Here is a 56,994-nt window from a genome sequence, read left to right as displayed (position 1 = left end):
CCCCCGGACCTGCGCGCCGGCCTCCGGCTCGGTACCGGATGCCCCGGCCTCCGTCCCGGTGTCGCGTGCGAGCGTCTCCCCGATCAGCAGCAGCTGTTCGCGCAGCAGGGCCACGTCCGCGGTCGCCGCCCGGTGGGCTGCCATGAAGGACGCGTCCCGCCGGGCCCCCTCCGGCAGCGGGTCGTCGGTGAGCGCTGCCATCAGCGCGTCCACGCCGTCGTAGTCGGCGTCGCGCCGGTCGTCGTCGTTCCGGGCGGTCACGTCACACCACCTCGTCCTCGTGCAGGCGGGCGCGCAGAGCCCGTACCGCCGTGTGCAGCCTGCTCTTGACCGTGCCCTCCGGGACGCCGAGCTGCTCGGCGATGGACCGGACCGGCAGGTCGGCGTAGAAACGCAGCACGACGACCTGCCGCTGGGCGTCGGGCAGCTCGTCCAGGCCCTGGGTGACGGCGACGGACAGCACGCTGGTGTCCTCGCCGGAGGGGTGCTCCAGCTGCCGCAGGGCGGCGAGCCGCTCCCCGAGCCGCTCCTGGCGGCGCTTGGCCCGGTGCCAGTCCATGGCGAGGTTGGAGGCGACGACCGCCGCCCACGCCGAGACGTCCCGCGGTGCCTCCTGGCCGCTCGCGGCCCGCTCCAGCAACCGCAGGCGGACCTGCTGCACCCCGTCCGGCAGGTCCGCCTGCGGCACTCCGCCGAGCGCGAGCACCGCCCGCACCCGGCGCTCCTGTGCCGCGTCCAGCGGATCGTCACCGGTCCCGGCGTGCGCCTCCCGGCCCCGCCGGGCCCTCCCGCGCAGCAGCACAAGCCACCCCCCTCGCCGTTTTTCTCCTATGACGCCGGCACGGCCCGGAACGTTCGGTCCTTTTCCCGGAACGGCGTGACAGGACGACAGAGGCGTACGTCACACTCCCGTGTGGCCGAGGGCAACAGGGGCAGGCGACCTTGCGGCGTATGCCCCCCGGCAGACGAATTTATCCAGCTCAGCGGGGGTGGGCGCCGGACGTCCGCAACCATGGAACGGGACACGTCGTCCCACTCTCCGGGCAGACCGGGGAAAGAAGTGGACAGGTGGGCCTTGGTCGGCCGCATGATGGAAAAGCCTCGGCCAAGCAACGAGCACGTGAAGAGACGCAGGAGAGGGAGTCACCGTGAGGGTCGGAATCGTCGGAGCCACCGGACAGGTGGGCACGGTCATGCGCAGGATCCTCACGGAACGGAACTTCCCGGTCACGGAGCTGCGTCTGTTCGCCTCGGCCCGCTCGGCGGGCACACAGCTGGACGGCGTGACGGTGGAGGACGCGGCGACCGCCGACTACACCGGCCTGGACATCGTGCTGTTCTCCGCGGGTGGCGCCACGTCCAAGGCGCTGGCCGAAAAGGTCGCCTCCCAGGGCGCCGTCGTGATCGACAACTCCTCCGCGTGGCGCAAGCACCCGGAGGTCCCGCTGGTCGTCTCCGAGGTGAACCCGCACGCGATCGCGAACCGCCCCAAGGGCATCATCGCCAACCCGAACTGCACGACGATGGCCGCGATGCCGGTCCTCCGCCCGCTGCACGCGGAGGCCGGCCTTGAAGCGCTGGTCGTCGCCACCTACCAGGCGGTCTCCGGCTCCGGCCTCGCGGGCGTGGCCGAGCTGCACGGGCAGGTTCAGAAGGTCGTCGCCGACGCCGACAAGCTCACCCACGACGGCGAGGCGGTCGACTTCCCCGAGCCGGGCGTCTACAAGCGCCCCATCGCCTTCAACGTACTGCCGCTGGCGGGTTCGATCGTCGACGACGGTCTGAACGAGACCGACGAGGAGCAGAAGCTCCGCAACGAGTCCCGCAAGATCCTGGAGATCCCCGAGCTGAAGGTCTCCGGCACCTGCGTGCGCGTCCCGGTCTTCTCCGGCCACTCGCTGCAGATCAACGCCCGCTTCGCCCGCCCGATCTCCCCGGAGCGCGCGACGGAGCTGCTGAAGGACGCCCCGGGCGTCGAGCTCTCCGACATCCCCACCCCCCTCCAGGCCGCCGGCAACGACCCGTCCTACGTCGGCCGCATCCGCCGCGACGAGACGGTGGACAACGGCCTGGCCCTCTTCGTCTCCAACGACAACCTCCGCAAGGGCGCGGCCCTCAACGCGGTCCAGATCGCGGAGCTGGTGGCGGCCGAGCTGAAGGGCTGACGCCGCGGTAGCAATATCAGGGGTCGGCCCCCACTTCCCTCGACTGGGAGTGGGGGCCGGCCCCTGTCGGTTGTCAGACACTGCGCGGCGGACACCCGAGACGAACGCCCCTCGGAAACACCCGTCGGGCCTCCACCGGTGCAGTCGGGCAACGCGGTCAGCCGAAGCCGCCCTCCCGGCTCACGGCGAGCTCCCCGCCCCGCGCGAGGGAGACACCCAGGCGAGAGTCCTCCGGACATCCGGATCCCGATCGAGTCGGTCCAGCAAGGGCGGACCTCGCCCCATCGATGTCGATCGCGACGACACTCACGGCGTCCGCGCCGTCCGCGACCACCGACAGCATCGAAGGAGCACTCCGAAGAGCCCCACCAGGACGCACCTGATGGGGCTTCACCTCTTGCTGCGACAATGCGCCTCGGCTGGACTCAACGTGCTCGACGTACAACCCACCAAGCTGCGGAAAGTTCCGCAGGAGCCCCTGAAAGAACTGCTCTTCGTTCATCTCCATCGATTCCCTGCGAGGGCCGACTTGAGGTCGGGAAGGAGGCTCCTGGCCACGATCAAGTCGTGCGGAGGTCTAGCCGGTACAAGAGGGCATCAGATCTTGCAAGCGCGAGTGACCTACGCCACAACGCCGCCTCTGCGCACCTCATAGAGAAAGCACCCGTACTCGACAGCCCGGACATGAACGAGAGCCACCGCCGGGTCGGCGAATGCTTCCATGAAGGCCTGCTCGAAACCTGCCGGCTCCTCGACCAGCCGCCCGCCCAGGATGTGCCCCTCGGCGGAGTAGCGGCGGACCGTGCGATGGGCGTTGGTGAAGGGCAGGGCGGCGTCGGCGTCCGGTCCCGGGCAGTCGTCGGCGTGGATGAAGACCGGGCCCACTTCGTCGTACGCGCCGGGATCGACGCCCTGTTCCGCCGCCCAGCGGCGCAGCGGGGCGTACGACACCAAGGCGATGCGCTCGCCGGGCTCGCTGCGGCCCAGGCAGCAGCGGAGGGGTGCCCCGCCCTCGGTGTCGGTGAAGGGGGCCGTGGGACGGCCCGCGTCGTCCGTCGCGCGCAGTTCCTTCAGGACGCGCGGGGCGATGGGCTGTGCGGTGTACGTCGTCGTCATGCTCCTCAGACTTGCGCGCCCGGGACCTCCGTACCGGCGGAATCCGGACGTCGTATTGCCTCTGCCCCGGGGCGCCCGGCCCGTACGACCGCCGGCAGGGCCAGCAGCGCCAGACCACCGCCCACGCAGAGCACCGCCGTCGGGCCCAGTGCGTCGGCCGCGCGGCCCCCGGTGAACGCGCCCCATGCGATCCCCGTGTTGAAGATCCCCGCGAAGAGCGCCGACCCGGCCTCGCGGGCCCCCGGCGCGGCGGCCGACAGCCAGTTCTGGGCGGAGACCGAGACGGCTCCGTAGACCAGGCCCCAGACGGCGAGCAGCAGCGTCGAGGCGGCGAGTGAGCCCGCCGCCGGTATCAGGAGCAGGACGACCGTGCCCAGTCCGGCCGCGATGACCAGCAGGGCCCGGCGTGGGTCACGGGACGCGAGCCAGCCGCCCGCGAAGGTGCCGACGACTCCGGCCAGGCCGTAGCAGAGGAGGAGGCTGCTGACCGTTCCCGCGCCCAGGCCGGGGACGCGTTCCAGGACCGGACGGACGTAGGTGTACGCCGTGAAGTGGCCGGTGACCAGCAGCGCCGTCGCGAGCAGGCCGCCGGAGACGGCCGGCGCGCGCAGCAGGGCCGGGAACGTGCCGAGCCTGACGGGGCGTTCGGGCGGCAGCGGAGGCAGGGCGAGGGCCAGGGCCGCCGCGACGGCCGCCGCCAGGACGGCCAGGGCGGCGAACGCCCAGCGCCAGCCCGCGAGCGAGCCGAGGAAGGTGCCGGCCGGGACGCCCAGCACCGAGGCCACCGCTATCCCGCTGAAGATCAGCGCGGTGGCCCGGCCCGCCCGGTCCGGCGGCAGCAGCCGTGTCCCCAGCCCGGCCGCGATCGCCCACACCCCGCCGATGCACACCCCGACCAGGGCACGCGCGAGCAGCAGGACGGTGATGTGCGCGGCGAGGGCGGACAGCACGTTGGCGGCCGCGAGCAGGAGCAGCAGCGCGCACAGCACCGTGCGCCGATCGGCCCGGCGAGCCGCGACCGGCAGCAGGGGCGCACTCGCCGCGGCGACCAGGCCGGGCAGGGTGACGGCGAGCCCGGCGGTGCCGGCGGAGACGTGCAGGCCGGTGCCGAGGGAGGTGAGCAGGCCGACCGGGAGCATCTCGGTGGTGACGACGGAGAAGGTGGCGGCGGCCAGGGCCAGGACGGCGGGCCAGGGGTGGGCCGCCGGGGCGGTGTCGGTCCCGAGGGGGACCGTGGTCGTGGAGGGCATGCCTCCACCCTTTTGCCCGGCCCGGCCGGGAACAACGGCGAAGTTCTCACCCTTGCATGAGCGGGACTGATCGATCGGAACCGAGGGGAACGGCCGTGGCGGGGCTGGAGTTGCGTGAGCTGGAGTGCTTCCTGGTGTTGTCCGAGGAGCTGCACTTCGGCCGGACCGGGGAGCGGCTGTACATCTCGCAGAGCAGGGTGAGCCAGTTGCTGAGCGCGCTGGAGCGCCGGGTGGGCGGCCGTCTGGTGCACCGCACCAGCCGCCGGGTCGCCCTGACGCCCCTCGGCGAGCGGTTCGTGCAGCGGCTGCGTCCGGCCTACGGCGGACTGCGGGAGGCCGTGGACGACGCGCGGGCCGCCGCCCGGGGTGTCGAGGGCGCCCTGCGGATCGGTTTCCAGGGGACGGCGGACTCCGGGCTGACGGCGGCGGTGCGGGCCTTCCGGTCCGCGCACCCGGAGTGCGTGACGGACGTGGTGGAGATTCCGCTCGCCGACCCCTTCGGGGCCGTGCGCGAGGGCACCGTGGACGCGGCCGTCGTCCTGCTGCCCGTCGAGGAGCCGGACCTGGTGCTGGGCCCGGTCTTCTCCGAGCGGCCCCAGACGGTCGCGGTCGGCCTCGACCACCCGTTCGCCTCCCTCGCGCAGGTGACCGCGGCGCAGGTGGCGGCGGCCCCGCTGGTCACGGCCGCTCCCCCGGCCCCCGCGTACTGGCGGGCCGCCCACGCCCCGTCCGCCGTGCCGGGCCCGGCGGTGACCACCCTGCAGGAGGGCCTGACCCAGGTCGCCGCCGGTCGCGCGGCCATGCTGCTGTGCCGGCCCACGGCCGCGTACCACCGCCGTGAGGACGTGGTGTTCGTGCCGGTGGAGGGCGTACCCGAGTCGGCTCTCGGCCTGGTCTGGCACCGGGACGGGGAGACGGCGGCCGTACGGGAGTTCGCCCGGGCCCTCGCCGGGCAAGGGGTTTCCCTAGGAGACACCCAGGTCGTCGCCTGAGGCGAAGCTGCCGTGGAAAGATGGCGCAACCCACCCATACCGAGGAGATGACCGCGTGCCTGGCACAAACCTGACCCGCGAAGAGGCGCAGCAGCGGGCGAAGCTGCTCGCCGTTGACTCGTACGAGATCGAACTCGACCTCTCCGGCGCGCAGGAGGGCGGCACCTACCGGTCCGCGACCACGGTGCGCTTCGACGTCGCGGAGAACGGGGCGGAGTCGTTCATCGACCTGGTGGCCCCGGCCGTGCACGAGGTGACCCTCAACGGGGACTCCCTCGACCCCGCCGAGGTCTTCGCGGACTCCCGGATCGCCCTGCGCGGCCTGCTGGAGGGCCGCAACATCCTCCGGGTGGTCGCCGACTGCGCCTACACCAACACCGGTGAGGGCCTGCACCGTTTCGTCGACCCGGTCGACGACCAGGCCTACCTCTACACCCAGTTCGAGGTGCCGGACGCCCGCCGGGTGTTCGCGAGCTTCGAGCAGCCGGACCTGAAGGCGACCTTCCAGTTCACCGTGAAGGCGCCGGAGGGCTGGACCGTCGTCTCCAACTCGCCCACGCCCGAACCGCAGGACAGCGTCTGGGTCTTCGAGCCGACGCCGCGCATCTCGACGTACATCACGGCGCTCATCGTCGGCCCGTACCACTCGGTGCACAGCGTGTACGAGAAGGACGGCCAGTCCGTCCCGCTGGGCATCTACTGCCGCCCCTCGCTCGCCGAGTACCTCGACTCGGACGCCATCTTCGAGGTGACCCGGCAGGGCTTCGAGTGGTTCCAGGAGAAGTTCGACTACGCGTACCCGTTCAAGAAGTACGACCAGCTGTTCGTGCCGGAGTTCAACGCGGGCGCGATGGAGAACGCGGGCGCGGTCACCATCCGCGACCAGTACGTGTTCCGGTCGAAGGTGACGGACGCGGCGTACGAGGTGCGCGCGGAGACCATCCTGCACGAGCTGGCCCACATGTGGTTCGGCGACCTCGTGACCATGGAGTGGTGGAACGACCTGTGGCTGAACGAGTCGTTCGCCACGTACACGTCCATCGCCTGCCAGGCCGCCGCTCCGGGCTCGCGCTGGCCGCACTCGTGGACGACGTTCGCCAACTCCATGAAGACCTGGGCCTACCGGCAGGATCAGCTGCCCTCCACGCATCCGATCATGGCGGACATCAGCGACCTGGACGACGTCCTGGTCAACTTCGACGGCATCACGTACGCCAAGGGCGCCTCCGTGCTCAAGCAGCTCGTCGCGTACGTCGGCGAGGACGAGTTCTTCACGGGCGTACAGGCGTACTTCAAGGCGCACGCGTACGGCAACACGCGCCTGTCCGACCTGCTGGGCGCCCTGGAGACGACCTCCGGGCGTGACCTGAAGTCCTGGTCGAAGGCGTGGCTGGAGACCGCCGGCATCAACATCCTGCGCCCGGAGGTCGAGACGGACGCGGACGGTGTCGTCACGTCCTTCGCCATCCGCCAGGAGGCCCCGGCCCTGCCCGCCGGCGCCAAGGGCGAGCCGACGCTGCGCCCGCACCGGATCGCCGTCGGCCTGTACGAACTGGACGACGCGAGCGGCAAGCTGGTCCGCGAGGAGCGGATCGAGCTGGACGTGGACGGCGAGCTGACCGCCGTACCGCAGCTGGTCGGCAAGCGCCGCCCGGCCGTGGTCCTGCTCAACGACGACGACCTGTCCTACGCGAAGGTCCGCCTGGACGAGCAGTCCCTGGCCTTCGTGACGGAACACCTCGGCGACTTCGAGTCCTCCCTGCCGCGCGCCCTGTGCTGGGCCTCGGCCTGGGACATGACCCGCGACGCCGAGCTGCCCGCCCGCGACTACCTCTCGCTGGTGCTGTCCGGCATCGGCAAGGAGTCCGACATCGGCGTCGTGCAGTCGCTGCACCGCCAGGTGAAGCTGGCGGTCGACCTGTACGCCGACCCGGCCGCGCGCGAGGCGCTGCTGGCCCGCTGGACCGACGCGACGCTGGCGCATCTGCGGGCGGCGGCGCCGGGCAGCGACCACCAGCTGGCGTGGGCGCGCGCGTTCGCCGCGACGGCCCGCACGCCCGAGCAGCTGGACCTGCTGGACGCGCTGCTGGACGGCTCGCAGACGATCGAGGGCCTGGTCGTCGACACGGAGCTGCGCTGGGCGTTCGTCCAGCGGCTCGCGGCGGTGGGCCGGTTCGACGAGACGGAGATCGCAGGCGAGTACGACCGTGACCGTACGGCCGCCGGTGAGCGTCACGCCGCCACGGCCCGCGCGGCCCGGCCGACCCCGGAGGCCAAGGCGGAGGCGTGGGCGTCGGTCGTCGACTCCGACAAGCTGCCGAACGCCGTGCAGGAGGCGGTCATCGCGGGCTTCGTCCAGACGGACCAGCGCGAGCTGCTCGCCCCGTACGCGGACCGCTACTTCGAGGTGGTCAAGGGCATCTGGGAGTCCCGCTCCCACGAGATGGCCCAGCAGATCGCGGTCGGCCTCTACCCGACGGTCCAGGTCTCCCAGGAGACCCTGGACAAGACGGACGCCTGGCTGTCCTCCGCCGAGCCGAACGCGGCCCTGCGGCGGCTGGTGTCGGAGTCGCGCGCGGGCGTGGAGCGCGCGCTGCGGGCACAGCGGGCGGACGCGGCGGCGGAGTAGCCGTTCGGGTCATCACGGAATTCGGGCCATCACGGCTGTGGGGGCGCCCGGCATTGTGCCGGGCGCCCCTCCCTTTTTCGCGGGCTGACGAATTCAGAAGCCGATGACGATCCAGGCTGATGGCGATTCAGAGGCTGATGAAGGGCGAGTGCTCGATGAGCAGGAGCTCGCGCAGGTACGAGCGGATGCGCGCCAGGCCTCGGAGTCGTGTCGGCGCGGGTGCGGGCATGGTTCCCCCAGGAGTAAGGTACGTCTCGTGACGTACCTGAGGGAAGGTACGCCACGAGACGTACCTTGTCGAGAGGTGGAGTGATGGCGTCGAGCGAGCTTCCGCACCCGCGTGCCGAGGAGCTGGAGGTGGGGCCGGTCCTGCTGGCGCTCGCCGACGAGAACCGGCGCCGGGTCGTGGCCGAACTCGCCGCACGGCCGGACGAGGAGCGGCTGTGCGCCTCCTTCGAGCTGCCGGTGAGCAAGTCCAGCCGCACCCATCACTGGCGCGTGCTGCGCGAGGCGGGTCTGGTGTACCAGCGCGACGCCGGCAACCGGCTCTACATGCGCCTGCGCAAGGACGACCTGGACCGCAGGTTCCCCGGCCTGATCCAGGCCGTCATCGCCGCGGACCGGGGCCCGCGCTGACGCAGGCATCGGGGCTGGTGTCACGCCGGGACGCAGCAGGCCGTGGCACGCAATCGTCGGGCCTGATGTCACGCCGGGACGCAGCAGGCCGTGGCACACAGGCATCGGGGCTGGTGTCACGCCGGGACGCAGCAGGCCGTGGCGCCCGGCCGAAGGCGAGGGTGCGCGGGTCCGCCGCCTTCCGCCGAGGGCCGATCTGGCCCGCCACCGTCGCCCCGAACGCCAGCGCCATGCCCGCCAGTTGCACCGGCGTCAGCGCCTGGCCGAGTGCCGCCCAGCCGACGACGGCCGCGGTCAGCGGGGAGAGCGGGCCGAGGAAGGTCACCTGGGTGGCGGTGAGACGGCCGATGCCGCGGAACCACAGCCAGTACGCGATCGCCGTGTTCGCGACGGCGAGATAGAGGTAGCCGCCGACCGCCCGGCCGTCCAGTGCCGGCGGCGCCCCCTCGACGAGGAAGGCGAGGGGCGCGATCAGCAGGCCGCCCGCGGTCAGCTGCCAGCCGGTGAGGGCCAGCGGGCCCACGCCTTCGGGGCGCCCCCAGCGCTTGGTGAGCACGGTGCCGGTGGACATGGACGCGGTGGAGGCGAGGGCCGCCAGCACGCCCGGCAGGTCCAGCGCCCCGGCCGCCTCGAGCACGACCAGGCTGACGCCGAACGCGGCCGCGATCCCCGTGAGCAGCGTGCGCGGCGTCGGCCGCTGCCCCAGCAGCAGCGCCGCGAGGCCGACCACGAACAGCGGGCCGACGGAGCCGACGACCGCCGCCATGCCGCCGGGCAGCCGGTACGCGGCGAGGAACAGCAGCGGGAAGAAGGCGCCGATGTTCAGCGCGCCCAGCACCACCGACTTCCACCACCAGGCACCGCGCGGCAGCACTCGGGCGAGGGCGAGCAGCAGCAGACCGGCCGGCAGGGCGCGCATGAGGCCGGTGAACAGGGGTCGGTCGGCCGGGAGGAACTCGGTGGCGACGGCGTAGGTCGTACCCCAGGAGATGGGGGCCAGGGCGGTGAGGGTGATGACAGCCGGGCGAGAGGTGGCCATGGGAGCGCCCTTCAAGTAGGTCGATGGAAAGTAGCTTAGCTCTAAGCAACTTTACGTCAAGCTACTTTCTTGCGGGTGATCCGGAGGGGCCGGATACTCGTGCCATGAGCGAACGCCCCGAGCAGCGCAAGGACCCCGTCGACGCGATCATCGACCAGTGGGCGACGGTGCGGCCCGACCTCGACACCGCCGCCATGGAGGTCTTCGGCCGCATCTACCGGCTCTCCCGCGCGATGGGCGACCGGACGGAGAAGGCGTACGCGCAGTTCGGGATCGGCCGCGGGGAGTTCGACGTCCTCGCGACACTGCGCCGCGCCGGTGAGCCCTACACGCTCTCGCCCCGCCAGCTCTCCGCGACGCTGATGCTCACGACCGGGGGCATGACGGGGCGCCTGGACAAGCTGGAGCGCGCGGGCCTGCTGCGCCGCTCCCCCGATCCGCACGACCGGCGCGGCCTGCACGTCACCCTCACCGACAAGGGCCTGGAGCTGATCGACCAGGCGGTCGGCGCCGGACTCGCCGTCCAGACGGAGGCGCTGTCCGGCCTCGACGCCGAGCAGGCCGGACAGCTGGCGGAACTGCTCAGGGAGCTGCTCCGGACGACGGAGGGCCGGCAGGACTGAGCCGGCGCCCGCGCGTCCGCCGCCTGTCCCTGCGGTGGCGCCGGCCCGTCGAGGCGCTACCCCACGTGGGCGGTCACGGCCGCCTCGATCGCCCGCGCGTCCGCCGCATGGGCCGCCCACGCCGCATACCCGTCGGGCCGCACCAGCACGGTCGTACGGCGGTCGCTCGCCCAGCGCTCCACGGCCAGCCGGTCCTCGCGGCCGGCCCCGGCCTGGTACGGCTCCGGTGTGATCAGCACGAACCGGCCGCCCCGCATCGCCTCGTGGAGGCGACCGCCGCCGGCCAGGGCGACGTCCGGCACGCGGTGGCCGGTGAAGCGGTGGGAGCCGCGGGGAGCGGGATAGCGGTAGCCGATGCCGGTGACCTGGCCGAGCGCCTTGCGGCGGGCCGGGCCTACGGTGTCGAGGAAGGCGGCGAAGGCGGTGCGCAGGGCGATCGACCAGGGCCGCCCGGCCATCGCGGCGCGCACGATACCGCCGCTGCTGCGCAGCACCGACCTGCCGATGGGGTGCCGTTCGGCCTGGTAGGTGTCGAGGAGCGCCTCAGCCGCGTGGCCTTTGACGACGGCGGCCAGCTTCCAGCTCAGGTTGGCCGCGTCCTGGAGGCCGGTGTTCATGCCCTGGGCGCCGGCCGGGGTGTGGACGTGCGCGGCGTCCCCGGCGAGGAAGACCCGGCCGACCCGGTAGGCGGGCGCCTGCCGCTCGTCGCTGTGGAAGCGGGACATCCAGCGGGGGTCGTGCATACCGAAGTCACGGCCGAGGGCGCGCCGGGTGGTCTCCCGGATCTCGTCGAGTCCGACCGGCGCGTCGTCGGGGCGCTCCCGGCCGCGGTCCCAGCAGACGACGCGGTGGTAACCGTCGCCGAAGGGGACGAGGAAGGCGAAGGCGTCGCCGACGGCCTCGAAGGTGAGCAGCTCCCCGGGCTCCTCGGTCACCCGTACGTCCGCGAGCATGACGGAGCGGATCACCGAACGGCCGGGGAACGGCAGCCCGACCGCGTTCCGCACCGTGCTGCGCATCCCGTCGGCGCCGACGACGTACGCCGCGCGCAGCGCCTCCCGGCCGCCGCCGGACCCGCGGACCTCGACCGTCACGCCGTGCGCGTCCTGCGTCAGCCCGGTCACCTCGGTCTCGTACCGGAACTCGGCACCGGCCTGCCGCGCCCGCCGCTCCAGGGCCTTCTCCACCTCGTACTGCGGCAGGACGAGGAGGTGGTTGAAGCGGGAGGGAAGCGTGGAGAGGTCGAGGCTGAGGCGGCCGTAGAGGCGGAACCGGCCGAGCCGCCGGCCCACCGCCTCCAGCTCCTCGGCCAGCCCTCGGGCGTCCAGCTGCTCCAGCGTGCGAGCGTGCAGGACGAACGCGCGGGAGAGGTTGCTGATCTGGTGCGGGCGCTTCTCGACGACGGTGACGGGGATGCCGGCGGTGGCCAGGTCGCCGGCCAGGAGAAGGCCGGTGGGGCCGGAACCGACGACGATCACGGTACGGGTGGTGTCGCTCATCAGGGCCTCCCTGTAGGCCAACACGTGTGGGGCGACGACCGTTGGCCCAACACGCGTCTGCCAGCACGCGTTTGCCAACACACGTTGACCCACAGGCGTTTGCCAACACACGTTGACCAACGGTCGTTGACCAACGTAGAGCCGCACACGAACTCCGTCAACGCTTGTTGGCCTACAGGTGTTGGCATACGCTCGTCGGCATGCCCGACCACAAGCCCGCCGCTCCCACCGCCCCCTCCAGACGCTCGGACACCACCCGCGCCGCCATCCTCGACGCCGCCCGCGAGCGTTTCGCCGCCGACGGCTACGAGCGCGCCACCATCCGCACCATCGCGCGGGACGCGGGCATCGACCCGTCCATGGTGATGCGGTACTACGGCAGCAAGGAGGGCCTGTTCGCGGCCGCCGTCGCCGTCGATCTGAAGCTGCCCGACCTGGACCCGCTGCCCCGGGAGGAGGTCGGGTCCGCCCTCGTGACCCACTTCCTCGCCATGTGGGAGGAGAACGAGGTCCTCACGGCCCTGCTGAGGGTCGGTGCCACCAACCAGGCCGGGGCCGAGCGCATGCAGGGCATCTTCCAGGACCAGCTGCTCCCGGTCGCCCGCCAGGTGTGCCCGGACCCCGAGCAGGTCCCGGCGCGGGCCGCGCTCACCTCCACGCAGCTGCTCGGGATGGCGCTCGCCCGGTATGTGCTGCGCCTCCCGCCCGCCGTGGCGCTCAGCCGCCAGGAGATCGTGGCGTGGCTGGCACCGACGGTGCAGCGCTATCTGACGGCACCGAATCCCTGACTCCCGGCCGGCTCGCGGCCGTCGGAAAAAGCCGAGGGCGCCGCCCCGGTCGCCGTACGGCCGCATGCGCGGCGTACGTACGACGGGGACGGCGCCCTCGGAAGACGTGCGCGGCGGCCTCGGAAGGAGCCCTCGCCAGGCCTTCGCGAACGAGCCCCGGTCAGGCCTTGGCGTCGGCCTTGCTGCCGGCCTCGCCCTCAGCCTTGGTCGTGATGTTGGAGCTGGTCGGGTCCTTCTTCTTGTGCGACTTGTCGCTGATCATCACCAGAGCGTGGATGACCAGGTACAGCGCGATCGGGGCCACGACGAAGAGGCCCAGCGTCTCGATGACGCTCAGGCCCGGGCCGGGGTCGTCACCGTCGTCGCGCGTGAGCGCGGAGGCGGGCGACGACATGAGCAGCATCATCAGCGTCGTACCGGCGGCCAGGGCGCCGGCGCGCAGGGCGTTCTTCTTGTCCACGGTGCCAAAAGTATCCAACGCCGGTCGGGGCCGCGCGCCCGGGGTGCCGTAAGAGGCGCGGCAACAGGTGCCGCAGGATCCGTCCTCAGCCGCCCGACCCGTCGGCCGGCTGCCGCAGTACCTCGATGAGGGCGTGCAGCCGGGGCGAGGCGGCCAGATCCTCCAAGGTCACGGGACGTCCCTCCGCGTCCGCGATCGGCAGCCGCCAGTTCGGGTACTGGTCCCACGTCCCCGGGAGGTTCTGCGGGCGGCGGTCGCCCACCCCGTCCGGGAGCCAGACGCCGACCATGCGGGCCGGGGTGCGCAGCAGGAAACGGTGGACGGCCTGGATCTCGGCCTCCTCCGAGGAGGTGTCGGTGCCGCCCGTACCGTTCAGCAGGCCGAGCTCGGTGAGCAGGGCCAGCCACTCGGCGGTGTCGGCGGCGGCCTCGGCGCGCTCCTGCTCCAGGGGGCGGGCCAGCAGGCCCAGGCGGTCGCGGAGTTCGACGTGCTCGCCGGTGAGGCGGGCGGCCGTGGAGGGCAGGTCGTGGGTGGTGGCGGTGGCCAGGCAGTCGGCGCGCCAGCGGTCGGGGGGCAGCGGGCGGCCGTCGCCCTCCCAGTCGCGTTCGAACCACAGCACGGACGTGCCGAGCACTCCGCGCTCGCGCAGCGCCTCGCGCACGCCCGGTTCGACGGTGCCCAGGTCCTCACCGATGACCAGCGCCCCGGCCCGGGAGGCCTCCAGGACGAGGACGGCGAGCATGGCCTCGGCGTCGTAGCGGACGTACGTGCCCTCCGTGGGCGGGTGGCCCAGCGGTACCCACCACAGGCGGAACAGGCCCATGACGTGGTCGATGCGCAGGGCTCCGGCGTAGCGGAACAGGGCGCGCAGCAGCTCGCGGAAGGGGGCGTAGCCCGACTCGGCCAGGCGGTCGGGGCGCCAGGGCGGCAGGCCCCAGTCCTGGCCGCGGGCGTTGAAGGCGTCCGGCGGGGCGCCCACCGACATGCCGGCGGCGAAGTAGTCCTGCTGGGCCCAGGCGTCGGCGCCGCCGGGGTGGACGCCGACCGCGAGGTCGTGCACGATCCCGACCGGCATCCCGGCCTCGCGTCCTGCGCGCTGGGCTGCGGTCAGCTGGGTGTCGGTGAGCCAGGCGAGCCGGGACCAGAAGTCCACCCGGTCCATCAGGCCGGTGCGGGCCCGGGCGGTCTCGGCCGAGCGCGGGTCGCGCAGGCCGGTCGGCCAGCGGTGCCAGTCCGAGCCGTGCACCTCGGCGAGCGCGCACCAGGTGGCGTGGTCCTCCAGGGCCTGGCCCTGCTCGGCGAGGAAGTCGCAGTAGGCGGCGCGTCTGCCGGGGCCGAGCGGCACCGCGCACAGCAGCTCGAGCGCCTCCCGCTTGAGCTCCCACACGGCGTCCCGGTCGATCAGCGCGCCCTTGTCCAGCACGGCTTCGCGCAGCCGGCCCGAGCGCTCCAGCAGGGCGCGCAGCCGCTCGCGGTCCTCGACGTACGCGTATTCGGGGACGTCCTCGATGCGCAGGTGCACCGGGTCGGGGAAGCGGCGGGAGGAGGGCCGGTACGGGGAGGGGTCGGTGGGGGCGCCGGGCACGGCCGCGTGCAGCGGGTTGACCTGGACGAATCCGCCGCCGAGCGACCGCCCGGCCCAGCCGGCCAGCTCGGCGAGGTCGCCCAGGTCGCCCATGCCCCAGGAACGGCGGGACAGCAGGGAGTAGAGCTGGACGAGGAGTCCGTGGGAGCGCCCGGTGGGGGTGGGCAGCCGGGCCGGGGCGACGACCAGGTGGGCGGTGGCCGTGCGGCCGTCGGGGACGGTGGCGGTCAGCCGGTGGACCCCGGGCGGGAGGTGTTCGGCCGAGGCGCGGGTCTCGCCCTGCTCGGTCTCGATGAGCAGCCGGCTTCCGTCGGGGAGCGCTGCCAGGGCGGCCGGGGGGCCGGTGCCCCAGCCGACCACCGTGGGCGGCAGCAGCCTGGTGTCCCGTTCCCGCTCCCGGGCGGCGAGCGCGGCGCGGACTGCGCCGGGCGTGCTCGCGTCCACGCCAAGAGCGGCCAGGGTGAGGGTGACCGCGGCGGCCGAGGCCGCGACCGTACGGTCCGGGGACGGGCTGTACGAGGTGGCGACGCCGTGCAGTTCGGCGAGGCGGGACAGGTCCTCGGAAGGCGGTTCGGCCGGCCGGGGTTCGGTCATCTACGACCTCGAGAAGTCCGGGACGAAGGTGAAGGCGGAGGGTTCGCTGGTGAGGGGGGCGGATTCGGCGAGCGGCGGCTCGCTGGTGAGGGGCTCGGCGTCGGGCAGCGGCGTCTCGCTGGTCAGCGGGGGCTCGGCGCAGGTGTTCTCGGAGCTGAAGACGCAGTAGTGGGGGTCTTCGTAGCGGGGATCGTCATAGTGGGGGTCGAGGTCGGCGGACGTGTCCGCCACGGGTTTGGACGGGTCCGCCACGGGTTTGGACTGGGCGGGGAGCGGAAGGAAAGTCATCGCAGCCACGGGGGCCTCCTTGTCGGGTACGGCGTTCAACGGTTATCGCAGCCCTACCCAGTCGACGCGAAGGCAGACACCCCAGGCCGGACATCGTGCTTCTGCTCACATTCCACTGCCCTCCACTCCTTCCAGATTCCGGCAATCCAGCGATAACGGCCACTCTCGTTGACACCTTCACCGGGCGGGTGGTGGGCTCGTCCTCCCGGTCGAACACACCTGGAGGGGGCCTGTGGGACTGCGGCGTGGGAAGCGGGCGGTGGCTCTCGCCGTCGCCGTCGTCGCCGGAACCCTCGGCTCGGTGCCCGCCGCGGTGGCGGCCCCGCCGGTCCCGGACCGGGCCGCGACACCCGCCTCCGACACCGCCGGGCCGGACCTCTCCGTCTGGCCGCGCCCCCAGTACCTGCGCGCGAACGGCGCACCGGTCGCGGTCACCGACGAGGTCGCCCTGATCACCGGCCCGTCGGCGGACGGGTACGCCCTCGACACCCTGCGCGCGCTGCTGCGGCAGGCCGGGGCCCGTCGCATCACCGACTCCGCCCGGCCCGGGGCGCTGGTCGTGCGGGTGGGCACGGAGCCCGTCCGCCGGGGCGACCGCCACGCCCTCCCGGCCGGGGGATACGAGCTGTCCGTGGGCGGGGACGGCGTCCTGCTCACCGGCACCGGCGACGACGGCGTGTTCCACGCGGTGCAGACGCTGCGGCAACTCGTGCGTCCCGACGGCACGATCACCGCCGCCGTCGTACGTGACTGGCCCGGCACCGCCGTGCGCGGCATCACCGAGGGTTTCTACGGCACCGCGTGGACGCACCGGCAGCGGCTGGAGCAGCTCGACTTCTTGGGGCGCACCAAGCAGAACCGCTACCTGTACGCCCCGGGTGACGACCTGTACCGGCAGGCGCGCTGGCGTGAGCCGTACCCGACGGAGCAGCGCGCCGGGTTCCGGGAGCTGGCCGAGCGGGCGCGCCGCAACCACGTCACGCTCGGCTGGGCGGTGGCCCCGGGCCAGGCGATGTGCTTCGCGTCGGACTCCGACGTGCGGGCGCTGACCCGCAAGCTCGACTCGATGTGGGCGCTGGGCTTCAGGGCCTTCCAGCTCCAGTTCCAGGACGTCAGCTACAGCGAGTGGCACTGCGACGCGGACGCCGACCGGTTCGGGTCCGGCCCGCGGGCGGCCGCGCGGGCGCAGGCCCGGGTGGCGAACGCGGTGGCCCGGCACCTGGCGGAACGGCACCCCGGCGCCGCCGGTCTGTCGCTGATGCCGACCGAGTACTACGAGGACGGCACGACCGACTACCGGCGGGCCCTGGCCGGCACGCTGGACCCGGGTGTCGAGGTGGCGTGGACGGGCGTCGGGGTGGTGCCGCGCACCATCACCGGCGGTGAACTGGCCGACGCCCGGGAGGCGTTCCGGCATCCGCTGGTCACGATGGACAACTACCCGGTCAACGACTACGAGCCCGGCCGTCTCTTCCTGGGCCCCTACCGGGGCCGCGAGCCGGCCGTCGCCACCGGTTCGGCGGCCCTGCTCGCCAACGCGATGCAGCAGCCCGAGGCGTCCCGCATCCCGCTGTTCACCGCCGCCGACTACGCCTGGAACCCGCGGGCCTACCGCCCCGGTGAGTCCTGGCGTGCCGCGATCGCCGACCTGGCGGGCGGGGACCGGCGCCGCGAGGAGGCCCTGACCGCGCTCGCCGGGAACGACGCCTCGTCGGTCCTCGGCGAGGAGGAGTCGGCGTACCTGCGCCCGCTGACCGAGGCGTACTGGCGGGCCCGCACAGCCGGTGGCACCGGCACCACCACCGGCGACGACGCCGCGCGGCGGCTGCGCGAGGCGTTCACGGTGCTGCGCGAGCTGCCCCGGCGGCTGACGGGCACCGCCCTCGCCCCGGAGGTCGCCCCCTGGTCGCGGCAGCTGGCCCGCTACGGCGAGGCGGGCACGGCCGCGCTCGACATGCTGGACGCGCAGCGCGCCGGGGACGCGGCGGCGGCCTGGACGGCGTACCGCAGGCTCGGCGCGCTGCGGGACCGGCTGGAGCCGGCACCGGTCAAGGTCGGCACGGACGTCCTGGACGCCTTCCTGCGGCGGGCGCAGAAGGCGTACGCGGCCTGGTCGGGCATCGACCACGAGCCGCCCCCGAGCCCCGGCGACCCGGGCGACGGCCGCACCCTGCGCTTCCCCGGCCCCCGGTCCCTCACGGCCGTGACGGCCCTCACCGACCCGGGCACCGAGGGGGACGTCGAGGTGCACGTGCCGGGCCGGGGCTGGCAGCGGGCCGGCCGGCTGGCCGCTTCGGGCGCGACCGAGGTACGGGCCGGACAGCGCGTGGACGCCGTACGGGTCACCGGTCCCGCCCCGTCCCGCGTACGCCACATGGTGCCGTGGTTCGCGGACTCCCCCGCCACCTCCCTGGAGCTGACGCGGGACCGGGTGGACGCCGAGACCGGCAGGACGCGGCGGCTGACGGCCGGACTGAGCTCGCTGCGCCCGGCCGACGCCCGCGGCAGGCTCACCGTCGAGGCCCCGGAGGGCGTACGAGTCCGGGTGCCCCGGTCCGAACTGTCCGTGCCGCGCGGCACGAAGGTGGAGGTCCCCGTCGAGGTGACCGTGGAGCGCGGCGCGCCGAAGCGGTCCTACGACATCCGGCTGGGGTTCGCGGGCGCGACCCGCACCCTCACCGTCCGGGCGTTCCCGCCCACCGGCGGACCCGACCTGGCCCGCACCGGCACGGCACGCTCCTCGGGCGACGAGACGCCCGACTTCCCCGCGTCGGCGGCGAACGACGGCGACCCGGACACCCGCTGGTCGTCGCCGGCCGACGACGGCGCCTGGTGGCAGGTCGAGCTGCCGCGCCCGGCGCGGCTCGGCCGGGTCGTGCTGCGCTGGCAGGACGCCCACCCCTCGGCGTACCGCGTCCAGGTGTCGCCGGACGGCCGCCGCTGGCGCACGGCGGCGGCGGTACGGGACGGCAGGGGCGGCCGGGAGAGCGTCCGCATGGACGAGCGCGACGTGCGCTTCGTACGGGTGCAGGGCGAGAAGCGGGCGACGCCGTACGGGTACTCGCTGTGGTCGGTGGAGGCGTACGCCGTCACGGACTGAACCCACCCCTCGGCCCCGGGCCGGGAAATTGGGCCGTCGCCAACTATTCACTCAGTACATGTACTGAGTACATAATGATCGGCATGAGCACCCGCCACATCCTGCTGGGCCTGCTCGCCACGGGGCCGAGCCATGGCTACGACCTCAAGCGACGCCACGACGAACGCTTCCCGCAGGCCCGCCCGCTGGCCTACGGGCAGGTCTACACGACGCTCCAGCGCCTCGTCCGGGACGGCCTCGCCGAGATCGAGGGCACCGACTCGGACGGCGGCCCGGAGCGGACCACGTACCGCGCCACGGACGAGGGGGCGCGCGAACTGTCCCGCTGGGCCGGGCAGATCACGCCGCCCGCGCCCTTCGTGGCGAACGAGATCTTCGCCAAGGTCGTGGTCGCGATCCTCTCGGGCGGCGACCCGGCCGCGTACCTGAGCGCCCAGCGCGCCGCCCACATGGAGCGGATGCGGGAGCTCACGGCCCTCAAGGCCGCGAAGGGCGCGGACCTGGCGACCGTGCTCTCGGCGGACTACGCCCTCAACCACCTCGACGCCGACCTCCGCTGGATGAGCACCACGGCGGCCCGGCTCACCACCCTGACCGCGGAGGTCGACGCAGCATGAGCAGACCCGTGCCCCTTCTCTCGGCGAGTGGCCTGACCAAAACACACGGCAGGACACCCGCGCTGCGCGGCGCCTCGGTCGATCTGCACGGCGGCGAGATCCTCGCCGTGACCGGCGCGAGCGGCAGCGGGAAGTCGACGCTGCTGCACTGCCTGGCCGGGATCGTCCGGCCCGACGAGGGCTCGGTGACGTACGACGGCCGGCGGCTGGCGGACCTGCCCGAGAAGCGCCTGAGCGTGCTGCGGCGGACCGAGTTCGGCGTGGTGTTCCAGTTCGGGCAGCTCATCCCCGAGCTGACGGCCCTGGACAACGTCGCCCTGCCGCTGCTGCTGGCCGGCACCGGCCGCGCCCGGGCCCGGGCCCTGGCCGGTGAGTGGCTGGAGCGGTTCGGCGTGCGCGGGCAGCAGGACCTGCGGCCGGGCGAGATGAGCGGCGGCCAGGCCCAGCGGACCGCGCTGGCCCGGGCCCTGGTCACGGGCCCGAGGGTGGTCTTCGCCGACGAGCCGACGGGGGCCCTGGACTCGCTCGCCGGCGAGCAGGTCATGACGGCCCTGGTCCACACGGCCCGCGAGTCGGGCACGGCGGTCCTGCTGATCACGCACGACGCCCAGGTGGCGGCGTACGCGGACCGGGAGGTCCAGCTGCGGGACGGCGCCGTGACGCCGCTGGGGGTGACGGCGTGAGGACCTGCGTGCGCCTGCCCCGGGAGCCGCGACCCGGCTCCGCCCGTCGGGCATCCGAGTCCATGCGACCGACCCGCGGTACCGACCACCGCCCGGAGGCGACGGCATGACATCCCTGCGTTCCGATCTGCGTCTGGCCTGGGAACTCACCCGCGGTTCCGACCGAGGCGAGTGGTGGCGGGTCGCGCTGACGGTGACGGGCGCCGCGCTCGCGACGGGGTTCGCGCTGGCCGCCGTCGCCCTGGCCTCCCTGCGGGGTGGCCACCAGGTGCCCGTCGCCGCGGGCCTGCTGGACGAGCCCGGCACGCGGTCCGGCGTGATCGTCGGCCTGCTGCTCCTGCTCGTGCCCGTGCTGGGGTTCCTCGGCCAGTGCGCCCGGATCGGCGCCGTGCACCGCGACCGGCGGCTGGCCGGGCTGCGGCTGGCCGGGGCGACGTCCTGGCAGGTCCGGCGGATCGCCGCGCTGGAGACCGGCCTGGCCTGTCTGCTGGGCTCGGCGGCCGCGACCGTCCCGTCGCTGCTGGTCCTGCTGCGCCAGTGGGACCGGCCGACCGTCCTGGCCTGGGTGGGGATCGCCCTGGTCGCCGTCGCCGTACCGGTGCTGGGCGCGACGGCGGGCGCACTGGCGCTGCGCCGGGTCGTGGCCTCCCCGCTCGGCTGGGTCCGCCGGGTCGGGCCGCGCAGCGGACGGGGGCCCGGGCTGCTGTTCCTGGGCGGGATCCTGCTCGTCGCGGTGCTGGCGCTGCTGACCGTGGCCACCACGTCCACGGCCGCCCCCAACCGGCCGAACGGCAGGGTGCCGCTGACGATGATGGGCGTGGTCCTCGTGGTCGGCGCGGGCGCGGTATGGCTCTCGGGGGCCACCGCGAAGGCGACCGGGCGCGTCCTCGCGCCCCGGGCCCGGTCGGCGGCGACGCTGATCGCGGCGGAACGGCTGCGCGACGACCCCTGGTCGGCCGCCCGCACGCATGCGGCGGTGCTGCTGGTCACGGTCGTGGGCACCGGCTTCCTCGGCATCCGGCAGGTGCTGAGCGACGAGGTGCACAGCACGCGGCACCTCGTCGAGCGCGCGGACTACTACACCACCGGCCTCGACCTCACCGGCGCCGCCATCGTCGTCGCCTTCGCGATCACCCTCTCCGGCCTCGCCGTCGGCACCGCCGAGTCCCTGGCCACCCGCCGCCGGGGTCTGGCCGCGCAGGCCGCCGCCGGGGTGCCGCGCACGGTGCTCGGCCGGGCCCTGCTGCTGGAGACCGCACTGCCACTCGCCCCCGCCGTGCTGCTCTCGGGCCTGGGCGGGATGACCATCGGCACCGGGTACGCCGTGCTCTCCGGCCGTCCGGCGCCCTGGGCGATCGCCCTGGCGCCCGTCGCCGTCTACGCCGCCTGCCTGCTGGCCGCGGCCACGTCACTGCCCCTGTTGCGCCGCTCGGTACACCCGGGGGAGCTGCGGTACGCGTAGACACCCTCCACACGGCGGGCCGGCCCGAGGGAACGGGGGTTCACCGGGCCGGTCGGCCGGCCGCACGCGGCCCTGCGAACGGCGCGCGGCAATACGAAGGCCCGGATCCTCGTCAGGCGGAAATGCCGTCGATCCGGGCCAAGGCGTCGTCCGCGCCGTACGGCTGCAAGTACGGCAGCCAGCGCGGGTCCCTATGGCCGGTCCCGATGATGCGCCAGGCCAGGCCGGAGGGCGGAGCGGGTTTGTGGCGCAGCCGCCAGCCGATCTCGAAGAGGTGACGGTCGGCCTTCACGTGGTTGCAGCGGCGGCAGGACGCCACCACGTTGTCCCAGACGTGCTTGCCCCCGCGGCTGCGCGGGATGACGTGGTCGACGCTGGTTGCGACGCCACCGCAGTACATGCACCGGCCCCCGTCACGGGCGAACAGCGCCCGGCGGGTCAGTGGAACGGGCCCCCGATAAGGGACCCGGACGAATCGCTTGAGCCGGACCACGCTGGGTGCGGGGACTGTGACGGTCGCGCTGTGCAGATAGGCGCCGGACTCCTCGAGGCAGACGGCCTTGTTCTCGAGGACGAGGACGAGCGCGCGGCGGAGCGGTACGACACCTAGCGGCTCGTACGACGCGTTGAGGACCAGGACATGCGGCACGGATGCCTCCTTGGACGCCGGCGGCGCGTGGCTCGCGCCGGGACGATTCGTAGTCAGTCTCCCCTCATGCCTGGTGAAAGCGCCACCATGTCCCCGTAACGGGCTGGGAGTGTTTTCGACCACATCTCATTCATCCCCAGGATCATGGCCTGTTCAAGCCCAGGTGAGCACGGTCTCTCCTTCACACATCCTGCGGGAGCACACACAATGCCCCGTTAGTGTGGTGGTTCTGCCCCTTCGGTGACCCAGTCGTGACCTTGACCCCCTTGAACCACCGCACCGGGGCGGACCGCTGTACTTGGAGGTACCTGCCGTGTCCCTGTCCGCTGTCCTGCTCGCCGCCGGCCCGTCGCCGTCGCCGACCCCCTCGGATACGGAGACCCCGAGAGTGCCCTCCCTCCAGGACGCTCAGGAGAAGGCGACGAACGCCGCCGGCTGGGTCGAGCAGAACTGGTCGACGTGGCTCGCGATCGGCCTGCGGGTCCTGCTCATCGTGGTGATAGCGGCGGTGCTGAGGGTCGTCGTCCGGCGTGCGATCACCAAGCTGATAGACCGCATGAACCGGACCGGCCAGTCCGTGGACGGCTCCGGGCTCGGCGGGCTGCTGGTCAACGTCGAGCGCCGTCGCCAGCGCTCGCAGGCGATCGGCTCCGTGCTGCGTTCGGTGACCTCCTTCCTGATCATGGGCACGGCCGCGCTGATGGTCCTGGGCACCTTCCAGATCAACCTGGCCCCGCTGCTGGCCTCGGCCGGTGTGGCCGGTGTGGCGATCGGTTTCGGCGCCCGCAACCTGGTCACGGACTTCCTCTCGGGCGTCTTCATGATCCTGGAGGACCAGTACGGCGTCGGCGACACGATCGACGCGGGCGTCGCCTCCGGCGAAGTGATCGAGGTGGGCCTGCGCGTGACGAAGCTGCGCGGCGACGGCGGCGAGATCTGGTACGTCCGCAACGGCGAGGTCAAGCGCATCGGCAACCTCTCGCAGGGCTGGGCGACGGCCAACGTCGACGTCACGGTGCACGCGGGCGAGGACCTGGACAAGGTCAAGGCCACCCTGGACGAGGTCGCCGAGAAGATGAGCGCCGAGGAGCCCTGGAACGAGCTGCTGTGGGGCCCGATCGAGGTCCTCGGCCTGGACAGCGTCCTGCTGGACTCCATGGTCGTGCGCGTCTCCGCCAAGACCATGCCCGGCAAGTCCCTGACCGTGGAGCGCGAGCTGCGCTGGCGCATCAAGCGGGCGTTCGACGCGGCGGGCATCCGCATCGTCGGCGGCGCCACGGCCACGGCCGAGGAGACGCCCGCCGACCCGACGGCGGGGATGGCGCCCCCGTCGGTGTACGCGAACTCGGCGTCCCCGCAGTCGGCGGCGGCGTCCCCGCTCACGCCTGTCGCACCGCCGACGAGCACGACGAAGTAACCGACCCGGAGAGGGCGGTCGGACGGTCGCCGCAGGGCGGCACCCGGGCTTTCCGGGTGCCGCCCTTTTCGCATGCCCAGGTAACGACTGCGTTGCCTGAACCGTCCCCTATTGACGCCCGCGCGGCACCGGGCTTACCTTCCTCCCCACCGATAGGAAACTTTCCTAACAGTGATCAGCCGCAGGTCGGCCGATGGACTTCCCCGCCTGATCACTGAGAAGCTGAGCAGCCGAAGGGCAGGTGTGGACACGCATGGCAGGAACCGCCGGCACGCCGGGCACCCCGCGCGTCCTGCGCGCCATGAACGACCGGGCCGCCCTCGACCTGCTGCTGGAGCACGGACAGCTGTCCCGCACCCGGATCGGCAAGCTCACCGGCCTGTCGAAGCCGACCGCCTCCCAGCTCCTGGCCCGTCTGGAGGCCGCGGGCCTCGTCCTGGCCACCGGCACCACCGAAGGCCGGCCGGGCCCGAACGCCCAGCTGTACGAGGTCAACCCGGCGGCCGGTTACGCCGCCGGACTCGACGTCACCCCCGAGCGGATCCTCGCCGCGGTCGCCGACATCACCGGCCGTACGATCGGCCGCCACGAACTGCCCACCCCCGGCAGGCGCACCGGCATCCCGGTCGTCCAGCAGGTCACCGACGCCCTGGACGGCGCGGTGAAGGCGGCGGGCCTCGCCCGGGGCGACATCCACCGCCTCGTCATCGGCACACCCGGCGCCTTCGACCCCACCACGGGCCGCCTGCGCTACGCCTCCCACCTCCCCGGCTGGCACTCCCCCACCCTGCTGGACGAGCTCGCCGCCGCCCTGCCGATGCCGTTCGAGTACGAGAACGACGTCAACCTGGTCGCGCTCGCCGAACAGCGCCTCGGCGCGGCCCGGGACCACACGGACTTCGTGCTGCTGTGGAACCAGGAGGGCCTGGGTGCCGCCCTGGTCCTGGGCGGCCGGCTGCACCGAGGCTGGACCGGCGGCGCCGGCGAGGTCGGCTTCCTGCCGGTGCCGGGCACGCCCCTGGTCCGCCAGGTCACCAAGGCCAACAGCGGCGGCTACCAGGAGCTGGCCGGTTCCCAGGCCGTCCCGAGGCTGGCCCGCGAACTCGGCATCGAGGACATCCCCGCGGGCCCGTACGCCGAGGCCGCCGCACACCTGGTGGCCCGGGCCGCGGAGACCGACGACGAACCGCACCGCCGCCTCCTCCAGACCTACGCGACCCGGCTCGCCACCGGTCTGGCCTCCCTGGTCTCGGTCCTCGACCCCGAGCTCGTCGTGCTGAGCGGCGCCTCCCTCACCTCCGGCGGCGAGACGCTGCGTGCCCTCGTCCAGGCCGAGCTGGAGGAACTGGCCGCGTCCCGCCCACGCCTGGTCGTGGGCGACGTCCGTGAACACCCCGTGCTGCGCGGCGCGCTGGAGAGCGCGCTCGCGACCACGCGCGACGAGGTCTTCGACACCTCCCGCTGATCCCACCCCCCTCCCCGGTATTTCCCTTCTTCCTCCGTACCTCAGGGAGCTCTGCCATGCCCGGAACATCCAGAAAAGCGGCTATCGCCCTCGCCGTTTGCGCCTCCATCGCCCTCCTCGCCACGGCCTGTACGGGCCAGGCGGACTCCGGCGCCTCCGACGACGCGTCCAAGGAGACGACCCTCAACTTCTGGCACGCCTGGAGCGCGCCCTCCGAGGTGAAGGCCGTCAAGGACCTGATCGCCGGCTTCGAGAAGACGCACCCCCAGATCCATGTGAACGTCGTCGGCAACATGACCGACGACAAGATCAACCAGGCCCTGCGCACCGGCGGCGGCAAGGCCCCGGACGTGATCTCGTCCTTCACCACCAACAGCGTCGGGAGGTTCTGCTCCTCCGGTGCCCTGGTGGACCTGAACCCGTTCTTCGAGAAGTCGGGCATCGACCCGGAGAAGACCTTCCCGAAGGCGATGAACGAGTACACCCAGTTCGAGGGCAACCGCTGCGCGGTCCCGCTCCTCGGCGACGCGTACGGCCTCTACTACAACAAGACGGCGTTCGAGAAGGCGGGCATCACCGGCCCGCCGAAGACCTGGTCCGAGTTCGAGAAGACCGCCGAGAAGCTGACGATCCCCCAGGGCGACTCCTACCAGCAGCTCGGCTTCATGCCGAACTACCACGGCTGGGAGACCACCACCGAGCACTACCTCGGCCAGTTCTCCCCGACGTACTTCGACAAGGACGGCAAGTCGAACGTCGCCAAGGACCCGGCTTTCGCGAAGGCCTTCACGGTCCAGAAGAAGCTGGTCGACGCCCTCGGCGGCTACCGGAAGCTGGAGACCTACCGCTCCGGGCTCGGCGACGAGTGGGGCCCCAAGCACCCCTTCCACACCGGCCAGGTCGCCATGCAGCTCGACGGCGAGTGGCGCCTGGGCATGGCCCTGGAGACCAAGCCGAAGTTCGAGATCGGTGTGGCCCCGCTGCCCGTCCCCGACGACCAGGCCGACCAGTACGGCAAGGGCTACATCACCGGCACCATCGCCGGTGTCGCGGCGACCAGCACGAAGCAGAACGCGGCCTGGGAGCTGGTGAAGTACATGACCACCGACACGGACGCGGTGGTGAACTTCTCCAACGCCATCCACAACGTGCCGTCGACGCTCGCGGCGCTGAAGTCCCCGAAGCTGACGTACGACCCGCGCTTCAAGACGTTCCTGGAGATCGCCGCGAACCCGCACTCCACCACGGCCCCCGCCTCCGTCAACGGCGGTGTCTACCTCACCACCATCCAGGAGTTCGGCTACGACTACGAGAGCGGCAAGGCCACCGACCTCGAGGCCGGTCTGAAGAAGACGGCCCAGCAGATCGACACGGACATCGCGCAGGCGAAGTAGGCCATGAGCACTTACACGTTGCGGGCGAAACACCGCCGCTCGACCCTGCGCACCCTGGTCTTCCTCTCCCCCTGGCTGATCGGCTTCTCGGTCTTCTTCGCCTACCCCCTGCTCTCGACCGTCTACTTCTCCTTCATGCACTACGACGGCTTCAAGCCGCCGGTGTGGGCGGGCACGAAGAACTGGTCGTACGTCTTCGAGCACTACCCGCTCTTCTGGCCCGCCCTGCGCAACACCCTGTGGCTGGTCGTCATCATGGTCACGCTCCGGGTCGCCTTCGGCCTGGGCGTGGGCCTGCTGATCACCAAGACCAAGACGGGGACGGGTGTCTTCCGCACCCTCTTCTACCTGCCGTACCTGGCCCCGCCCGTGGCGGCCACCATGGCCTTCGCCTTCCTCCTCAACCCCGGCACGGGCCCGGTCAACTCGATCCTGGAGAAGACCGGGCTCCCCGCCCCCGGCTGGTTCAACGACCCCGCCTGGTCGAAGCCGGCCCTCACCCTGCTGGCCCTGTGGGGCATCGGCGACCTGATGGTCATCTTCATGGCCGCGCTGCTGGACGTACCGAAGGAGCAGTACGAGGCTGCCGAACTGGACGGCGCGACACCCTGGCAGCGCTTCCGGTACGTCACGCTCCCGAACATCTCCCCGATCGTCATGTTCGCGGTCGTCACCGGCGTGATCCAGACCATGCAGTACTACACACAGCCGTTGATCGCCGGAAAGGTCGCCTCGGGCGTGATCCAGGGCGCGGGCACCCAGTTCGAACCCGGCTACCCGGACAAGTCGACCCTCACCCTCCCCCAACTCGTCTACAACCTGGGTTTCCAGCGCTTCGACTACGGCTCCGCCTGCGTGGTCGCCCTGGTCCTCTTCGCCCTCTCCATGGCCTTCACCGCACTTCTGATGCGCCGCAAGGGCGGTCTGATCCAGGCAGGTGAAAGATGACCCAACTACTCGACAAGCCGGCGGAGTTGACGGCACCGCCCTCCCCCGCGCAGCGCACGGCCCATCGCAGGGCGTTCCTGGAATGGATCGCGATCCACTCCCTGGGCATCGCGGCGGCCCTGTTCTTCACCCTCCCCTTCCTCTTCGTCGTCCTCACCTCGCTCATGAGCGACAGCCAGGCGCTCAGCCGCGACCTGATCCCGCACACCTGGGAATGGGACAACTACCGCAGGGTCTTCGACACCCCCGGCTTCCTCACCTGGTGGCGGAACACCCTGTTCTACGCGGTCGTGGGCACGGCGCTCACGGTGGTCTCCTCGATCCCGGTGGCCTACGCCCTCGCGAAGTTCCGCTTCCGGGGCCGCAGCCTGGCCCTGATGCTGGTCATCTCGATGATGATGCTGCCGCCCCAGGTGATCATCATCCCGATGTACCTGTTCTGGGCGAAGCAGCTGGACCTGTCCGGCACGCTGTGGCCGCTGATCATCCCCATGGCGTTCGGCGACGCGTTCTCGATCTTCCTGCTGCGCCAGTTCCTCACCACGATCCCCGACGAGTACCTGGACGCGGCCAAGGTGGACGGCTGCGGCGACCTGCGCACTCTCCTGAAGGTCGTCCTCCCGATGGCGAAACCGGGCATCGCCGCAGTGGCCCTCTTCCAGTTCTTCTACGCGTGGAACGACTACTTCGGACCCCAGATCTACGCCTCGGAGAACCAGGGCGCCTGGACCCTCTCCTACGGCCTGGAGTCGTTCAAGGGCGCCCACCACACCGACTGGAACCTCACCATGGCCGCCACCGTGCTGGTGATGGCCCCCGTGATCCTCGTGTTCTTCTTCGCCCAGAAGGCATTCGTCGAGGGCGTCACGCTCACCGGAGTGAAGGGTTAAGCACGTATGAAACTCACCGTGGTCGGCGGAGGCTCGACCTACACACCGGAACTCGTCGACGGCTTCGCACGCCTGAGGGACACGCTTCCCGTCGAGGAACTGGTCCTGGTGGACCCGGCGGCCGAGCGGCTGGAGCTGGTGGGCGGACTGGCCCGCCGCGTCTTCGCACGCCAGGGCCACAACGGCCGGATCGTCACGACCGACGATCTCGACGCGGGCGTCGAAGGGGCGGACGCCGTGCTGCTCCAGCTCCGCGTCGGCGGCCAGGCGGCCCGGGAACAGGACGAGACCTGGCCCCTGGAGTGCGGCTGCGTGGGCCAGGAGACGACCGGCGCCGGCGGCCTGGCGAAGGCCCTGCGCACGGTCCCGGTGGTCCTGGACATCGCGGACCGGGTACGCCGTACGAACCCCGACGCCTGGATCATCGACTTCACGAACCCGGTCGGCATCGTCACGCGCGCCCTGCTCCGGGCCGGTCACAAGGCGGTGGGCCTGTGCAACGTGGCGATCGGACTCCAGCGCAAGTTCGCCGGCCTGCTGGGCGTCGAGCCCCCGGAAGTCCACCTGGACCACGTGGGCCTCAACCACCTCACCTGGGAAACGGGAGTACGCCTCGGCGGCCCGGAGGGCGAGGACGTCCTGCCCGAACTGCTGACCGACCACGGCGACACGATCGCGGCGGACCTGCGCCTGCCCCGCCCGCTCCTCGACCGCCTGGGCGTGGTCCCGTCGTACTACCTGCGCTACTACTACGCGCACGACGAGGTCGTACGGGAACTCGGAACGAAGCCCTCCCGCGCGGCCGAGGTGGCCGCCATGGAACGCGAACTGCTCACCCTGTACGCCGACCCGTCCCTGGACGAGAAGCCGGCCCTGCTCGCCAGGCGGGGCGGCGCCTACTACTCGGAGGCGGCGGTGGACCTGGCGGCGGCCCTCCTGGGCGGTGGCGGCAGCCCCTACCAGGTGGTGAACACGTACAACCGGGGCACGCTCCCCTTCCTCCCCGACGACGCGGTGATCGAGGTCCAGGCGGCGGTGGGCCCGCAGGGCGCCTCCCCCCTCCCGGTCCCGTCCGTGGACCCCCTCTACGCGGGCCTGATGGCGAACGTGACGACCTACGAGGACCTGGCCCTGGAGGCGGCTGTGCACGGCGGCCGGACCCGCGTCTTCCGGGCCCTCCTCTCCCACCCCCTCATCGGCCAGTACGAGTACGCCGAGACGCTCACCGACCGACTGATCGCACACAACCGGGAGCACCTCGCGTGGGCCTGACCGCACGTGTCCTCGCCATCGACGCCGGCAACAGCAAAACGGACGTCGCGATCGTGACGGCGGCCGGAGAGGTCCTGTCCACGGCACGCGGCGGCGGCTTCCGCCCGCCCGCGGTGGGCCTGGACACGGCGATGACCACGCTCACCCACACGGTCGCCCAGGCCCTGACCACCGCCGGACTCACCACCGTCGACCACGTCTCGGCGTGCCTCGCCAACGCCGACTTCCCGGTCGAGGAGGACCGGTTGGCCGCCGCGCTGCACGCGCGCGGCTGGGGCCGGACGGTGACGGTCCGCAACGACACCTTCGCCATCCTCCGGGCCGGTGTGACGGAACCCCGGGGTGTCGCGGTCGTCTGCGGCGCGGGCATCAACTGCGTCGGCATGCGCCCCGACGGCCGTACGGCCCGCTTCCCGGCACTGGGCAGGGTCTCCGGCGACTGGGGCGGCGGCTGGGGCCTGTCGGAGGAGGCCCTGTGGCACGCGGCACGCGCGGAGGACGGCCGTGGGCGCCCCACGGCCCTGGCCCGTACCCTCCCCGCCCACTTCGGCCTGCCGTCCATGTACGCCCTCATCGAGGCGCTGCACCTGGGCGCCGTGGAAGAGTCCCGTCGCCACGAGCTGACGCCGGTCCTCTTCGCGACGGCGGCGGACGGCGACCCGGTCGCCCGCACGATCGTCGAACGGCAGGCGGACGAGGTGGTCGCGATGGCCATCGTGGCCCTGACCCGACTGGACCTGCTGGACGAGCCGACACCCGTCCTCCTGGGCGGCGGGGTCCTGGCCGCCCAGCACACGCAGCTCAACGGCAGGATCGCCGAGGAGCTGTCCGCCAGGGCACCCAAGGCGACCCCGCAGGTCGTCACGGCCGGCCCCGTCCTCGGGGCGGCGCTGCTGGGGCTGGACAGGGTGGGCGCCGGGGAGGGGGCACAGGACCGGTTGCGGGCGCACTTCGGGGCGTGAGGGGCGTAGCACGGGCCCTGAGAGAGGCCCGTTCGCGAGACCGGCCGGAGCCCTGTGGGACAACGGAGATGGACGGACTGAGGCACCCGAACACGCGAGGGCGCATACTAGGGGCAATGACAAAGCCTGCTGCACCGAAGCGCCATCTGCCCACCAGCCCCTTCAGGGCCCCGGTCATTCCAGCTCCCAAGCACTTCGCTGTGGGCGACCAGGTCACCCACGACATGTACGGCCTCGGCCGGGTCATCGGCATCGAGGACGGCATCGCGGTCCTCGTGGATTTCGGCTCCGCCCAGCACCGGATCCTGAGCCCGTACGCCAAGATGACCAAGCTCTGACACCGCTGTGCCCGGTCACGGCACACCAGGTCCCTCCCGGGGCCTGGCACCAGAAGGAGACCTCCCATCGATCTGACCTCGCTCTTCTCCGCCCCGGAAGGGGCACCCCACTCCGCGGCCACGGCATCGCCGCCCCCGGCCACGAACCCCTTCCAGGCCCCGGACTTCGGAGAGGACGACGGCGCGACGGCACCGGAGCCCCTCAACGGCGACCGGCACTGACACCAAAACGTGCCACAGAGGGCATGAAAACGCCCCTCACCAGCGGTTTCCTTGCCGATGAGGGGCCGTTTCCGGCGGGCTCCGACCAGTCAGCAGCAGAGGATCTCTGCCCCTGCCTCGCGGAAGTCGCCGGTCGCGAGTGCCTTGGCCGGGATCGTGTAGTACAGCGTTCCGGCGTCTCCCCAGCCCCATCCGAGGTCGGTGTCCTCGGCGAGCTGGAGCAGATGGACGGCGCAGCCGTCGGCGTCCCGGGACGACACCTTGAGCGTGTGTGAGGTGTCCGGCCAGCCGAAGGCGCAGTGACTGCCGGCGGTGTTCCCGTCGAGATCTCCCATCTCGCTGAGAATGAGCGATGCCGCTCCCCAGTGCCGGCCCCTGTCGAACTCCACGTCGTCGTCCTCGACGTCCCAGCAGTCCGGGAGCATGGTCACCTCAGCCGCGTGGACGGGCACGGCCGGGTAGCTCCTCGCTGGTTCGGGAGCGGCCGTCTCGACCGCCCGTGCCGGGTCGGCGGGAATCACGCGGCACACCCCGGATCCGTACAGGTCCAGCTTGCGGTACTCCTCGTACGGCACGTCCGGATCGAGATAGAAGAAGTTGAGCAGACCGGGCCGTACCGGCAGTTCATCGCCCAGCCACGCGGCGAGGGCATCGGTGTCCAGTACGGCGTGCAGGGACAAGGGAACCCCACTGTGTTCGGGCCAGGGCGTCTCCGGTTCCAGGAGGGCAGGCCCACCGAGCCGGCACCGCCCGGTGGCCGGGGTACTTCCCGTCGAGCGGATGAGCCGAAAGCCGCGTCGGGCCATGGCGGCAAACTGCCGGCCGGCCTTCTCACCGAGCCGTTCCGTACATATGCGGCTCAAGCCGGCAGGATCGTCGAACTGCATGCTCCGATCTTCTCAACCCCCGCCCTCACGGGGCCTCCGCTCCCCAGTCCCACAGAGCCTGGAGGACAGGGCCGAGGCGGCGTCCACTCCGGGTGAGCGCGTAGCGCACGCGCGGAGGCCAGCCCGGCCTACGGTCGCGCTCCACCACTCCGGCCTCGCCGAGCTGTGCCAGCCGGTCGGACAGCACCTTGTCCGACACCATGGGCAAGGCCGCGCGCAGCTCGCTGTAGGAGCGGTCGCCGCGCAGCAGCTCGCGCACCACCATCCAGCGGCCGCGCAGGGCCGCCAGCGTGATCTCCACCGGGCACTCCGGGGTAGGCGCGGTGACGTCGGCGCGCGGGTCGTCGGGGAGCCCTGCCGGGTGACCAACCGTTCGGTGAGTCACGGCATCGCCTCCTAACGTGTCGGGCATCTCGATTCTCCCGGCCCGGAAGGACGTCTGTTGATCATGCGAGAACTGGCCGATCGCCCCGAAGAGGTACCCGCGGTGTTCGCCGAGCGGTTCAACAGCGGCGACCCCACCGCACTGGCGCAGGTCTACGAGGACACGGCGGTGCTGGTCCCGCAGCCGGGAACGCCGGTGACCGGCCCGGACCTGCACGCCGCCAACGAGCACCTGCAAAAACTCGGAGTTCCCATCTCGGTCCGTCCACGGCACGTGTACCGCAACGGAGACCTGGCGCTGCTGATAGTCGACTGGGTCATCGACGGCACCGACCGGGAAGGACAGGCCGTGCACGTCGAGGGAACGGCCACCGACGTCGCCCGGCGGGGCCCGGACGGTCGTTGGCGCTACGTCATCGACAACCCCTTCGGCACCCGTGCACAGCAACTCAGGCAGCCAGAGGCACCTGCTCGCCCTCTTCCGGAACCTGGTAGTGAGCCCAGATCTGGTTCAACTCGTGCTGGTAGTAGAGCGGGTACAGCCCGGCCACGATGAAGAGGATGAGGCCGATCCACGGATTGCAGCTGCGCTCCATCCCGGCCGACTGCTGCATGCGGGCGATGCGCAGTCCGGTGTTGTAGACCGACACGAAGGGCGGAATGATCAGCAGCCAGCCGACGGCCAGAGCCAGGAGCGCCATCACCGGATTGACCTCAATGCGGCGATCGAAGTCCTGGGCTTCGCGATTCACCTTGTAATACCAAACCAAGTGGTAGATGCCCAGCGTGATCAGCGGCCAGATCAGCCAGACAAGGAATATGTTCCGGGTTTTTCCAGCGCGACCTGACATGACGCACCTCCCATGAATCCAGTGCATCACGATCAGCCGCCAGGTGCGCGTGGTGAGGTTCGGGGCCCCTCGGGCCAGGACGCCTCCGGATCGTGCGGGGCCACCCCGGGCCGGCCAACGGCGACCGGCCCTGGTCGGCGACCTCCGCCGTCAACCACGAAACCGCAGGTCAGAGCCCTCCGGCCAGCCTGACCCCGACGTCACCCATCGGCTCAGCTGGTCCGACTGGCGCCGTCGCCATCAGGCCCGATCCCGGACCAGCCACTACCGGCGCCGATCCGTTTCCGGCATGAAGGACAGGACCTGTCGCAGGGACGGGCGGAGACGCGGTGGGGTTGGCAGCGATGGCTGCCCTTCCCAGGCTCGGCAGCTATGGCGGTTCTGATCACCGTGTGGGGAGCATCTCCCGGGGTGGGCAAGTCGACGCTCTGTGCCGGCCTGTCCCGATGGCTGGTCGAGAAGGGACTGCGGGTTGATCACTTCCGCGAGGAGGAGATCTTGACCAGGCCGCAGTTCGCCGCGGTGGCTGGGCAGTTCAAGGCGACCGGCGCCGTCGCCCTGGGGACGTTGATCGCCGCAACTGCCGAGTTCGTCGATTCGGTTCTGGCGTCCGGCGATGACGTGGTGATCGCGGACGCCCTGGTGCCGTTCGTGCCGACGCGCCCGCGCACGGCGCGGGCATGGAGTGAGAGACACCTTCTGTGGCTGGGGCGGTCGGCTCTACGGCTTTACTGATGGTTTCAGAATGAGCCACAGCCGTCTGAACTGGTGGAGCCAGGCCCGGCCCGCTCACCCAGTGGTTCTCGTGGGGTCATGGACCGCCTTGATCGTCGGCGGTGAGCCGCTGTTCCAGGTGGCTGAGCAGGTGGGTGCATTTCCGGACCGTGTCGAGGTCGTCGCCCAGAATAGCGGCGAGCTCCTGTGCCCAGGCGGCGCGCAGCACCCGGAGGTTGGCCGCCGCACGCTCGGTCGGGCGCACGGCGATGCCGCGGCCGTTGGTGGCGGCGCGGGAAACCATCCCCTTGCCCTCGAGGCTGCGCAGCGCCGTGCTGACGTTGGTGCGCTGCAGCCGGGTGCGGCGGGCGATCTCGCTGGGCGCGGCCCCGGGGTACAGGTCGACGACCCGCATCACCTGCCGCTCGGTTTCGGTCAGCGGCACCACCTGAGGGTCCTCCGGGGTCCGGGCACGCACCAGCCGGCCGACGTTGAGGATCAGGTCGGCGAGGTCGGCGAGCGGGCCACCGGCGTCCGCGCCGACGGCGTCTTTTGTGTCGTGGGGCATGGCACCACCCTACTGAGTTATGGCACCATAATTATATGTCCATAACTCACGGCGATGCGCAAGGTCGGCAGACGGTCACCACGGCGGAGAGCACCGACGTCCCCAAGCCGGTGAACCTGGGGCGCCGGGCGCGGCTGGCCCTGGTGCTCGGCTCGCTGAGCGCCTTCGGTGCGCTCACGATCGACATGTACCTACCCGCCATGCCGAGCATGGCTCACCAGCTACACACCAGCGCGCCGATGGTTCAGATGACCCTCACGGCGTTCGTCGCCGGCCTGGCCCTCTTCCAAGTAATCGTCGGTCCGCTGTCGGACGCATGGGGCCGGCGCCGCCCGCTGCTGGCCGGTATGGCGCTGTACCTAGCGGGGTCGCTGTGGTGCGCGCTGGCGCCCACCGTCGGCTGGCTGATCGCCGGCCGGATCCTGCAGTCGCTGGGGGCGGCCGCGGGCACGGTCCTGGCCCGGGCCATCGTGCGGGACCTGTTCTCCGGCACCGCCATGACCCGGTTCTTCTCCACCCTCATGGTCGTCAACGGCGTTGCCCCGGTCGTGGCGCCCGTCATCGGCGGTCAACTGCTGACGCTCACCACCTGGCGCGCGGTGTTCCTGGTGCTCGCCGCCGTCGGTGCCGTCCTGCTGCTTGCGGTCGTCTTCGCGCTGCCCGAGTCGCTGCCGGACGCCAATCGGGCGCCGGCCCACCTGCGCGCGACGCTGCGGACCTTCCGGACGCTGGTCACCGACCTCCATTACCTGCGCTACGTGCTCGCAGCGGCACTGATGTTCGCCGCCGTGTTCGCTTACATCTCCGGATCGTCGTTCGTCCTGCAAGACGCCTACGGGCTCACGGCCCAGCAGTTCAGCCTCGTCTTCGGCCTCAACGGTCTGGGCATCGTGCTGTTCGGGCAGGTCAGCGGCTGGCTCGTCGGCCGCGCCGCCGACGAGCACACCCTGCTGCACGTCAGTCTGACCGTGGCAACCCTCGGCTCCGCCGGCGTCCTGACCTGCGCCCTGCTCAGCCTCCCGCTACCGCTGCTGCTGACCTGCCTTTTCCTGGTGGTGTCCATGCTCGGCATCGTGCTGGCCAACGCCACATCCCTCGCACTGAGCGGCCACGGCTCCGCCGCCGGAGCCGCCTCCTCCCTGCAAGGACTACTGCAATTCCTCGTCGGCGGCCTCGCCGCCTCTGCCATGAGCCTGCCCGGCCAGGTCACCGCAGTCGCCATGGGCACCACCATGGCCATCTGCGCCGCAGCCGCGCTGGCCGTCCTCAACGCCCGCCGTACGTGAAACACCTGCTCATTTCCGGAGTTCCGGGGCCAGATGTCGGTGCGTTCGGGCACCAGCGAGCGCGTGCTGATCTCGACATGCGTGAGTTCCCGTGCCGCCGGAATCAGCACGGACAGCCAACTGATCATCCGCTGGTCACCGACAGACGCCCCAGCCTCTCTCCCAAGCGGTGGCCACCAGGCCCACCCCCCCCCACCGCGGGCGTGCCAGGTGCACGCCGGATGCTCCAGCAGTTGGGACGCCAAGCCGAGTGGGAATGCCTCGATGTGGTCCGCCAGGCGGGAGACGTAGCCGCCTTGGTCATCGGTGCTCAACGGCATCCAGAAGGCCGCACTCGTCACGCACATCCGGCGGACGTACTACAGCGACCAGGGGCGGCCCGTCGAGACAGCGGACATCGCCGTGCCCGCCGCTCACTGCGAGATCGTCTACGAGATCCCGATCAACCGGTAGGCACAGGCTTCGCGGGCGGGCTGCGGCGGCGCTTCGGCGCGTCCACGTCTGTCAAGCGGTGAGGGCGGTCAGCCCTGCCGTTCACGTCGCGACGGTGGCCCACCCCCGTACAAGCTGCCATCGAGTGATCGCCCCCGGGCCGTCTCTGGGCCGTGCGAGGGTGCCCGAGGCCGACCAACGGCGACCGGCAGTGACAGGCGAGTCTCAGCCGTCCAACACGAAGCCCCAGTTCAGGGCCCCTCGGACATACGCGTTTCCACCCAGGGGTGGCGGTACGGCAAGATGGGGTGTATCTGCCCACTGCCAGTTTCAAGCTGCCGGACGGTTTCTCTTGGCTGAGTTCATTTACACCATGCGCAAGGCGCGCAAAGCGCACGGCGACAAGGTGATCCTCGACGACGTGACGACGAGCTTCCTCCCGGGGGCGAAGATCGGCGTCGTCGGCCCGAACGGCGCCGGAAAGTCGACGATCCTCAAGATCATGGCCGGGATCGAGCAGCCGTCCAATGGTGATGCCTTCCTCACCCCGGGTTACACGGTCGGCATCCTGCTCCAGGAGCCGCCGCTGACCGAGGACAAGACCGTCCTGGAGAACGTCCAGGAGGGCGTCGCCGAGATCAAGGGCAAGCTCGACCGGTTCAACGAGATCGCCGAGCAGATGGCGACCGAGTACACCGACGAGCTCATGGACGAGATGGGCAAGCTCCAGGAGCAACTCGACCACGCCAACGCCTGGGACCTCGACGCCCAGCTGGAGCAGGCCATGGACGCGCTGGGCTGCCCGGCCGGCGACTGGCCCGTCACCAACCTGTCCGGCGGTGAGCGCCGCCGCGTCGCGCTGTGCAAGCTGCTGCTGGAGCAGCCCGACCTGCTGCTGCTCGACGAGCCCACCAACCACCTCGACGCCGAGTCCGTGAACTGGCTGGAGCAGCACCTGGCCAAGTACCCGGGCACCGTCGTGGCGGTCACCCACGACCGGTACTTCCTCGACAACGTCGCCCAGTGGATCTGCGAGGTCGACCGCGGCCGCCTCTACCCCTACGAGGGCAACTACTCGAAGTACCTGGAGACCAAGGCCGCCCGGCTCAAGGTCGAGGGCCAGAAGGACGCCAAGCGGCAGAAGCGGCTCAAGGAAGAGCTCGAGTGGGTGCGGACGAACGCCAAGGGGCGGCAGGCCAAGTCCAAGGCGCGTCTGGCCCGTTACGAGGAGATGGCCGCCGAGGCCGACAAGATGCGGAAGCTGGACTTCGAGGAGATCCAGATCCCGCCGGGCCCGCGCCTGGGCAACGTCGTCGTCGAGGTCAACAACCTCACCAAGGGCTTCGGCGACAAGCTGCTCATCGACGACCTGAGCTTCACGCTGCCGCGCAACGGCATCGTCGGCATCATCGGCCCGAACGGCGCCGGCAAGACGACGCTGTTCAAGATGATCCAGGGCTTCGAGGAGCCCGACTCCGGATCCATCAAGGTCGGCGACACCGTCAAGATCTCCTACGTCGACCAGAGCCGCGAGAACATCGACCCGAAGAAGACGCTGTGGGCGGTCGTCTCCGACGAGCTGGACTACATCAACGTGGGCCAGGTCGAGATGCCGTCGCGCGCGTACGTCTCCGCCTTCGGGTTCAAGGGCCCGGACCAGCAGAAGCCGGCCGGTGTGCTCTCCGGCGGTGAGCGCAACCGGCTGAACCTCGCGCTCACGCTCAAGCAGGGCGGCAACCTGCTGCTCCTCGACGAGCCGACCAACGACCTCGACGTCGAGACCCTCTCCAGCCTGGAGAACGCGCTGCTGGAGTTCCCCGGCTGCGCCGTGGTCGTCTCCCACGACCGGTGGTTCCTGGACCGCGTCGCCACGCACATCCTCGCCTACGAGGGCGAGTCCAAGTGGTTCTGGTTCGAGGGCAACTTCGAGTCCTACGAGAAGAACAAGATCGAGCGGCTCGGCCCGGACGCCGCGCGTCCGCACCGCGCCACCTACAAGAAGCTGACCCGGGGCTGATCTTGCGGCACATCTACCGCTGCCCGCTGCGCTGGGCGGACATGGACGCTTACGGCCACGTCAACAACGTGGTGTTCCTCCGCTACCTGGAGGAGGCCCGTATCGACTTCCTGTTCCGTCCGGAGAAGGACTTCAAGCAGGGGTCCGTGGTGGCACGCCATGAGATCGACTACAAGCGGCAACTGGTCCACCGGCACACCCCGGTGGACATCGAGCTGTGGGTCACGGAGATCAGGGCGGCGTCCTTCACCCTCACCTACGAGGTGAAGGACGACGACCTGGTCTACGTACGGGCCTCGACGGTGATAGTGCCGTTCGACTTCGAGGCCCAGCGCCCGCGCCGGCTCACCTCGGAGGAGCGCGAGTTCCTCCGGGAGTACATGGACGACGACGAGGAGGAGGCCGTCGCCGCATGACGGTGCTCCACCTCGCCGACGAGGGGGAGGCGGCGGATCTCGCGGCCTTCCTCTCCCGGCTGCTCCATTACGACCGCGGGGCCGCCGTGCGCCTCCAGGCGGCCGGCACCGCCCTGGCCGTGTTCGGGCGGCCGCCGTCCTTCGAGGTGCTGGCCGTGCGCGCGGTGCGGCTGGCGAAGCCGTACGAGGACGGGCTCGACGTCACCCTTGACGTGACCGTGTCCGCCGGTGAGCTGCTGGAGTCGGCGGACGAGAAGGGCGCCACGGCCGTCGTGCCGGGCGCGGTGACCGGGCCGCCGTGGGCGGGCGTGCTGCCGCCACGCGGTGGCTGGCGGCCCGAGCCGGGGCTGCCGGCGCCCGAGGCGCTGCGGTCCCTCGTGGCCGCCGCCGTCGCCGAGTTCCGGTCGCGTACGCGGGAGTTGCCGGACGAGCGGCGTACGAGGGCCGAGCTGGACCGGATCGGGCGGGACATCTGGTCCCGTACGGTCGGCGACACCCGGCTCCCGGTCCGGGCCGTGCACGCGGCACAGTCGCTCGGGTTCCTGCGGCCCGGCGTGCCACTGGGACTGTTCTCGTCGGGCGCGTGGCTCAGGCTCCGCACGCCGTACGGGTCGATCGCCGTACGGCAGGCCGGGCTCGGGGCGCTGGACGTCAGCGTCCGCTGACAACGCCCTTGTCTGTCAGCCCGGGGTGTTCACCATCGAGGCCGCCGCGTACGTCAGGTAGTTCCACAGCGTCTGCTCGTGCTCCTCGGACAGCCCGAGCTCCTCGACGGCGACCCGCATGTGCTTCAGCCAGGCGTCGTGCGCCGCACGGTCGACCGTGAAGGGCGCGTGCCGCATCCGCAGGCGCGGGTGGCCACGGTTGTCGCTGTACGTCGTGGGGCCGCCCCAGTACTGGATGAGGAAGAGCGTGAGGCGTTCCTCGGCCGGGCCCAGGTCCTCCTCGGGGTACATGGGCCGCAGCAGCGGGTCCTCGGCGACTCCCTCGTAGAAACGGTGGACGAGCCGACGGAAGGTCTCCTCCCCGCCGACCTGCTCGTAGAAGGTCTGCTCCTGAAGCGTGCCGCGCCGAATCTCTTTCACGCCCTCCATGCTCTCAGACGTGACGACATAGGTCTCAAGGCCTAGGACCGGCCCCGGTGCCCTTACTGTGGGGGTATGGGCGGGCATGCACCCGACAGGGAACGCGACAGGGAATCGGACGATCTCGCCGCCTCCGCGCGGGCGGCGCTCGTGCGCCGGATCGACGCGAGCGGAGCCTGGGCCGCCGACCCGGTGTGGCGCGAGGCGTTCGCGGCGGTCCCACGTCACCTCTTCGTGCCGTACTACTACGTCGGTGTCGCCGGCGGCTACGAACGCCGGTGGGGCGAGAGCCCCGACCCGCGGGGGCGGGAGCGGTGGATACGGGGCGCCTATGAGGACACCCCGCTGGCGACCCGGCTGCGCGACGGCGAACTGCTCTCCTCCAGCAGCCAGCCGTCCCTGATGGCGGACATGCTGGCCGCGCTGCGCGTGGAGGACGGCAACACGGTCTTGGAGATCGGCGCCGGCACCGGCTACAACGCCGCGCTGCTCGCCCACCGGCTGGGCGACGACCGGGTCACCACCGTCGATCTCGACCCGGAGATCACCGAGTCGGCCCGCCGGCACCTGGCCGCTGCCGGGTACCACCCGGTCGTCGTCACCGGCGACGGCGCCCGGGGCGTGCCCGAGCGCGCGCCGTTCGACCGGATCATCGCCACCTGCGCACTGCGCACCGTGCCGCGCGCCTGGCTCGCCCAGAGCCGCCCCGGTGGCCGGATCCTGATGCCGCTCGCCACGGGCCTGGTGGTGCTCACGGTGACCGACGCCGACCACGCCGAGGGGCGCTTCCTGCACACGCCCGCCTACTTCGTGCCGCTGCGCGGCGGGAGCCGGCCCGGGGGCGAGCCGCTCCAACTGGGCGGCGTACCGCGCCGGGCCAGGGAGGACGACCTGTTCCGGTTCCTGCTGGCCCTCACCCGCGGCACCCTCGACCCGCAGGAGGCGCACTCGCTGTGGGAGCAGGAGGGCAGGCCGCAGCGCGAACGCTACGGCATCACCGTCAGCGGGGACCGGGAGTGGGCCTGGCTGGACGACCCGGAGGGGCCGTACGCCTGGCCCCTCCCGGCCTGAGCCGGGCTCGGGTCCTGAACCCGGCTCGGGTCCTGAGCCCGGCTCGGGTCCTGAACCCGGCTCGGGTCCTGAGCGGGCTCAGCCGCGGCGGATCGTGATCGTCGTCCAGGCGCCGACGTGTACCCGGTCGCCGTCCTGGAGCGGCACGGGGACGAACGGCTGGATCGGGTCCTCCGAGCCGTTGACCGTCGTGCCGTTCGTCGAGTTCTGGTCGACGACCGCCCAGCTGCCGTCGGGCTGCTGGACCAGCACCGCGTGCTGGTGCGAGACGCCCGGGTCCTCCGGCGGCACCGAGAGATCGATGTCCGGGGTGTCGCCGGTGGAGTGCCGGCGGCGGCCGATCGTGATCTGGTTGCCGGTGAGCGTGCGCTGCTGCTCGGGCGAGTACGCGGGCAGGTTCAGGCCCGCGGCCTCGGGGCCGGAGCGCTGCATCATCGCCATGAAGTACTCACGGTCCGGGCCGATGGTCGCGGTCCAGGTCGCCGGTCCCTGCGGAGCCTGGGGCTGCTGCGGGAAGCCGCCGGGGCCGGGAGGGGCCTGGGTCGCGCCGGGCTGCGGGTAGCCGTAGCCACCGCCCGGACCGCCACCGGGGCCAGGACCGGGCGGGGCCTGGGTGGCGCCGGGCTGCGGGTAGCCGTAGCCGCCACCGGGACCACCGGGGCCATTGGGACCGCCGGGGCCACCGGGTCCGCCAGGGCCGCCGCCCGGGCCGGTGGGCGACGGCGGGGAGATCACCCAGTCGTCAGCGCCACCGCCGAAGGACTGACCGCCCTGCTGCGGACGCTGGGTCTCCTGCGGGAACCCGGGCGGAGCCGGCGGGCCGGACTGCTGGAATCCCTGCGGAGCACCGCCGGGGCCACCGGGACCACCAGGACCGCCGGGGCCGGGCGGAGGCGGGACCGGCCGCGAGGGGTCGGGGCCGAATCCGGGCGGGCCGGGAGGACCACCGGGACCGGGACCACCCGGACCTCCCGGACCACCAGGACCGGGACGACCGCCGGGGCCGCCGGGACCGGGCTGGCCCGAAGGGTCGCTCCCGAAGGGCGGGATCGGCTCGGCCGGGCGGTTCACCTGCGACGGGCGGGAGCCCTGGTACTCGTACGAGTCACCGCCGCCGTACGACGGTCCGGGCGGGCCGGACGGGCCGGGAGGACTCGGCGGACCGGGAGGACCGGACTGACCGGGTCGGCCCGGGGGCTGGAAGCGCACGCCCGGGCCGGGCGGCGGCGGGGGCGGTGCGGCGGGGGTGTACGAAGTCGCCGTGTTCGTCAGGAAGTTCCACCGGCACTCCTCGCAGAACGGCGCGCCGCCCTCACGCGGCGTACGGCACTGCGGGCAGAGCTCCGGCTCGGCGTTCGGCACGGCGGACAGGTGCGGAGGACGCCCACCTGGCTGGCCACCGGGACCACCGGGTCCGCCGGGAGGGCCACCGGGGCCGCCCGGGCCGCCGGGGGGCGGGAAGCCGTAGCCGCCGGGCGGGGGCGGCGGAGGAGGAGGCGGAGGCACGGCACCCGCCATGCGGTGACCGCAGACCTCGCACCAGTCGTCGGAACCCGACTGGTGTCCGTTCGGGCAGGTCGGCATGTCGGCGCGTCCCTCCTTCGATCTCTTCTAGGTCACTTCTTCACGCGAACAGTCTTGGTGGACCGGGTCTCGAGCGTCATCTCGTCGGCCTCTTCGACCTTCGCCTTCAGTCGCACAGTACCGGTCGCGGCATCGACCACGTCCACCACCTTCGCAAGCAGTTTCGCAGTATCGGCGTTCCCGGAGGCACTCGCGAGCTGAACGGCCCGGCCCAGTTTGGCCGTGGCTCCATCCATATCTCCCGACTTACGAAGATCTAGCCCTTGTTGGATGACCTGTGCCAGTTCGGCCTGCCCGGTGTAGTGGGCGACCTGAGGGTTGATCGACGTCGAGGCGACCATGTCGTCCGTCCACACGGCACGGACCAGGCCCTGCGCGCCGAGGTTCTGGACGGTGCCGTCGGGCTGCGGAATGACCAGCGAGATCCGGGCCGCCAGCATCTCCTGCCCGATGTTCGCGACCGGGACCTCGACGCAGACGTGGTAGTCACGGGACTCGTCTCCCCAGGAACCCAGGGGGTAGTCGCCGGCGCGCGGGCCCGCCTCGGTGCGCCGGCCGGTCAAGTCCTCGACCGTGGGCGCGACCTGCTTGACGAACTTCACAGTGGTGTCGACCGGGGTCCACAGCCGCAGGGAGACGTCCGCGACCTCCTTGCCCATCGCCGTCTCCATCATCTGCGTGAAGTCGGCGGCGAGTCCGGCCGGGTCGGCGACGATGTCGGCGGTGCCGAGCAGGGCGGAGGCGATCCCTGTGACTTCTTTCACTTCCCAGTCGGTGCCCACACCGCGCGCGTCACAGGTGAAGCGCCCGGCGCACGCGTCGAGCGCGGCCTTCAGGTCCTGGGGCGACTCGTGTTCGTTGCGGCCGTCGGTGAGCAGGATGCCGTGCCGGATGGCGACGTCCGCGGAGGACAGCAGGCGGTCGGCCAGTTTCAGCCAGGTGCCGATGGCGGTGCCGCCGCCCGCGCTGAGCGAGCGCAGTGCGCGTTTGGCCTGCTCGCGGGTGGTGGCGTCGGCGACCGCGAGGCGACCGCCGCCCGGGTAGACCTCCTTGGCCACGTGCGTCCCGCCGATCACGGCGAAGTGCACGCCGTCGCGCAGGGTGTCGATCGCGGCGGCCGTGGCATCGCGGGCGTTGCGCATCTTGGTCGCCGGGTAGTCCATCGACCCGGAGCAGTCGACCATGATCGCCACGGCCGCGGACGGGCCCTGGCCGGGCGAGAAGAGGTGGGGCGCCGAGACCGCGGTGCCGATCGTGCCGCCACCGGTCGCCGTCACCGTGACGATGGCGTTGACCTCGCCGGCACCCTCCGGCAGGTACTCGTTCTGGTACACGTCCACCGAGAACTGGGGCACGTTCGACTTCGAGAAATTGGCCATGCCTGCTTCGATCCCCCTCGAAAGCCCCCGCCGGAGCGGAGTGATGACGGTATGCGGACCGGTCCCCTCCGGTCCGCTGAGGCATCCCCGTGAAGCGGCCTCAGGCCGATCCTGCCCCCTGGGAGACGGCCGGGAACGGCACGAGGGCCACTGTTACGTTGTCGTGGCCCCCGCCGTCCAGGGCGTGGCCGACGAGCACCCGGGCGCTGTGCAGCGGTTGCGCGGCGGCGTCGAGCGGGACGACCCGGGCCATCTCGTCGGCGGCCTCCGCGTAGTTCCACAGGCCGTCCGTGCAGACCACCACCACGCCGGGCCGGTCGGGCTTGAACGCGGCGGTGTGCGGCTCCAGTTCGTAGGCGTCCGCACCGAGCCAGCCGGTGATCGCGTGGGCGCGCTCGTCGGCGTAGGCCTCGGCCTCGCTCATCAGGCCCGCGGCGACCATCTGCGCGGCCCACGAGTCGTCCTCGGTGAGCCGGGCGGGGGGTGCGCTCCGGTCGATCGGGACCCAGTAGGCGCGGCTGTCGCCGACCCAGCCGACGATCAGCAGGCCCGATGTGACCACGGCGCCGACGATGGTGCACGCGGGGGCGTTCTGGTGCAGGGCGTGTTCGCGGGCCGTGGCGGGTTCGGCGGCGAGCGAGTTGACCGCGCGCGAGGCGGCGATGATCGCGTCGTGCATCGCCTGCTGCGGGTGCGTGCCGCGCGGCAGGGCGTCCAGCAGTGTCTCGCTCGCCGCCTTCGACGCCGCCATCGAGGCGTCGTCGGGGCGGGTCGCCGAGGAGACGCCGTCGCAGACGATCGCCACGGAGGCGGGTGAGCCGTCCGGCAGCGCGGTGCTGCCGATGGCGAACGCGTCCTCGTTGCGGTGGTGGCGCAGGCCGCGGTCGCTGACCGCGGCCACCGGGCCGGACTCCTGCTCCATGTGGTCCCGTTCGCGCGGCTGGGCGTGGCCGCAGTTCTCGCAGTAGCCGTCATCGTCCACGCGGCCGGCCCGGCAGGCCACGCAGACCTTGCCGCCGGCGCCCGCGGCCTGGGCCGCCGGGTCGGCGGACACCCGTGGGTCCGGTGCCTGGAGGAGGTACTCGTCGGGCTGCTGTGCCTGGTAGGCCTCGGACTGTGCCGGATATCCCTCCGACTGTGGGGCGTGGCCGCCGGGCGGCGCGGCGTGCCCCTCGGCCTGGGGCGGACGGTCGAAGCGGACCCCCTCGGCCGGCGGGGCACCGGGGAGCGGGGGTGCGCCCGCCCCGGAGGCTGGCCAGGGCGCGCCGGCGGGCGGCACCGACGGCGGCTCGGGATACGCACCGGCCGGAGCGCCCTGCGCGGGCACCGAGCCGTTCATGGTGATGGTCGGGTTGTCCTGAGGCCGTACCGGCACGGCGGACAGGTCATATCCGCACGCGCCACAGAAACGGTCACCCGATTCGAGGGGTTCCTCGCAACTCGGGCAGGCGGACAACTGGGGCATCTGCGACATCAACTACACCCACGTCCGGGGGCGGTAACGATTGGCACGTTCCACCAGGTCGATCCTCTCCTCGCCGCCGCGTGCCAGCCGGGCCAGCGTGCGATACGAGCGTTCCAGGCCGAAACGCAGGCCCCGCTCGTCCAGGCCGCTGCCGAGCAGCGTCCGTCCTCCGGCGGCGGGAGGGGCGGAACCCTGGCCCCCGGAGAGTACCCAGTCCAGCGCGCAGCCGAGGACTTCGGCCGACAACTGCTCCCGGCGCGCCGGGTCCAGACCGTACGCGTCCAGGGCCTCGACCTGCGCCGCGGCGGCCGTGAGGTCCTCCAGGAACGGTACGTCGGAGGCGGTCGCCGTGCGCTGCCGCAGCCGCGCCCGGACGGCGGCCACGCGCGCCGCCGTGTAGTGGATGGAGGACTCCGGGACCGACTCCAGCGTCCGTACGGCACTGCGCCGGTCCCCGGTCGCCAACTGCACGCGGGCCAGCCCGAACGCGGCGCTCACATAGCTCGGGTCCGTCGACCACACCAGCCGGTAGTACTCGGCGGCGTTGTCGAGCTGGCCCAGCACCTCCGCGCACAGGCCCAGCGCCAGCTTGGGCGCGATCTCGCCGGGGAACGCGTCGTAGATCGCGTCGAAGGCCAGCGCGGCGCCCTCGTCGTCCCCCGTGACCAGCGCGGCTACGCCCCGGTACCAGACCACCCGCCAGTCGTCGGGCCGTTCGCCCTCCAGCGTGACCAGCGCCTCCAGCGCGGCGGCCGGATCGCCGGTCTCCAGCCAGGCCCGGATCTGCCGCAGCCGCGTCTCGATCGAGGGGGCCGGAGCCGCCGCGAGGGCACCGAGCAGCTCGGCCGGGGCGGAGGTCATCAGGCCTGCGAGGAAACCGGCGTTGGGGTCGGACGGGTCGACGCGGGGCACGGGCAGAGCGAGGGCGGCGGCGCGCGTGTCGACGGGCTTGACGAGGCCACGGAGTCCGGGCAGGTCAGGCGCCCAGCCGGGGCCCGGCCCTGGCGCGGCTCCTCCGGGCCCGGCGGCCGGCTGGGCGGCATGGGGCTGGGAGGGGACCACGGGCAGCGCCGCCGTCGCGGAGTTGCGCCGCTTCCGCACCACCCTCGCTCCCAGCCGGGACACCTCACCGGCCGGCTTCGGGAACAACTCCGTATCCGTGACCCGCAGCTCGGGCCCGAACAGCGTGGACAGGGCGGGCCGGGCGCGGCCCGACTGGAGGGAGACGACCTCCCGCAGGACGCCCGTCAGCTGCTCGGTCATCTCCTGCGCGGAGGCGAACCGGCGGGCCGGGTCGGGATCCGTGGCGCGGACCAGGAGGCGGTAGAAGGACTCGTACTGCCGGAAGACCTCGATGTTGTCCGGGTCGGGCAGGGAGTCGACGTAGACGTTCGTGTAGCCCTGGAAGTCGAAGGTGAGGACCGCGAGCGTGCGGGCGACGGTGTAGAGGTCGCTCGCCACCGACGGGCCCGCCTCGGCGACCTCCGGCGCCTGGTAGCCGACCGTGCCGTAGATGGCCGACTCCTCGTCGTCCATCCTGCGCACCGCGCCCATGTCGATCAGCTTGAGCTGGTCTTCGGTCTGGATCGCGTTGTCGACCTTGAAGTCGCAGTACAGCAGGTTGCGGCTGTGCAGATGACCGAGCGCCTCCAAGGCCTCCAGACCGTACGCGCAGGCCTGCTCCACCGGCAGCGGGTCGCGCCTGCCGTGCGGGGTGCGGCGGGCGTTGGCGATCTCCTTCAGGGACTTGCCGCCGACGTACTCCATGACGATGTAGCCGTCGAGGGAGCCCGTGCGCTGGTCGAGGTGCTCCACGAAGTTGTAGATCCGCACGATGTTGGCGTGCTCGATCTCCGCCAGGAAGCGCCGCTCGGAGATCGCCGCGGCCATCGCGTCCTGGTCGCCGGTGTCCAGCAGGCCCTTGAGGACCACCCAGCGGTCGGAGACCGCCCGGTCGACGGCCAGGTAGATCCAGCCAAGCCCGCCGTGCGCGAGGCAGCCGACCACCTCGTACTGGCCGTGCACGACGTCCCCGGCCTTCAGCTTCGGCACGAACGAGTACGGATGCCCGCACTTGGTGCAGAAGCCCTCCGTGCGTCCCGGCCGGTCGCCGCGCGCACGGCCCACCTGGGCGCCGCAGTCGGAGCGCGAGCAGAACCGCTTCCGCTCGGGCACCTCGGGGTTGTCCAGGACCATTTCACGCGGGTCGGGCCGCGGGATCGGCGGGACCTGGACCAGTCCCGCGCCCAGCCGGCCCCGGGACGAGGAACCGGCGGCGGAACCGGAGCTGCGCACCGACACCGAGCGGCCCGTCGCCTTGCCCGACAGGGAGCGCGAGAGGCGTCCCGACACCGAGCGGCGGGACTTCGAGGACTGGGACGACGTACGGGAACTGCGGCTGCTGGAGCGGGAGCTGCCGCTGCGCCCCGAGCCGTGTGAGCCGCCCTTGCCGCCGGCGGTGATGCCGGTGGGGGGTGACCCGACCATGCCTCCCCCGGAGGGGGGACCCCCAGCGGCGACGACCGGTGCGAGGCCGCAGGTGTCGCAGTACAGTTCGCCGCCGCCCACGTCCTCGTAGCTGCCGCCGCAGGCGGGGCGCTGGCAGGTGCGCTGCGGCTCGCCCGGTGCTCCGACCGGTGCCTGGCCCGGTGACGGGCTCGGCGGTTCGTTGGGTGGTTCGTTCGGTGCCTGACTCACGGACTCCCCCTTGTCGCTCATGCGCCCGCCCCCCTCCGGTCGTCCTCCGGTACGCCCTGGTCCGGCACCCGCGGGCCGCCGAGCAGTTCCGCCGCGGCCTGCTGGTAGCGCAGCACGGCCTGTTCGGCGGCGCGCAGGTCGCAGGGGGCGCTCCACAGCATGCGGCGGGCCTTTTCGTACCGCTCCACCAGCAGCGTGTCCTCGGCGAAGCCGTGCCGGGCGACCTTCGCCTTGTACGCGTCGAGCCGGCCGCGCAGTTCGGCACGGACCGCCAGGGGTGCGGTGACCGCGGTCAACGACTCGCGGGCGCGCAGCAGTTCGTCCTCCGCCTTCTGCTCCAGCGACTCCAGGAGCGGGGACAGGCGGTGCCACTGGGCCTGTCTGCGGTACTCCGCGGCCGCCGCCAGCTGCTCCTGCAACGCGGTCGGCGGTCCGCTGACGACCGGCACCTCCGTCGCGGCGATCTTCGCGAGGACCTCGCCGCGGGCGGTGCGCGCCTCGGCGAGCGTACGGTCCGCGCGGCTGAGGACGTCGCGCAGTCTGACGATCCGCTTCTCGGCGTCCTGCCGCACTGTCAGGACCGCGTCGATCTCCCGGCGTACGTCCTCCAGGGCGCGCGCCTCCCGGTCGTACACCGTCGTGTCCGGCCTGCCGCCGCCCGGAGCCGAACTGCCCTCCGCGGCCTGCCAGAACGCCAGCGGGTCCGACACGACCTGCTCGCGCAGTTTCGTGAGCGTGCGGGTGATGCGCTCCAGGTCGTCACCCGCCGGGTGCTCGCCGGGGCGCACGCCGACCGAGTGCGCGAGCCTGCGGGTGCGCTGGAGCTCGGCCGCCAGCAGGTCGATCCGGGCCGGCAGCGCCGACCACACCGCGTCGGCCGCGACGACCATGTCCAGGCTCGTCGCGTACAGCTCGTTCATCCGGTCGACGAGCGTGGCGAGCGAGTAGCGTTCGCTGAGTTTGTTCCCCGTGCCGTGCAGGGTCGGGGCGTTGGCCGTCGCCGTGGCGCTGCCCGCGACCGTGACCGAGTCGCCGTTCAGCAGCTCGGTCAGCTCCACCAGGTCCTCGCGGCTGGACCAGCGGCGGCGGGACCGGATCTCCCGGGCGGTGCGCAAGGCGGCCGTGTACGCGTCGAAGTACGTCCACAGCAGCGTGATCGACGCCTCTGTGGACGTCCAGCGTTCCCGGGTGACGCCGGTGAGCTCGGCGCCCTCCAGGAGTCTGCGGCCCGCGTGGTCCTGGAGGGCGAGGAGCGAGGTCTCGATCGCCTCGTGCTCCGCGCCGAGCCGCGCCAGCGCACGGTCCACCTCGTCCCGGTCCATCACCGGCCCGGTGGATCCCGTGACGCCCATCGATCACCTCTCGCTGCGGTTGTGCCGGCCCGGGGGTCGGTGCGGTTGTCAGGTCGTGCGCAGGTACTGCGGTGCCGGTGGTTCCGACTTCTCCGGATTCTTGCCCAGTGTGGCCGACAGCCATTTGTTGTACGACGCCTGCCAGCCGGTCGCGGTGTCCTTGCGGTAGTCCACCAGGATCTGGTTGACCCGGCGTACCAGATCGTGGGCGTCCTTCTTCATCGCCACGCCGTAGTACTCGGCAGTGAAGGGATCGCCCTTGAGCTCGACCGTCGGATCCTGTGCCGCCTGGCTCGCGGCGAGCGCGCCGTCGGTGACCACCGCGTCGGCCTCGCCGAGCTGGAGCCTGACCAGGCAGTCGAGTTGGTTCGGGACGGTCTTGGAGATGTCGGTGGTGGCGGGGAGTTCGCCGCGCTCCTTGTCCGCTTTCAGCGTGGAGTACGCCGTGGAGCCCGCGGCCGTGCAGACCCGCTTGCCTGCGAGCGTGCCGTCGTAGCCCTTGATGGGCGAGGACTTGGGGGCCAGGACCTGCTGTCCGGTCTTGAAGTACGGCGCCGAGAAGGCGACCTGGTCGATGCGCTCGCAGTTGATCGTCATCGTGCGGACGACCATGTCCACGCTGCCGTCCCGGATCGCCGGGATGCGCTGGTTGGTGGGGATCGCCTTGAACTGGACCGCGTTCCGGTCTCCGAGTATGTCCTCGGCGATGCGGTGGACCAGGTCGATGTCGAAGCCCTCCAGCTCCCCGCGCTTGCCGCTGTTGGGGTCGCGGTAGCCCCAGCGGTAGCTGTTCTGGTCGACGCCGACGACCAGCTTGCGCTTCCCGCCCTGGCGGTTCTTGATCTTCTGGATGGTGTCGCCGTCTGCGGAGGAGGGCGACAGGGTCTGCTTCTCGGGGGCCTCGCAGTCCTCTTCGGCCCTCTCGGCCTTGATCGTGGCCGACTGGGCGACGGCCTGGTCGTCCACGCTCCTCGGTCCGGACAGGGGGACCCACAGGGCGAAGACCGCCACCAGGGCGCAGACGACCGCCATCGCGGCCACACCGCCCCAGCCCTTCAGACTGGCCCGCAGACGTCGTGCTCGCATGGTCGCGCCCCCTTTCACCCGTGTCCCGTTCATCGGTACTCCGACAGCCTGCGGCCGATGCCGAGCACCGCGCCGGCGGCGCCGAGCACCGCGAGGACGGCCGCGCCCACCGACAGGCCCGTCAGGGCGTCCCGGCCGTCGTCGGCCGCGCGCTTGAACTCGGTTTCCTCGTGCGCGAGTGCCCTGCGCAGGTTCTCGTCGACGCTGTCGAAGCACTCGCCGGTCGTCTTGCCGGTTCCGACGACCTTGTCCAGCGCCTGCTGGTAGTTGCCGTTCTCGTCCTGCTCGCGGGCCGCGGCGTGGCGCTTCTTCCACTCCGTCATGTTGCCCACGGCAGCCGTGACGGGGTTTTCGCCCGATGCGTCGTCGGCGAGCTTCCCGGCGGCCGCCAAGTGCTTGCCCAGGGCGTCGATGTCCGTGCGGAAGTCGTAGTCGTAGGCGTCGTAGGTCTCTGCGCCGACCTTCTTCGTCTCGGCGCCGCGGGCCACCAGGGTCAGGTTCTCGTTGCCCCGTGCCTTGAGGGAGGCGATGCGGGCGTCGTGCAGCACGTTCAGGGAGCGGACGCCGTGTTCGTAGGAGTCGTCGAGTCCCGCGCGGGCGACGCTGTGGCCGACGACCAGCCAGAGGAGGACCACGGTCGCGGTGGCCGTGGCGGCGACCAGGCCCTGGTTCAGGACGCGGTTCGTGCGCTGGTAGTTGCGGTGCTGGGCCCAGGCGAGGGCGGCCAGGGCGGCGATGCCGAGCGCGATGGCGGCCCACGGGTACGGAGTGGCGTCCGCGTAGTCCGCCCGCAGGCGCTGGTTCTCCTTCGTGTACAGGTCCTCCGCCGCCGGGAGCATCTGCTCCTGCATCTTCTCGTTGGCGTAGCGGAGGTAGGCGCCGCCGACCGGGAAGCCCTGGCGGTTGTAGGTGCGGGCGCGCTCGACCAGGCCCTTGTACTCCGGGAGGAGTCTGTTGAGCTTGGCGATGGTCGCCGCGGACGGGGAGTGGGGGTCCGAGTTGGCGGCGGCGTTGACGAGTTTCTCCGCGGCCGTGCGGATGTCCTTCTCGTAGCGGTCTCGGGAGGCGGCCGTCTCCTGACCACCGGCGAGGAAGCCGCTGGAGGCGGCGGTGTTGGCGTCCGCGAGGGAGCGGTAGATGTCGGCCGCGTCCGAACTGAGGGGCTGACTGCTGGTGAGGACGTCGTCAGCCGCCGCCGCTCGGTCGGTCATCTGCCAGGCGGTGACGGCGCCGAAGGCGACGACGAGAAGCGCGAGGAGGGCGCCGATGATTCGGAGGCGGCCGGGCTCCGTGACGGCGGCGGCGCGGAGTCGGTCCAGTCCCTCGGCGAAGGCGGTGCGGCGGGGCTGGGGCTCCGTACCGCCGTGCGGTCCTTGCGGCGGTTGCGTGGCGTGCGCGGGTGCCGGTTGGGCCGGTACCGCCGGAAGAGTGGGCAGGCCCGAGCCTGTTGGTGGTGTGCTGCTCGTCGGCAGGTGTGTCACTGTGACCTCCCCCATGGTCATCCGTCGCCGCAAGTATCCCTTCCGGCACTGACATCCGCACCGCCCTTGCCTCGATCTTGATCTGATCGCAGCGCGAGGCACCACCCCTTGCCCAGATACACGTCGGGGGGATCGGTTCGGTTCCCACCGGGCATGCGCGCGACTACTCCACGTAGCGGCGAAACCCTTGCGCCGCCGCCGTGAAGCCGCACGCCGCGTAGAAGCGGTGGACGTACTCGTCGTCCGCCGCCAGCAACTGCACCTTGTAGCAGCCGGCCGACTCCCCCAGCCGCACGGCCGACTCCATGAGCCGGCGTCCGACGCCCCGCCGCTGGAAACGGCCGGCCACCACGACGTTCTCCACGAACAGGACGGCTCGGCCACCACGGGTGAGGTTCGGCATCAGGATGCAGTCCGCCGTCCCGGCCACGGCACCGTCGGCCTCGGCGACCAGGACGGTCCGCCCCTGCTGCCCGGATATCGCCGCCCAGACGGCCTCCGCGGCCGCCTGGGACAACGGAGTGTCGTCCGGGTTCAGTTCGCCGTAGAGGCCCAGCAGCGCCGCCAGGTCCGCCTCGGCCGCCGCCCGCACCGTGATCTTCATGCCCTGAGCCTAGAACCACGGCCTGCCTAGGGCCTGCCTAGGGCCTGCCTGGGACGCGGCCTTCAGTGGAGCGTCAGCGGAGCGGGGGCGTCAGCGGACGGGAGCGTCAGTCCCCGGCCGGAGTCTCCCTGCGGCGGAGCACGATCAGGGTCGTTCCTCCGATCAGGACCAGGGTGATGGCTATGCCGGCGATGAGGGGCGTGACGCCCGAGCTGCCGGTTTCGGCGAGGTTGGTGTCCGTCGCCGTGCCGCCCACCGATGCCGGGCTCGGTTCACCGAGGGTCTGCGTGGCCGTGCCCGTCCCGCTGCCCTGGACCTGGCAGTCCAGCATGCCGGTGAAGCGCTGGGTGAAGCCGCCCGGGCCGTGGATCGTGAAGTCGTACGCCTGGTCCTCCTGGAGCGGAACCGTCACCGTGCGGGACTCGCCCGCGGCGATGGTGTGCTCGAGGCCCGCCAGTTCGAAGGTGAACGGCTCGTCGCCCTTGTTGGACGCGATGATGTCCACGCCGCCCTCGGCGCAGTTCTTCGCCGCCGACAGCGCCGGGATCGCGCCCTTCGTCGCCCAGGTCGCGGCCGCCGTCGCCGACACCGTCGACTCGCTGGAACCGGCCAGGATCTGCGTCTGGCTCCGGCTCTCGGAGGCGAAGGCACGGCCGACCGGCACCGTCGTCGAGGCCTGCACGGTCAGTTCCGCCGTGCCGGCCGCCGCCTCCTCGGGCACCTCGAAGAACACCTGTCCGCCGTCGGACGTGGACGTGACGGCCTTGCCCTGCTTGTCGACGATCCGGACCCCGCTCGTCGCGGCGTCCGCCGGCGGGCTCACCGTCACACTGCTGGCGTTGGTGTGCACCGTCACCGGGCCCAGCCGCTCCCCCGGCCGGCCGGAGACCGCCGGCGGGTCGAGGGTGAGCGAGGCGCGGGGCTCGGGCAGGCTCCGGGCGTTCTTCTCCAGGTAGTCCGCGAGCTGTTCGGCCTGCGGGTCGAGGGCGTCGACCGCCACGTCGTCCGAGTAGCGCCAGATCGCCACCTGCGTGCCGGCCGCCGCGTCCTGCTCGGTCAGCGCACCGCGGACGCCCGCCTTCCGGGCCAGCGCCGCGAGGTCGTTCACCTGCGGGTAGGAGTTCTGCAGGATCCAGCGGATCCGGCCGGCGTCCTTGTTGGCGCCCAGGGACGTGCCGCTCCAGGGCGTCTCGTGGTACTCGGCGTCCCGCTGCGTCGGGTTGTGCAGGTCGACGCAGTACGTCTGGAGCATGCCGCCGCCCTCGACGGACATCTCGAACAGGCCCGCCGACACCTGCTGGTCCCCGGTGGCACCGTGTATCACCGCGGTGCCGTACGTCTTCAGCCCGGCTATCGTCGCGGTCGCTCCGCCCTGACTCGGCGTCGTCTCCTCGGCGGTCGCCTGGCCGGCGCCGGCCAGCACACCCGCGGCGACGAGCCCGGACACGAGCGTCGCGGCACCGAGGCGGGCAGCCCCTCGCCTGCGTACGAACACCGCAGAGAACGAAGCAAACACCAAATTCCCCTTCGAGCAGGACCCGTCGATGTGGGGGGGTACGGTCCCACCAGCAGAATCACAAGCCTCACAGGCCGCAAGAGCCCCGAAAGCCATGCCCGGCATCCTAGGTACGTGGCGGACGCCGCTCGCCGGTGAGGCAGTCGGACGAGTGATCCGACTCGGAATCGTTATCGCCGAGACCCCTTGTGAGCAGGGCTTATCGACAAGTCCACGCCCGTTTTTTCGGTGCGCACTCGCCGATAAGCCGCAGTTCGGGCAGGCTGACGGGTGATTGACGTCACGTCAATACTGCAGGTTCCGGGGGCTGTTGAGCGGGATCTCCGGCCGGTTCCGGTGAAACCTCCTGCGGGGTCTCCCAGTTGGGCTCCGACTGCGTAGGCGCCGGTGCCGTCTCCGTCTTGCCTCCGCGGCGGAACGCCGAGGTGCCCCACGCCAGGTCGTGCCCGATCGCCACCGCGTCGATGTCCGCCGACGTCCAGCTCTGCCCCTCGCGCACGTCGGTCCGCACCTTCAGCCTGCCCTGGACGATCACGGGCTCGCCGACCGTCAGCGACGCCGCCGTGTTCGTGGCGAGCTGGCGGTTGGCCCACACCGTGAAGAAGTTGGTGTGCCCGTCGGTCCACATGTTCTTCTCGCGGTCCCAGTAGCGCGCGGTCACCGCCATCCGGAACCTCGCCGACGGGCCGGACGCCATCTCCCGGTACACCGGCTGCGTCGCCACCCTGCCGACCGCACAGACCATCGTCTCGTTCATCGCGAACCCCTCCCTCGCCCGGACCTGCGACACCGGGCCGACGCGTACGGGCCCGTCCCGTACGGCTGTGTCCGCCAGACTGCCGCCGCCGGGCCGGGCCCGCTGAGCGCTGTGGATCACCGCCCGGCCTGTGGACAACGCCGTCACCTGGACGGGTGACACCGAGCGGTCAGGGGCTCGGGGTGATCAGGGAGGCGAGGTGATCAGGGAGGCGAGGTGATCAGGGAGGCGAGGTGATCAGGGAGGCGAGGTGATCAGGGAGGCGAGGTGGCCCCTTCAGGGGCGCGAGGCGGTCAGGAACGCGAGGTGACCCCCTCCCGTCGAGGCATCACGTCCCCGCCCCCACCACCCTCCCGTACTGCTCCCGAACCTCCCGGTACCGCAGCAGCTCCGCCGCCACCGGGTCCAGCACCCTGGCCCTCCCGCACCCGGCCGCCGCCTCCCGCAACCGGCGTTCCGCCTCCAGCCCGTAGCGCCGGGCAGGCCCCCGTGCCGCCATCCGGCAGCTCCACTCGATGAGCGGGCCGCCGACGATGCCGATCACCATCAGCAGCACCGGAACGCCCAGGTTCGGCGCCATGACCCCGACGATCTGGCCCACCAGCCACAGCCCGCCCAGGAACTGGAGGATCGTCATGGACGCCTGGGTCAGCACGGCCACCGGCCACCACCCCGGCCGCGGCGGCCGCCCCGTCGGCACTCCCGCGCGCACGCTCAGCTCGTCCAGCGCCTCGGGCAGCCCCTGGGAGCCGCGGACGGCCGCCTCGCGCACCGCCTGCGCCCACGGCGCGGGCAGGCCCGCCGAGGCCCGGTCGGCCACCGTCCGTACCGCCTGCTCGACCCGCTGCCGGGCGGTGGCCTCCTCGTCGGCCTGCGTACGCGAGGGGAGCCGCCCCGTGGCGGGCTCGCCGCGGTCCTGGTACCAGCGCCACAACCGCAGCCAGGGTGTCCCGCAGGCGCGGTTGGCGTTGCGCAGCCACGCGCGTTCGGCGGCCTCGCCCGCCGCCGTGGCGCCCACCGCGTCGGCGAGCCGGTCCGCGAACTCCTCCCGGGCCTGTTCGCTGAGCCCGGTCCGCCGCCGCGTGGCGTAGACGGGCCACAGCCGGGCCGCCGCGATGTCCACGTCGGCCGAGATACGCCGGGCCGGCGCCGTGCGCTCCGCGACGAACTGCCCGAGCGCCTCGCGCAGTTCACCGACGCCGTCGCCGGTGAGCGCCGACAGCGCGAGCACGGTCGTACCCGGTTCGCCGTACTCCCCGAGGGCGATGCCGTCCTCGTCGAGGAGCCGCCGCAGATCGTCGAGGACCTGCTCGGCGGCCTCCCCGGGCAGCCGGTCGACCTGGTTGAGGACGACGAACATGACCTCCGCGTGGGCCGCCATCGGCCGCAGATAGCGCTCGTGGAGGATGGCGTCGGCGTACTTCTCGGGGTCGACGACCCAGATGACCGCGTCGACGAGCGCCAGAATGCGGTCCACGTGCTCGCGGTGCTGTACGGCCGCGGAGTCGTGGTCGGGCAGGTCGATGAGGACGAGTCCGCGCAGCTGGGACTCCGCGTGCCCGGTCGGCAGCGGACGGCGGCGCAGCCGGGGCGGGATGCCGAGCCGCTCGATGAGGCTCGCGGCCCCGTCGCTCCAGCTGCATGCGATGGGCGCGGCGGTGGTGGGACGGCGTACCCCCGTCTCCGAGATGGCCACTCCGGCCAGCGCGTTGAACAGCTGTGACTTGCCGCTGCCCGTGGCGCCCGCGATGGCGACGACGGTGTGCTGCCCGGAGAGCCTGCGCCGGGCGGACGCCTCGTCGAGCACCCGCCCGGCCTCCGCCAGCGTCCGGCTGTCGAGCCGGGTGCGGGAGAGCCCCACGAGTTCGCGCAGGGCCTCCAGCCGGGAGTGCAGCGGTCCGTCGTACGCCAGGGGGGTGACCGTCGGCGGGGCGGCGGGGCGGTTGTCCAGCACGGCGTACTGGTGTCCTTGGGTGGTCTCGTCGACCCGCCGCGCGATGAGCCCGTCGTCCCAGGAGGCCGTGGAGGCCGTGGAGCCGGGGGGACTTGTGGAACCCGGGGATGCCGTGGAGCCGGGGGAACTTGTGGAACCCGGGGATGCCGTGGAGCTGGCGGAGCCCGTACGGGAGGTGGAGTCGCCGTCCGGCACGCGCGCGTGGGTGCCGTCCCTGCTCTCGTGCCCGGAGGCGCTCTGGGGGGCCTTCGCCGCCGGGTTCCCGGCGGCTGCTGCCTTGTCCGCGTCGCCCGGCTGCTCGGCGCGCTCGTCGTGGTCCTGGTCA

The 56,994-nt window shown here is 72.0% G+C and carries 51 protein-coding genes and 1 pseudogene (2 of these 52 only partly in view); 26 read left to right on the top strand and 26 right to left on the bottom strand.

Features of this window, described 5'->3' with window-relative positions; translation table 11 throughout:
• Positions 1–261, bottom strand: partial view of a hypothetical protein gene (locus ABZ192_RS10065; RefSeq protein ID WP_356924036.1) — the beginning only. 759 nt of this gene lie to the left of the window's left edge; 261 of the gene's 1,020 nt are visible here — the first part of the coding sequence; its start codon is at positions 259–261; the stop codon falls past the left edge of the window.
• Position 262: 1 nt separating this feature from the next.
• Positions 263–799: a sigma-70 family RNA polymerase sigma factor gene (locus ABZ192_RS10060; protein ID WP_356924182.1), complete on the bottom strand. Its 537-nt coding sequence runs from the start codon at positions 797–799 to the stop codon at positions 263–265.
• A gap of 349 nt (positions 800–1,148) precedes the next feature.
• On the opposite strand from ABZ192_RS10060, the gene ABZ192_RS10055 reads away from it, so the two are divergent.
• Positions 1,149–2,165, top strand: coding sequence for an aspartate-semialdehyde dehydrogenase (locus tag ABZ192_RS10055; RefSeq protein WP_356924035.1), 1,017 nt, complete (start codon positions 1,149–1,151; stop codon positions 2,163–2,165).
• 621 nt (positions 2,166–2,786) lie between these two features.
• Here ABZ192_RS10055 and ABZ192_RS10050 read toward each other — a convergent pair.
• Together ABZ192_RS10050 and ABZ192_RS10045 are read right to left on the bottom strand one after the other, a co-directional pair.
• Complete coding sequence (locus ABZ192_RS10050; protein ID WP_356924034.1) at positions 2,787–3,281, bottom strand: DUF1203 domain-containing protein; 495 nt, start codon at positions 3,279–3,281, stop codon at positions 2,787–2,789.
• A gap of 5 nt (positions 3,282–3,286) precedes the next feature.
• Positions 3,287–4,531: an MFS transporter gene (locus ABZ192_RS10045; protein WP_356924033.1), complete on the bottom strand. Its 1,245-nt coding sequence runs from the start codon at positions 4,529–4,531 to the stop codon at positions 3,287–3,289.
• A 95-nt stretch (positions 4,532–4,626) separates the two neighbouring features.
• Here ABZ192_RS10045 and ABZ192_RS10040 point away from each other — a divergent pair, with 95 nt between their 5' ends.
• The 3 genes from ABZ192_RS10040 to ABZ192_RS10030 all read left to right on the top strand — a co-directional run bounded on the left by ABZ192_RS10040 (position 4,627) and on the right by ABZ192_RS10030 (position 8,788).
• Positions 4,627–5,523 carry a LysR family transcriptional regulator gene (locus ABZ192_RS10040; protein ID WP_356924032.1) on the top strand — a complete coding sequence of 299 codons (897 nt, stop codon included), beginning with the start codon at positions 4,627–4,629 and terminating at the stop codon, positions 5,521–5,523.
• 55 nt (positions 5,524–5,578) lie between these two features.
• Positions 5,579–8,152 (top strand): aminopeptidase N, encoded by a 2,574-nt coding sequence (gene pepN / locus ABZ192_RS10035; RefSeq protein WP_356924031.1) that lies wholly within the window; start codon positions 5,579–5,581, stop codon positions 8,150–8,152.
• 312 nt (positions 8,153–8,464) lie between these two features.
• Entirely contained in the window at positions 8,465–8,788 is a 324-nt protein-coding gene (locus ABZ192_RS10030; RefSeq protein WP_356924030.1) for an ArsR family transcriptional regulator, read from the top strand.
• Here ABZ192_RS10030 and ABZ192_RS10025 read toward each other — a convergent pair.
• On the bottom strand, positions 8,760–9,827 hold the full coding sequence (locus ABZ192_RS10025) for an EamA family transporter (RefSeq protein ID WP_356924029.1): 1,068 nt from the start codon (positions 9,825–9,827) through the stop codon (positions 8,760–8,762). The genes ABZ192_RS10030 and ABZ192_RS10025 overlap by 29 nt on opposite strands.
• Positions 9,828–9,931: 104 nt before the next feature.
• On the opposite strand from ABZ192_RS10025, the gene ABZ192_RS10020 reads away from it, so the two are divergent.
• A complete protein-coding gene (locus ABZ192_RS10020) occupies positions 9,932–10,450 on the top strand; it encodes a MarR family transcriptional regulator (protein WP_356924028.1) in 519 nt (172 codons plus the stop codon).
• Positions 10,451–10,506: 56 nt separating this feature from the next.
• On the opposite strand, the gene ABZ192_RS10015 is transcribed toward ABZ192_RS10020, so the two are convergent.
• Complete coding sequence (locus ABZ192_RS10015) at positions 10,507–11,949, bottom strand: FAD-dependent monooxygenase (protein WP_356924027.1); 1,443 nt, start codon at positions 11,947–11,949, stop codon at positions 10,507–10,509.
• A 200-nt stretch (positions 11,950–12,149) separates the two neighbouring features.
• On the opposite strand from ABZ192_RS10015, the gene ABZ192_RS10010 reads away from it, so the two are divergent.
• On the top strand, positions 12,150–12,737 hold the full coding sequence (locus tag ABZ192_RS10010; protein ID WP_356924026.1) for a TetR family transcriptional regulator: 588 nt from the start codon (positions 12,150–12,152) through the stop codon (positions 12,735–12,737).
• 160 nt (positions 12,738–12,897) lie between these two features.
• On the opposite strand, the gene ABZ192_RS10005 is transcribed toward ABZ192_RS10010, so the two are convergent.
• The 3 genes from ABZ192_RS10005 to ABZ192_RS09995 form a co-directional block, all read right to left on the bottom strand.
• Positions 12,898–13,197 carry a hypothetical protein gene (locus ABZ192_RS10005; RefSeq protein ID WP_356924025.1) on the bottom strand — a complete coding sequence of 100 codons (300 nt, stop codon included), beginning with the start codon at positions 13,195–13,197 and terminating at the stop codon, positions 12,898–12,900.
• A gap of 85 nt (positions 13,198–13,282) precedes the next feature.
• Positions 13,283–15,376 carry a 4-alpha-glucanotransferase gene (malQ, locus tag ABZ192_RS10000; protein ID WP_356924024.1) on the bottom strand — a complete coding sequence of 698 codons (2,094 nt, stop codon included), beginning with the start codon at positions 15,374–15,376 and terminating at the stop codon, positions 13,283–13,285.
• Positions 15,377–15,673: a hypothetical protein gene (locus ABZ192_RS09995; RefSeq protein ID WP_086560149.1), complete on the bottom strand. Its 297-nt coding sequence runs from the start codon at positions 15,671–15,673 to the stop codon at positions 15,377–15,379.
• Positions 15,674–15,896: 223 nt separating this feature from the next.
• On the opposite strand from ABZ192_RS09995, the gene ABZ192_RS09990 reads away from it, so the two are divergent.
• The 4 genes from ABZ192_RS09990 (at position 15,897) to ABZ192_RS09975 (ending at position 21,526) form a co-directional block, all read left to right on the top strand.
• Entirely contained in the window at positions 15,897–18,764 is a 2,868-nt protein-coding gene (locus ABZ192_RS09990; RefSeq protein ID WP_356924023.1) for a beta-N-acetylglucosaminidase domain-containing protein, read from the top strand.
• 83 nt (positions 18,765–18,847) lie between these two features.
• Positions 18,848–19,381 carry a PadR family transcriptional regulator gene (locus ABZ192_RS09985; protein WP_356924022.1) on the top strand — a complete coding sequence of 178 codons (534 nt, stop codon included), beginning with the start codon at positions 18,848–18,850 and terminating at the stop codon, positions 19,379–19,381.
• Complete coding sequence (locus ABZ192_RS09980) at positions 19,378–20,064, top strand: ABC transporter ATP-binding protein (protein ID WP_356924021.1); 687 nt, start codon at positions 19,378–19,380, stop codon at positions 20,062–20,064. Before ABZ192_RS09985 ends, ABZ192_RS09980 begins: the two co-directional genes overlap by 4 nt.
• Positions 20,065–20,170: 106 nt before the next feature.
• Complete coding sequence (locus tag ABZ192_RS09975; RefSeq protein ID WP_356924020.1) at positions 20,171–21,526, top strand: FtsX-like permease family protein; 1,356 nt, start codon at positions 20,171–20,173, stop codon at positions 21,524–21,526.
• A gap of 112 nt (positions 21,527–21,638) precedes the next feature.
• On the opposite strand, the gene ABZ192_RS09970 is transcribed toward ABZ192_RS09975, so the two are convergent.
• On the bottom strand, positions 21,639–22,175 hold the full coding sequence (locus ABZ192_RS09970; protein WP_010046718.1) for an HNH endonuclease: 537 nt from the start codon (positions 22,173–22,175) through the stop codon (positions 21,639–21,641).
• A gap of 313 nt (positions 22,176–22,488) precedes the next feature.
• Here ABZ192_RS09970 and ABZ192_RS09965 point away from each other — a divergent pair, with 313 nt between their 5' ends.
• The 8 genes from ABZ192_RS09965 (at position 22,489) to ABZ192_RS09930 (ending at position 30,861) form a co-directional block, all read left to right on the top strand.
• The gene (locus tag ABZ192_RS09965) at positions 22,489–23,592 is read left to right on the top strand and encodes a mechanosensitive ion channel family protein (RefSeq protein ID WP_356924019.1); all 1,104 of its coding nucleotides are present in this window, start codon (positions 22,489–22,491) and stop codon (positions 23,590–23,592) included.
• 253 nt (positions 23,593–23,845) lie between these two features.
• Positions 23,846–25,057 carry an ROK family transcriptional regulator gene (locus ABZ192_RS09960; RefSeq protein WP_356924018.1) on the top strand — a complete coding sequence of 404 codons (1,212 nt, stop codon included), beginning with the start codon at positions 23,846–23,848 and terminating at the stop codon, positions 25,055–25,057.
• 56 nt (positions 25,058–25,113) lie between these two features.
• Complete coding sequence (locus ABZ192_RS09955; protein WP_356924017.1) at positions 25,114–26,451, top strand: ABC transporter substrate-binding protein; 1,338 nt, start codon at positions 25,114–25,116, stop codon at positions 26,449–26,451.
• Between the two features lie 3 nt (positions 26,452–26,454).
• A complete protein-coding gene (locus ABZ192_RS09950) occupies positions 26,455–27,399 on the top strand; it encodes a sugar ABC transporter permease (RefSeq protein WP_356924016.1) in 945 nt (314 codons plus the stop codon).
• A complete protein-coding gene (locus ABZ192_RS09945) occupies positions 27,396–28,289 on the top strand; it encodes a carbohydrate ABC transporter permease (protein WP_356924015.1) in 894 nt (297 codons plus the stop codon). Before ABZ192_RS09950 ends, ABZ192_RS09945 begins: the two co-directional genes overlap by 4 nt.
• A 6-nt stretch (positions 28,290–28,295) precedes the next feature.
• Entirely contained in the window at positions 28,296–29,561 is a 1,266-nt protein-coding gene (locus ABZ192_RS09940; protein ID WP_356924014.1) for a 6-phospho-beta-glucosidase, read from the top strand.
• The gene (locus tag ABZ192_RS09935; RefSeq protein ID WP_356924013.1) at positions 29,552–30,523 is read left to right on the top strand and encodes a BadF/BadG/BcrA/BcrD ATPase family protein; all 972 of its coding nucleotides are present in this window, start codon (positions 29,552–29,554) and stop codon (positions 30,521–30,523) included. The genes ABZ192_RS09940 and ABZ192_RS09935 overlap by 10 nt, the downstream gene beginning before the upstream one ends.
• A gap of 116 nt (positions 30,524–30,639) precedes the next feature.
• Positions 30,640–30,861 (top strand): hypothetical protein, encoded by a 222-nt coding sequence (locus ABZ192_RS09930; protein ID WP_029181646.1) that lies wholly within the window; start codon positions 30,640–30,642, stop codon positions 30,859–30,861.
• A gap of 311 nt (positions 30,862–31,172) precedes the next feature.
• Here ABZ192_RS09930 and ABZ192_RS09925 read toward each other — a convergent pair whose 3' ends face one another.
• A complete protein-coding gene (locus ABZ192_RS09925) occupies positions 31,173–31,889 on the bottom strand; it encodes a DUF1963 domain-containing protein (protein WP_356924181.1) in 717 nt (238 codons plus the stop codon).
• A gap of 106 nt (positions 31,890–31,995) precedes the next feature.
• Positions 31,996–32,355, bottom strand: coding sequence for a helix-turn-helix domain-containing protein (locus ABZ192_RS09920; RefSeq protein WP_356924012.1), 360 nt, complete (start codon positions 32,353–32,355; stop codon positions 31,996–31,998).
• Between the two features lie 63 nt (positions 32,356–32,418).
• On the opposite strand from ABZ192_RS09920, the gene ABZ192_RS09915 reads away from it, so the two are divergent.
• The gene (locus ABZ192_RS09915) at positions 32,419–32,910 is read left to right on the top strand and encodes a DUF4440 domain-containing protein (protein ID WP_356924011.1); all 492 of its coding nucleotides are present in this window, start codon (positions 32,419–32,421) and stop codon (positions 32,908–32,910) included.
• Here the strand turns inward: ABZ192_RS09915 and ABZ192_RS09910 are convergent.
• A complete protein-coding gene (locus tag ABZ192_RS09910; protein WP_356924010.1) occupies positions 32,804–33,205 on the bottom strand; it encodes a DUF4234 domain-containing protein in 402 nt (133 codons plus the stop codon). The two genes, ABZ192_RS09915 and ABZ192_RS09910, sit on opposite strands and share 107 nt — an antisense overlap.
• A 411-nt stretch (positions 33,206–33,616) precedes the next feature.
• On the opposite strand from ABZ192_RS09910, the gene ABZ192_RS09905 reads away from it, so the two are divergent.
• The gene (locus ABZ192_RS09905; protein WP_356924009.1) at positions 33,617–33,940 is read left to right on the top strand and encodes a hypothetical protein; all 324 of its coding nucleotides are present in this window, start codon (positions 33,617–33,619) and stop codon (positions 33,938–33,940) included.
• A gap of 76 nt (positions 33,941–34,016) precedes the next feature.
• On the opposite strand, the gene ABZ192_RS09900 is transcribed toward ABZ192_RS09905, so the two are convergent.
• Entirely contained in the window at positions 34,017–34,487 is a 471-nt protein-coding gene (locus ABZ192_RS09900; RefSeq protein ID WP_356924008.1) for a MarR family transcriptional regulator, read from the bottom strand.
• 35 nt (positions 34,488–34,522) lie between these two features.
• Here ABZ192_RS09900 and ABZ192_RS09895 point away from each other — a divergent pair, with 35 nt between their 5' ends.
• From ABZ192_RS09895 to ABZ192_RS09875, 5 genes and pseudogenes are all read left to right on the top strand, one after another.
• Positions 34,523–35,773: a multidrug effflux MFS transporter gene (locus ABZ192_RS09895; RefSeq protein ID WP_356924007.1), complete on the top strand. Its 1,251-nt coding sequence runs from the start codon at positions 34,523–34,525 to the stop codon at positions 35,771–35,773.
• 309 nt (positions 35,774–36,082) lie between these two features.
• Positions 36,083–36,226: pseudogene (locus ABZ192_RS09890) on the top strand (GntR family transcriptional regulator); the annotation flags it as partial.
• Between the two features lie 331 nt (positions 36,227–36,557).
• Positions 36,558–38,222, top strand: a complete 1,665-nt coding sequence (ettA, locus tag ABZ192_RS09885) for an energy-dependent translational throttle protein EttA (protein ID WP_356924006.1) — start codon at positions 36,558–36,560, stop codon at positions 38,220–38,222.
• A 2-nt stretch (positions 38,223–38,224) separates the two neighbouring features.
• A complete protein-coding gene (locus ABZ192_RS09880; RefSeq protein WP_356924005.1) occupies positions 38,225–38,638 on the top strand; it encodes a thioesterase family protein in 414 nt (137 codons plus the stop codon).
• Positions 38,635–39,303, top strand: a complete 669-nt coding sequence (locus ABZ192_RS09875; RefSeq protein ID WP_356924004.1) for a hypothetical protein — start codon at positions 38,635–38,637, stop codon at positions 39,301–39,303. Before ABZ192_RS09880 ends, ABZ192_RS09875 begins: the two co-directional genes overlap by 4 nt.
• 15 nt (positions 39,304–39,318) lie before the next feature.
• On the opposite strand, the gene ABZ192_RS09870 is transcribed toward ABZ192_RS09875, so the two are convergent.
• Positions 39,319–39,732, bottom strand: a complete 414-nt coding sequence (locus ABZ192_RS09870; RefSeq protein ID WP_086604702.1) for a globin — start codon at positions 39,730–39,732, stop codon at positions 39,319–39,321.
• A gap of 66 nt (positions 39,733–39,798) precedes the next feature.
• Between ABZ192_RS09870 and ABZ192_RS09865 the strand changes: the two genes are divergently transcribed.
• A complete protein-coding gene (locus ABZ192_RS09865) occupies positions 39,799–40,794 on the top strand; it encodes a methyltransferase domain-containing protein (protein ID WP_356924003.1) in 996 nt (331 codons plus the stop codon).
• Between the two features lie 78 nt (positions 40,795–40,872).
• On the opposite strand, the gene ABZ192_RS09860 is transcribed toward ABZ192_RS09865, so the two are convergent.
• The 11 genes from ABZ192_RS09860 to ABZ192_RS09810 form a co-directional block, all read right to left on the bottom strand.
• Positions 40,873–42,378, bottom strand: coding sequence for an FHA domain-containing protein (locus ABZ192_RS09860; RefSeq protein ID WP_356924002.1), 1,506 nt, complete (start codon positions 42,376–42,378; stop codon positions 40,873–40,875).
• Positions 42,379–42,410: 32 nt separating this feature from the next.
• Positions 42,411–43,757: a VWA domain-containing protein gene (locus ABZ192_RS09855; RefSeq protein WP_356924001.1), complete on the bottom strand. Its 1,347-nt coding sequence runs from the start codon at positions 43,755–43,757 to the stop codon at positions 42,411–42,413.
• A 100-nt stretch (positions 43,758–43,857) separates the two neighbouring features.
• A complete protein-coding gene (locus ABZ192_RS09850) occupies positions 43,858–45,231 on the bottom strand; it encodes a PP2C family serine/threonine-protein phosphatase (protein WP_356924000.1) in 1,374 nt (457 codons plus the stop codon).
• Between the two features lie 3 nt (positions 45,232–45,234).
• Complete coding sequence (locus ABZ192_RS09845; protein WP_356924180.1) at positions 45,235–47,790, bottom strand: tetratricopeptide repeat protein; 2,556 nt, start codon at positions 47,788–47,790, stop codon at positions 45,235–45,237.
• A 146-nt stretch (positions 47,791–47,936) separates the two neighbouring features.
• Entirely contained in the window at positions 47,937–49,271 is a 1,335-nt protein-coding gene (locus tag ABZ192_RS09840; RefSeq protein WP_356923999.1) for a hypothetical protein, read from the bottom strand.
• 48 nt (positions 49,272–49,319) lie between these two features.
• Positions 49,320–50,357, bottom strand: a complete 1,038-nt coding sequence (locus ABZ192_RS09835) for a glutamate ABC transporter substrate-binding protein (protein ID WP_356923998.1) — start codon at positions 50,355–50,357, stop codon at positions 49,320–49,322.
• 29 nt (positions 50,358–50,386) lie between these two features.
• On the bottom strand, positions 50,387–51,838 hold the full coding sequence (locus ABZ192_RS09830) for a hypothetical protein (protein WP_356923997.1): 1,452 nt from the start codon (positions 51,836–51,838) through the stop codon (positions 50,387–50,389).
• 163 nt (positions 51,839–52,001) lie between these two features.
• A complete protein-coding gene (locus ABZ192_RS09825; RefSeq protein ID WP_356923996.1) occupies positions 52,002–52,442 on the bottom strand; it encodes a GNAT family N-acetyltransferase in 441 nt (146 codons plus the stop codon).
• A 106-nt stretch (positions 52,443–52,548) separates the two neighbouring features.
• Positions 52,549–53,958 (bottom strand): Cys-Gln thioester bond-forming surface protein, encoded by a 1,410-nt coding sequence (locus ABZ192_RS09820; RefSeq protein WP_356923995.1) that lies wholly within the window; start codon positions 53,956–53,958, stop codon positions 52,549–52,551.
• 280 nt (positions 53,959–54,238) lie between these two features.
• A complete protein-coding gene (locus ABZ192_RS09815) occupies positions 54,239–54,715 on the bottom strand; it encodes a single-stranded DNA-binding protein (protein ID WP_356924179.1) in 477 nt (158 codons plus the stop codon).
• 328 nt (positions 54,716–55,043) lie between these two features.
• Positions 55,044–56,994 carry the 3' portion of a YfjP family GTPase gene (locus ABZ192_RS09810; protein WP_356923994.1) on the bottom strand. The gene runs 14 nt beyond the window's last position, so only the last 1,951 of its 1,965 coding nucleotides appear in the window; the start codon falls outside the window, past its right edge; it ends in the stop codon at positions 55,044–55,046.

It is taken from the genome of Streptomyces sp. NPDC006235, assembly GCF_040613735.1.
Taxonomy (GTDB): Bacteria; Actinomycetota; Actinomycetes; order Streptomycetales; family Streptomycetaceae; genus Streptomyces.
This window is presented reverse-complemented; position numbering and strand designations above follow the sequence as displayed.

Bases quoted from the DNA above. Each gene is read 5' to 3' on its own strand.
- ABZ192_RS10050 (WP_356924034.1), bottom strand. From the start codon at position 3,281: ATGACGACGACGTACACCGCACAGCCCATCGCCCCGCGCGTCCTGAAG.
- ABZ192_RS10045 (WP_356924033.1), bottom strand. From the start codon at position 4,531: ATGCCCTCCACGACCACGGTCCCCCTCGGGACCGACACCGCCCCGGCG.
- ABZ192_RS10030 (WP_356924030.1), top strand. From the start codon at position 8,465: ATGGCGTCGAGCGAGCTTCCGCACCCGCGTGCCGAGGAGCTGGAGGTG.
- ABZ192_RS10025 (WP_356924029.1), bottom strand. From the start codon at position 9,827: ATGGCCACCTCTCGCCCGGCTGTCATCACCCTCACCGCCCTGGCCCCC.
- ABZ192_RS10020 (WP_356924028.1), top strand. From the start codon at position 9,932: ATGAGCGAACGCCCCGAGCAGCGCAAGGACCCCGTCGACGCGATCATC.
- ABZ192_RS10015 (WP_356924027.1), bottom strand. From the start codon at position 11,949: ATGAGCGACACCACCCGTACCGTGATCGTCGTCGGTTCCGGCCCCACC.
- ABZ192_RS10010 (WP_356924026.1), top strand. From the start codon at position 12,150: ATGCCCGACCACAAGCCCGCCGCTCCCACCGCCCCCTCCAGACGCTCG.
- malQ (WP_356924024.1), bottom strand. From the start codon at position 15,376: ATGACCGAACCCCGGCCGGCCGAACCGCCTTCCGAGGACCTGTCCCGC.
- ABZ192_RS09985 (WP_356924022.1), top strand. From the start codon at position 18,848: ATGAGCACCCGCCACATCCTGCTGGGCCTGCTCGCCACGGGGCCGAGC.
- ABZ192_RS09980 (WP_356924021.1), top strand. From the start codon at position 19,378: ATGAGCAGACCCGTGCCCCTTCTCTCGGCGAGTGGCCTGACCAAAACA.
- ABZ192_RS09975 (WP_356924020.1), top strand. From the start codon at position 20,171: ATGACATCCCTGCGTTCCGATCTGCGTCTGGCCTGGGAACTCACCCGC.
- ABZ192_RS09960 (WP_356924018.1), top strand. From the start codon at position 23,846: ATGGCAGGAACCGCCGGCACGCCGGGCACCCCGCGCGTCCTGCGCGCC.
- ABZ192_RS09955 (WP_356924017.1), top strand. From the start codon at position 25,114: ATGCCCGGAACATCCAGAAAAGCGGCTATCGCCCTCGCCGTTTGCGCC.
- ABZ192_RS09950 (WP_356924016.1), top strand. From the start codon at position 26,455: ATGAGCACTTACACGTTGCGGGCGAAACACCGCCGCTCGACCCTGCGC.
- ABZ192_RS09945 (WP_356924015.1), top strand. From the start codon at position 27,396: ATGACCCAACTACTCGACAAGCCGGCGGAGTTGACGGCACCGCCCTCC.
- ABZ192_RS09940 (WP_356924014.1), top strand. From the start codon at position 28,296: ATGAAACTCACCGTGGTCGGCGGAGGCTCGACCTACACACCGGAACTC.
- ABZ192_RS09930 (WP_029181646.1), top strand. From the start codon at position 30,640: ATGACAAAGCCTGCTGCACCGAAGCGCCATCTGCCCACCAGCCCCTTC.
- ABZ192_RS09925 (WP_356924181.1), bottom strand. From the start codon at position 31,889: ATGGCCCGACGCGGCTTTCGGCTCATCCGCTCGACGGGAAGTACCCCG.
- ABZ192_RS09915 (WP_356924011.1), top strand. From the start codon at position 32,419: ATGCGAGAACTGGCCGATCGCCCCGAAGAGGTACCCGCGGTGTTCGCC.
- ABZ192_RS09910 (WP_356924010.1), bottom strand. From the start codon at position 33,205: ATGTCAGGTCGCGCTGGAAAAACCCGGAACATATTCCTTGTCTGGCTG.
- ABZ192_RS09900 (WP_356924008.1), bottom strand. From the start codon at position 34,487: ATGCCCCACGACACAAAAGACGCCGTCGGCGCGGACGCCGGTGGCCCG.
- ABZ192_RS09895 (WP_356924007.1), top strand. From the start codon at position 34,523: ATGTCCATAACTCACGGCGATGCGCAAGGTCGGCAGACGGTCACCACG.
- ABZ192_RS09875 (WP_356924004.1), top strand. From the start codon at position 38,635: ATGACGGTGCTCCACCTCGCCGACGAGGGGGAGGCGGCGGATCTCGCG.
- ABZ192_RS09870 (WP_086604702.1), bottom strand. From the start codon at position 39,732: ATGGAGGGCGTGAAAGAGATTCGGCGCGGCACGCTTCAGGAGCAGACC.
- ABZ192_RS09865 (WP_356924003.1), top strand. From the start codon at position 39,799: ATGGGCGGGCATGCACCCGACAGGGAACGCGACAGGGAATCGGACGAT.
- ABZ192_RS09860 (WP_356924002.1), bottom strand. From the start codon at position 42,378: ATGCCGACCTGCCCGAACGGACACCAGTCGGGTTCCGACGACTGGTGC.
- ABZ192_RS09855 (WP_356924001.1), bottom strand. From the start codon at position 43,757: ATGGCCAATTTCTCGAAGTCGAACGTGCCCCAGTTCTCGGTGGACGTG.
- ABZ192_RS09850 (WP_356924000.1), bottom strand. From the start codon at position 45,231: ATGTCGCAGATGCCCCAGTTGTCCGCCTGCCCGAGTTGCGAGGAACCC.
- ABZ192_RS09840 (WP_356923999.1), bottom strand. From the start codon at position 49,271: ATGGGCGTCACGGGATCCACCGGGCCGGTGATGGACCGGGACGAGGTG.
- ABZ192_RS09835 (WP_356923998.1), bottom strand. From the start codon at position 50,357: ATGCGAGCACGACGTCTGCGGGCCAGTCTGAAGGGCTGGGGCGGTGTG.
- ABZ192_RS09825 (WP_356923996.1), bottom strand. From the start codon at position 52,442: ATGAAGATCACGGTGCGGGCGGCGGCCGAGGCGGACCTGGCGGCGCTG.
- ABZ192_RS09815 (WP_356924179.1), bottom strand. From the start codon at position 54,715: ATGAACGAGACGATGGTCTGTGCGGTCGGCAGGGTGGCGACGCAGCCG.